Consider the following 57,151-nt stretch of genomic DNA (forward strand, 5'->3'; position numbering starts at 1 on the left):
GAAGAGCGCCGGATGCGCAAGGAAGTCCGCGCCACGGCAAACCGGCTGGCGAACTTCGATGACGCGAACCTGCGCCGCTCCGCCCAGGCGGCGGTTGCCGCCGGAGCGCGGGTGGACCGCGCCCTGGACATCCTCGGTGAGGACGTTCCGGAGCACCTCCGCTATGCCGGTGAGCTTCGCGTGGCCCATAAGCAGGCGTCCCTGGACGAACTGGGTCACCTCGCCGAGCCGCCCATGACCAAAGACGCCATCGCCGGGCGCATCCGCCGCCTGCTGGCGATGGCGGACAAGCGCGCCGCCGAGCTGGGCATTCCCGGCACTGAGGCCAATGTGACTCCTGAGATGCTTGACGAGTAGCGTTGAAGCATAAGATGGACTAAGCATGCTGCCTTTAGGCAGCACCTAAGTTTCCGGGTGGAAACGCCGTCCGGATAACCGATCCGACTTTTTACTGGAGGATTTTGTGAACGAATACACACTGCCGGAACTGCCCTACGACTACGCCGCGCTTGAGCCGAACATCTCCGCCCGCATCATGGAGCTGCACCACGACAAGCACCACGCCACGTACGTTGCCGGCGCAAACACGGCTCTGGCCCAGATGGCCGAAGCACGCGAAAAGGGCGACTTCGCCACCATTCCGAAGCTCTCCAAGGATCTGGCCTTCCACCTGGGCGGCCACGTCAACCACAGCATCTTCTGGAACAACCTTTCCCCCGAGGGCGGCGACAAGCCGGTCGGCGAGCTCGCAGCAGCCATCGATGACTTCTTTGGTTCCTTCGATGCCTTCCGCGGCCAGTTCACTGCGGCGGCAACCTCTCTGCAGGGTTCCGGCTGGGCGCTGCTGGCCTACGAGCCCCTCGGCAAGAACCTTGTCATCGAACAGCTCTACGATCAGCAGGGCAACGTTCCCGTGGGCACCATCCCGCTGCTGATGCTGGACATGTGGGAGCACGCCTTCTACCTGGACTACGTCAACGTGAAGGCCGACTATGTGAAGGCCTTCTGGAACATCGTCAACTGGGCAGATGTCGCCACCCGGTTCGATGCAGCCCGCGCGGGTGCGCACAGCCTGGTCCTGCCCGCATAAATCAGGTCTGTGTAAATCAGGTCTTCGGCCTGCGTTTCTGCGGCCTTACCGGTTCGCCGGAGAGGCCCGGCGCGTAGGATGAGTCCGAGGGTTCCCGCCCCGCCGCAGTGCCCGGCGGGAACCTCCGGAAGCTTCTCCAGTCAGATCAGTGGCCTGCGCACGTACAAGGTCACGCTTCTTCGGTACACCTGCAATCAAGGAGACAGAAAAGTGACTACTCGTGTTGGTATCAACGGCTTCGGACGCATCGGACGTAACTACTTCCGCGCAGCACTGGAGCGGAACGCGGACCTGGAAATCGTCGCAGTCAATGACCTCACCAGCCCCGAAACTCTTGCCCACCTCCTGAAGTACGACTCGGTCACCGGCCGAATCGGCGTTGACGTGGAAGTACGCAACGGCGATCTGGTGGTTGGCGGAAAGAACATCAAGGTCCTCGCTGAACGCGATCCCTCGAACCTGCCCTGGAAGGACCTCGGCGTTGACGTGGTCATTGAATCGACCGGGTTCTTCACCAAGGCGGAAGATGCCAGGAAGCACCTCGACGCCGGCGCCAAGAAGGTCCTGATCTCCGCTCCGGGCAAGGGCGCGGACCGGACCATCGTGATGGGCGTCAATGACAGCGAATACAATCCGGCCACCGACAACATCGTGTCCAATGCCTCCTGCACCACCAACTGCCTGGGCCCGCTGGCCATGGTCCTGCACCAGGCCTTCGGCATTGAACGCGGCCTGATGACCACGGTCCACGCCTATACAGCGGACCAGAACCTCCAGGACGGCCCGCACCGCGACCTGCGCCGTGCCCGTGCCGCAGCCCTGAACATTGTGCCGACCTCCACCGGTGCCGCCAAGGCCATCGGCCTGGTGCTGCCCGAACTGGACGGCAAGCTGGACGGCTTTGCCCTGCGCGTGCCCGTGCCCACCGGCTCGGTCACCGACCTCACCGTCACCGTAGGCCGCGAAGCCAGCGTTGAGGAGATCAACGACGTCTACAAGACAGCCTCGGACGGACCGCTGAACGGCATCCTGCGCTACACCGACGAGCCGCTGGTGTCCTCGGACATCGTGACGGATCCGGCGTCGTGCATTTTCGACTCGGGGCTGACCCGCGTCATGGGCAACGAGGTCAAGGTGGTCGGCTGGTACGACAACGAGTGGGGCTATTCCTGCCGCCTGGTCGATCTGACCACGCTGGTCGGCTCCAAGCTGTAGGACCGCCTGCCGGTACTGCAGCAGCTTAACAAGCCCCCAACCCCCAATGCCCGCAAGGGACGTAAAGGTAAACATGACAGTCAAAACTCTTGAGGAACTGATCGTTGACGGCGTCGATGATCGGTATGTGCTGGTCCGCTCGGACCTGAATGTGCCGTTGGACAACGGCAAGGTGGCCGACGACGGGCGTATCCGTGCGTCAATCCCGACCATTCAGAAACTGGTGGAGCACGGCGCCAAGGTGATCGTCATGGCGCACCTGGGACGTCCCAAGGGCACCCCGGACGAGAAGTACTCGCTGCAGCCTGCCGCTGACCGGCTGGATGAGCTCGCACCGTTCGCGGTGGAGTTTGCCGCCGACGTGGTGGGGGACAGCGCGCATGAGCTGGCGGCCTCGCTTGCCGCCGGCTCCGTCCTGGTGCTGCAGAATATCCGGTTCGACCCGCGAGAGACCTCCAAGAACGACGACGAACGCCTGGGCCTTGCACGGGACCTGGCCGGACTCACCGGAGACAGGGGCGCCTACGTGGATGACGCTTTCGGTGCCGTGCACCGCAAGCACGCCAGCGTGTACGACATCGCGGAGATCCTCCCCGCCTATGAGGGCGACCTGGTGCATACCGAGGTCGAGGTGCTCAAGCGGCTCACCGAGAAGCCGGAGCAGCCCTACGTGGTGGTGCTGGGCGGCTCCAAGGTGTCGGACAAGCTGGCAGTCATCGAGAACCTGATGGACCGGGCGGACTACCTTCTGGTGGGCGGCGGCATGGTCTTCACGTTCCTCGCTGCGCAGGGATACAACGTGGGCGCTTCGCTGCTCGAAGCCGACCAGATCGAGAACGTCAAGGGGTACCTTAGCCGTGCGAAGGAAGTGGGCTGCGAATTCGTGCTGCCCACCGATATCGTAGTGGCCGACAAGTTCGCCGCTGACGCCGACTCCGAGGTGGTCCCCGCCGATGCAATGGAGAACAGCCGGTTCGGCGCCTCCGGCATCGGCCTGGACATTGGCCCGGATTCAGCGGCCGCCTTCGCCGAGAAAATCCGCACCGGCAAGACCATCTTCTGGAACGGCCCGATGGGCGTCTTCGAGTTTGATGCGTTCGCCAACGGCACCCGCACCATTGCCCAGGCGCTGAAGGACTCCGACGGCTTTTCCGTGGTCGGCGGCGGAGACTCCGCTGCCGCCGTTCGGAAGCTTGGCTTCAGCGACAGCGATTTCGGGCACATTTCCACCGGTGGCGGCGCGTCCCTGGAATACCTCGAAGGCAAGAAACTTCCGGGACTGACCGTCCTGGACCAGTAACACCGAAGTGCGGGCCCGTTGCCGTCTGGGCGGCGGGTCCGCACTTCCATGTCCGCTCTTTTCCGCCCGGACAAAGCACTATTGAACACAAACCCCATTATGAAACCGGAGCGATGATGACTACCTCGACCAACGGCAAGTTTGATCGGACACCGCTGATTGCGGGCAACTGGAAGATGAACATGGACCATGTCCAGGGCATCACCCTTTTGCAGAAGCTTGCCTGGACCCTCAAGGACGCGCAGCATGACTACAAGCGCGTGGAGGTTGCAATCTTCCCGCCCTTCACCGACCTGCGCAGCGTGCAGACGCTGATCAAGGGCGACAAGCTTGACCTCGAATACGGAGCACAGGACCTTTCGCCGAAGGATTCAGGTGCTTACACCGGAGACATCTCCGGCCAGTTCCTCTCCAAGCTGGGCTGCAAGTACGTCCTGGTGGGCCACAGCGAACGGCGCACTGTGCACGGTGAAAGCGACGAGCTGCTGAACGAGAAGCTCAAGGCTGCTTACCGCAATGACCTGGTCCCCGTTCTCTGCGTGGGCGAAGGGCTGGAAATCCGCAAGTCGGGCCAGCACGTGGCGCACACCCTGGAGCAGGTTCGCAACGACCTCGCCGGGCTGGACGCAGAGCAGGTCTCAGCCCTGGTCATCGCCTATGAGCCCATCTGGGCCATCGGTACCGGGGAAGTTGCCGGACCCGAGGACGCCCAGGAAATGTGCGAAGCCATCCGCAGCGAAATCGCGAACCTGTACGACGATTCCGTGGCCGCCAAGACCCGCCTGCTCTACGGCGGCTCCGTCAAGGCGCAGAACGCAGCAAGCATTTTGAAGGAACGCGACGTCGACGGCGTGCTCGTGGGAGGCGCCAGTTTGGATGTCACCGAATTTGCTAATATTGTCAGGTTTGAACATCATCTGGTGACCGACTGATTTGCAGCTGACCTGCACCGCAGCAGAGTCTCCGGTCCGTGAGTCACCCCTGAAAGGCCGTAAGTGGAAATTCTGAAGATTATCCTGTTGGTTCTTCTTGCCATCACCAGCCTGCTGCTGACCATGCTGATTCTGCTCCACAAGGGACGCGGCGGCGGCATGTCGGACATGTTCGGCGGCGGCATGACCAGCAGCATGGGTTCATCCGGAGTTGCCGAGCGCAACCTGAACCGCTTCACCGTGATCCTCGGACTGTCCTGGGGCCTGGTCATCATTGCCCTGGGCTTGATCCAGCGGTTCTCCGGCGAGGCCTGATTCCCGGCTGCACCGAAGAGAGCCTGCGCAAACGCTACTGCCGGCTTAAAGCATCAAGGCCCCGGAGATCCGCAAGGATCCCGGGGCCTCTTTGTGTTTCCGGACTTTATGTTGCCGGTCTTCCGGTCCCTAGTCGTCGACCGGACCGGTGCCTTCCGGGTCCAGCAGGCGATCGGGAAGCTGGGACGCGGCGGCCTGGTCAATGAGCCAACGGGTCTTGGTGCGTCCCCGTGCTCCGGCGGCGGGAACCTGGACGGAGCCCGCTCCGGCCAGCGCCAGGCCCACTGCGGCAGCCTTGTCTTCGCCGGCCACCGTCAGCCAGACTTCCTCAGCCGTGTTAATGGCCTCCATGGACAGCGATACGCGCTCGGGCGGCGGCTTGGGTGCGTTGCTGACGGCCACCACGGTTTGGCCTTCGGTGCGGACACCGGCCATTTCGGGGAACAGGGACGCGACGTGGGCGTCGGGGCCAACCCCGAGCAGCAGCACATCGAAGCGGGGGAGCCTGGGATCGACGGAGGTAAAGCCCGGCGCCAGTTCCTCTGCAGCGGCAGCCTCAGCCAGCGCCTGGGCATAGCCGGCCGCCGCATCCGCGACCGTGGCGACCTCATCGGACGCGGGCACAGGATGAATCCTGGCGGGATCGACGGGCAGCCGCGTCAACAGCGCCTCAGCGGCCTGCACGGCGTTGCGGTCGGCGTCGGCGGCAGGGAGGAACCGCTCGTCACCCCACCAGAAATTAACGCGGGACCAGTCAACGGCAACCCGCGCCGGGGCGGTGGCAACGGCGTCGAGCACGGCAATTCCCACGGTTCCTCCGGTGAGCACCACTGTTGCCGTTCCACGCCGGCTCTGCACGTCCACCAACTTGGTGATGAGCCGGGCGGCGGTGGCCGCAGTCAGAGCAGCAACATCCGGATGGATGCTCACTCCGTTGGGAGAATGCCTCATGCGTTTACCCCTTTCTGGGACAGGCAGGATGCCAGTCCTTGAGTCAGTACTTCGCCGTACACTTCATCCGGGTCCAGGCGGCGCAGTTCCTCGGCCAGGCAATCGCGCAGGTTGCGGCGCGGCAGGGCAATCTGCTGCTCCGGCTGGCCGGGCTGGGTCAGATGTGCCGTCACCTGGTCCGGCCGGTGCAGTTCCACGTTGCCGCCGTCCCGTTCAAAAATCACTTCCCGGATCCCCGTACCCGGCTCATCCTCAACCAGGGTCACCGAAACCTTCAGGGCGTGGTGGAGCCAGGCGGCAAGCAGGAAGGTGCTGGCGGAGTCCGAGGCACCCGCCACCGTCACGGCACGGACAGGCTCGGAGCCGGCGCCCTCCAGGACGGCCGCCAGCTGGATCCGCCAATTGGTCAGGCGGGTCCAGCTCAGGTCGGTGTCACCGTCGGCATAGTCGCTGCCCAGGGACAGCAGGGCCTTCTTGGGGTCATCTTCGGTGGCGGCGTCGGTGATCCGCCGGTGGGCAATACAGCCAAGGGGAGTCTGCGCAGGGTTCTCCGGCACTCCGTGCGGCCACCAGACAACTATGGGGGCATCCGGCAGGAGCAGAGCCGAGACAAGCGACACGCTTTCCCCGGCAAGCTCACCGTGTCCGTAGAGGACCACCACTTCGGAGGCTCCGGCATCGCCGCCCACGCGGATTTCGGCGTCGAGGCGCGTGTCATCCTCCGGTGAACCGTTGGCAAGCACAATGATTCGGCAGGGGTGCTCCCGGCTTGCCTCATTGGCTGCTGCAATGGCTTCCTCGACGAAACCGGGCTGGGTGTCCACGACGAGGGTCAGCACGCGGCCCAGAGTGACCACGCCGCCCTTTTCCCGCATGGCCACGATTTCCTTGGACACCTTGGACGTTGTTGTGTCCGGCAGTTCTACAATCACGGCCTTCTCCAGGTCCTTCCGTCTTGTGCAAGCAGTTCATCGGCGGAGTCGGGACCCCAGCTGCCGGGGGCGTAGGGATCCGGCTGGCTGTCCAGGGATGCCCAGTACTCTTCGAACGGGTCCACGATCTTCCAGGACAGTTCGACTTCCTGGTGCCGGGGGAACAGCGGAGGCTCTCCCAGCAGCACGTCCAGGATCAGCCGTTCATAGGCCTCCGGGCTGGATTCCGTGAAGGAGTGTCCGTAGCCAAAGTCCATGGAGACGTCCCGGACCTCCATCTGGGTGCCCGGAACCTTGGAGCCGAAGCGGATGGTCGCGCCTTCATCGGGCTGCACGCGGATGACCACGGCGTTCTGGCCGAAGTCGTGGTCATTGTGGTCCCGGAAGAGCAGGTTCGGTGCGCGCTTGAAGACGACGGCGATCTCGGTGACCCGCCGTCCCAGCCGCTTTCCGGCCCGCAGGTAGAACGGGACCCCGGCCCAGCGCCGCGTGTTGATGTCCAGGCGGATCGCGGCGAACGTTTCAGTGGTGGAGTCCGGGTTGAAGCCTTCTTCCTCCAGGAAGCCCGTGACCTTTTCCCCGCCCTGCCAGCCGCCGGTGTACTGTCCGCGGGCGGAGTGCCTGGACAGGTCCTTCGGCAGCCGGACTGCGGCCAGGACCTTTTCCTTTTCAGCACGCAGGTCATCAGCGTTGAAGGAGATGGGCTCCTCCATTGCCGTCAGGGCCAGCAGCTGCAGGAGGTGGTTCTGGATGACGTCGCGGGCAGCACCCACGCCGTCATAATATCCGGCGCGGCCGCCGATGCCGATGTCCTCGGCCATGGTGATCTGGACATGGTCCACATAGTTGGCATTCCAGATCGGTTCAAAGAGCTGGTTGGCAAAGCGCAGCGCCAGGATGTTCTGGACCGTCTCCTTGCCGAGGTAATGGTCAATGCGGAAGACGGAATCCGCAGGGAACACCGACTCCACCACATCGTTCAGCTCGCGCGCGGACTGCAGATCGTGGCCGAAGGGCTTCTCAATGACCACCCTGCGCCACTTGCCCTCCGACGGCGTGGCCAGGCCATGCTTCGAGAGCTGCTGGCAGACCTGTTCAAAGGACTTCGGCGGAACGGACAGATAGAACGCGTGGTTGCCGCGGGTGCCGCGGTCGGTATCCAGCTCCTCAAGGGTTTCCTTGAGCTTGGCGAATGCTTCGTCGCTGTCAAAGCCGCCTTCCACAAACCGGATCCCCTCGGCAAGCTGCCTCCAGACGTTTTCGTTGAAATCCGTGCGGGCGTTGGCCTGGACGGATTCCTTCACCTGGGCAGCGAATTCCTCATTGCTCCACGGCCGGCGGCCAAAGCCCACCAGCGAGAAACTGGGAGGCAGCAGGCCGCGGTTGGCGAGGTCATAGACGGCGGGAATGAGCTTCTTCCGCGCCAGATCCCCGGTGACCCCAAAGATCACCAGGGAGGACGGCCCGGCAATGCGGGAGAGCCTGCGGTCACGCGGGTCCCGCAGCGGGTTGGCCGGCAGTGCCTTCTCATCAGGCGCCATTTATGCGCGACCGCCTTCAGCGAGGCTCCGGACGGCGGCTTCGAGTTCCCGGACGCCCTGTTCCCGGTTCAGCAGGTTCAGGCGCAGCACGGGCCGGCCCTGGTCCGCCAGGACGGAGGCGTCGCCGGCGGCCTGCGCCGTGATCAGTTCGCCGAAGGAGAAGGGACGGCCGGGGACGTCCTGGTCCTGCTGCGGAACACCGGTGATCTGAAGGTACACGCCCTGGGCGGGGCCGCCCTTGTGGAACTGTCCGGTGGAGTGCAGGAAGCGCGGGCCCCAGCCGAAGGTGACCGGACGGCCGGTGGCGGCGGCCAGCTCGGGACGGATGCCGGCGAGCTCTGCCTGCCGGTCCCGGTCCAGGTAGGCCTGAATGCTCAGGTAGCCGTCGGAGCCGAGCTGTGCCGTGAGGGCAGCCAGGGCGCCGGCAAGGGTATCAACGTTGGCCAGCATTTCTGCCGGTCCGCGGACCTCCACCGAGCCGTCGGTGAAGGACGGTTCGGTGGGTTCCGGGCGTGCGTCCAGCATGCCGCGCGCAGCCTTCTTGGCCGCTTCCACGTCCGGCTGGTCGAAAGGATTGATGGCCAGCAGGCGGCCGGCCACGGCAGTGGCAATTTCCCACAGCATCATGGAGCCGCCCAGGGTTCCGGCCACCACCACCTGATCGCCCTCGGGTGCGGCCTCCGAGTCCACCGCCACGAGGCGTGCGGTCAGGACGTCCGCTGCACCGGAGGTGAGTTCGGGGGCGCCGGGTTCGACGACGACCGGCAGCAGTCCGGTGCCGAGCTTGCCGGTGGACTCGGCGATGAGCTGTTCGGCCCAGTCGGGGAAGCCGGCCAGGCCGGATCCTTCGTCCACAATGACCACCTTGTTGCGCAGCGGGTCCGTTCCGCCCAGGGCGGCACCGAGCTGCAGGCCGATGTTGTCCGCAGCGTTGTCGCTGAGGATTTCCAGGGCGTCTTCGGCATCGTCCAGCAGTGCTTCAATGTCGGCTCCGGCCAGGCCGGAGGGAACCAGCCCAAAAGCGGTCAGGGCGGAATACCGGCCGCCAACGTTCGGGTCGGCGTTGAAGACGGCGCGGTAGCCGGCTTCGCGGGCGGCACCGTCCAAGGGTGAACCCGGATCGGTGACGACGACGATGCGGGACTTGGCGTCAATCCCGGCGTCGGTGAAAGCCTGCTCAAAGACGCGGCGCTGGGAGTCGGTTTCCACAGTGGAGCCCGACTTGGAGGAGACCACAATGACGGTCTCCTCCAGTCCGGTTGCCAGGGCGGCGCGGACGACGTCGGGGTCCGTGGAGTCCAGGACTGTCAGGTCCACGCCAGCTGTGCGGGTGATGACCTCCGGGGCCAGGGAAGAACCGCCCATGCCGGCGAGGACCACGCGGGTCACTCCCTCGGCGGCCAGTTCTTCCCGGAGCCCGCGGATCTGTCCAACGAGCGGCCGGGAGGCCTGTGAAGGATTCAGCCATCCGAGCCGGATGGAAGCCTCCGCCTCTGCGTCCGGTCCCCACAGCGTGGGATCCTGGGCGAGGAGGCGGGCGGCGACGTCGTCACGAACCAGTACGGGAACGTTCTTTTCGACGGCGGCCAGCGCAGCTCCGGCTGCTTCGAAGGACAGTGTGGTCATTGTTTTATGCCTCTTTTGCGGTTTCCAGTGCGGTGTTTACGGTCTCGAGGAGTTCTCCCCAGCTGACCACAAACTTGTCCAGGCCTTCAGTTTCCAGCTGCTCCACAACGTCGCTGTAGGAGATGCCGAGACCGTCCAGCGAATCCAGGACGGCACCGGACTCCTCGTAGGTACCGGTGACGGTGTCGCCGGTGACCTCTCCGTGGTCCGCCGTGGCGTTCAGGGTCTTCTCCGGCATGGTGTTCACCGTGTGCGGTGCCACCAGTCCCGTGACGTAGAGGGTGTCCGGCAGTGCCGGGTCCTTGACGCCGGTGGAGGCCCAGAGCGGACGCTGCGCGTTTGCTCCGGCTGCTGCCAGGACTTGCCAGCGCTCGGTGGCGAACTGCTCCTCGAAGACCTGGTAGGCCAGACGGGCGTTGGCCAGGCCGGCCTTGCCCTTCAGGGCCTTGGCCTCGTCGGTGCCAACGGCGTCCAGGCGCTTGTCGATCTCTGCATCCACGCGGGACACAAAGAAGGAGGCAACAGAGTGGATCTTGGACAGGTCATGTCCGTTTTCCCGGGCCTGTTCAATGCCGGCCATGTAGGCATTGATGACCTCGCGGTAGCGCTCGAGCGAGAAGATCAGGGTGACGTTGACGCTGATGCCCGCGGCCAGCGTGGCAGTGATGGCCGGCAGGCCTTCCTTGGTGGCCGGGATCTTGATCAGCACGTTGTAGCGGCCAACCTTGTCGAACAGCTCCTGGGCTTCCTTGATGGTGCCCTCGGTGTCGCGCGAGAGGCGCGGGTCAACCTCGATGGACACGCGGCCGTCCACGCCGTGCGTGGCTTCGGCCACGGGTGCAAAGACGTCGCAGGCTTGGAGGACGTCATCGGTGGTGATTTCGAAGACTGCCTTGTCCACGTCGGCCCCGGAGCGGGCGAGCTGCTGCACCTGGGCGGCGTAGGACTCGCCGTTGGCCAGGGCTGCGGCGAAGATGCTCGGGTTCGTGGTGACGCCAACGACGTTCTTGTTGTCGATCAGGTCCTTGAGGGATCCCGACACGATGCGTTCGCGGGACAGGTCGTCCAGCCAGATGGATACGCCGGCTTCGGAAAGCCGTGCGGTGGGTGTGGAAGTCATGAATAGTCTCCTTGTTGCTGGAATTACTTCTGGTCGCCTGTTTCGGTGGACGGCTCGCCTGACGGAGCGGCAGTGGTGCCCGACGGCGGGGTGTCCGAACCGTTCGCTGCCGCGAGCGAGTCGCGCGCGGCCTGGGCGACGGCGTCGGCGGTGATGCCGAACTCGCGGTAGAGGGTCTTGTAGTCCGCGGAGGCACCGAAGTGCTCAAGGGACACGCTGCGTCCGGCGTCCCCCACAAGTTCACGCCAGCCCTGGGCAATTCCGGCTTCCACCGAAACGCGGGCCCTGATCTCCTTGGGCATAACCGACTCGCGGTACTGTGCATCCTGCTTGTTGAACCACTCGATGCTGGGCATGGAAACCACGCGCGCCGCGATTCCCTCGGCGGCGAGGGCCTCGCGGGCCTCAACAGCCAGCTGGACCTCGGAACCGGTGCCGATCAGGATGACGTCCGGAGTAACAACGGAGCCGTCGCGGACCGCTTCGGCCAGGACGTAGCCGCCGCGGGACACGCCCTCGGCGGAGCCGAAGGACTCAGCGGTGGCAGCGCCGTCGCCGCGCTCATAGGTGGGAATGTTCTGGCGGGTCAGCACGATGCCGGCCGGGTTTTCCGTGTTTTCCAGGATGGTCTTCCAGGCCACGGCAACCTCGTTGGCGTCACCGGGGCGCACAACATCCAGGCCCGGAATCGCCCGCAGCGAAGCGAGCTGCTCCACCGGCTGGTGGGTGGGGCCGTCTTCGCCCAGGCCGATGGAGTCGTGGGTCCACACGTAGATGGACGGAACACCCATCAGGGCACCAAGCCGGATGGCCGGACGCTGGTAGTCGCTGAAGATCAGGAACGTACCGGAGAAGGCGCGGGTGTTGCTGTGCATCGTGATGCCGTTGACGATCGACGCCGCAGCATGTTCACGGATACCGAAGTGCAGCACGCGGCCGTACGGGTTTCCGGACCAGGCGCTGGTCTGCTTCCCGGCCGGGATAAAGGACGGGGAGCCCTCGATGGTGGTGTTGTTGGACTCGGCGAGGTCCGCAGAGCCGCCCCACAGTTCGGGCAGTACGGGGCCGATGGCGGAGAGCACCTTGCCGGAAGCGGCGCGGGTGGACATTTCCTTGCCGGCCTCGAACTCGGGCAGCGACTTTTCCCAGCCTTCGGGAAGCGTGCCGTTGCTGATGCGCTCCAGGAGGGCGGCGCCGTCGGCGTTTGCTGCCTTCCACGCCTCAAAGCCCTTGTTCCACTCGCTGTGTGCTTCAGCCCCGCGGGAAACCACCTTGCGGGCGTGCTCCAGGACTTCGGGATCCACGTCGAAGGTCTTGTCCGGGTCAAAGCCCATAACTTCCTTCAGCGCGGCAAGTTCATCCTTGCCCAGTGCGGAGCCGTGGATCTTGCCGGTGTTCTTCTTGTTCGGTGCGGGCCAGCCGATGATGGTGCGCAGCGAAATGATGGACGGCTTGCCGGTTTCGGCCTTGGCCGCCATCAGGGCGTTGTACAGCTCATGAACGTCTTCGACGTACTCGCCGGTCTTGGTCCAGTCCACTCGCTGGGTGTGCCAGCCGTAGGCTTCGTAGCGCTTCAGGACGTCTTCGGTGAAGGCAATGTCCGTGTCATCTTCAATGGAAATGTGGTTCTCGTCGTAAATGACCACGAGATTGCCCAGTTCCTGGTGGCCGGCCAGTGAGGAAGCCTCGCTGGTGACGCCTTCCTGGAGGTCGCCGTCGGACGCAATAACCCAGATGGTGTGGTCGAACGGGCTCTCGCCCTGCGGTGCGTCAGCGTCCAGCAGGCCGCGCATGCGGCGCTGGGCGAAGGCGAAGCCCACGGAGGAGGCCAGGCCCTGGCCGAGCGGGCCGGTGGTGATTTCGACGCCGTCGGTGTGGCGGTACTCCGGGTGGCCCGGGGTCTTGGAACCCCACGTGCGCAGTGACTCAAGGTCTTCGAGTTCCAGTCCGTAACCGGAGAGGAAGAGCTGGATGTACAGCGTCAGGGAGGTGTGCCCGGGGGAGAGTACAAACCGGTCCCTTCCGGTCCACTGCGGATCCGACGGATCGTGGCGCATCATCTTTTGGAACAGCAGATAAGCGGCCGGTGCCAGGCTCATCGCGGTGCCGGGATGTCCGTTGCCAACCTTCTCGACGGCGTCAGCAGCCAGGACACGGACGGTGTCCACTGCCTTGCGGTCCAGATCTGTCCAGGTCAGTTCTTGCTCTTCCATATGTGGCACGTTTACCGGGCCCCTCTCTACTACAGATGACCGGCGCGAATAGCGCCGGAGACTCTCGGCTGCACTGGTTTCCCCAGTTCAAACCGGTTCATTAACCACAACAACACCCCGATGAGGAGAATCCTTACCGGGAGCTGGCAAATTCTTTGTCCTGCACGGTCCCGGATGGTGCGCTCCGGCGCCAATATTGCCGCCGAAGGACGGGTCCGATCCAACCTTATCCCGTGAGCAAGGTCATTGGGCGTATCGTTTCCTGAACCGGGACTGTCCGCGTCGGGAGCCGGGTGCGCAGGCGGTGTTCAGGCTTCCCGGGGATGCGGCTGTGCAGGGCTTCGTTTTCTACAGCCGATAGAGGCTATGATGATGGTGGACTTTTCGGCCCAGATTGGATGATGTGATCGCCCCGTGACAACGCAGCAAGCCCCCGCCAACCTTCCGGTGCATACCGGCAAGATGACGGCAGGCCGTAAGCTCCGGGCCTATCTGGCGCTCACCAAGCCCAGGGTTATTGAACTGCTGCTGGTGACAACGCTGCCCACCATGATCTTTGCGGAGCGCGGCCTTCCCGGCCTGTGGCTCGTAGTGTTCACCATGGTCGGCGGGGCGCTGGCGGCTGGAAGTGCCGGCGCCTTCAACTGCTACATTGACCGCGACATGGACAAGCTGATGCAGCGGACCAAGAACCGCCCGCTGGTCACCGGTGAAGTTTCTCCCCGCGAGGCCCTCGTCTTTGCCTGGGCGCTGGGCATCATCTCCATTGCCCTGCTCTGGTTTGGCGCGAATCCGCTCACCGGCCTCCTGGGCGTGGGCGCCATCCTGTTGTACGTGGTCTTCTACACACTGATCCTCAAGCGCCGCACCACCCAGAACATAGTCTGGGGCGGCGCCGCCGGCTGCATGCCGGTCCTGATCGCCTGGGCCGCCGTCACCAACAAGGTTGAATGGCCCGCCATCATCCTGTTCATGATCATCTTCCTGTGGACGCCGCCGCACTACTGGCCGCTGTCGATGAAGTACGGCGAGGACTACCGCAACGCCTCCGTGCCGATGCTCGGTGCCGTTGCCGGTGCCAAGCTCGTTTCGGTCCAGGTCGTCCTCTACGCCTACGCCACCGTGGCCTGCTCGCTGCTGCTGATCCCCGTTGGCGGCGCCGGCTGGGTCTACACCCTGGCAGCCGTGCTGTCCGGTGTCTGGTTCCTCGTGGAGACCCACCGCCTGCACAACCGGGCCCAGGGTGAGAACCTCACCGACAAGACCGCCATGAAGGTCTTCCACGGCTCCATCAGCTACCTGACCATCCTGTTCCTGGCGCTGGCCGTGGATCCGTTTGTCGGTTCCGCGCTGCTGTAGGGGACGTTCGGCTGACCGAACTGCTGACATCAAGAAAGGACCGGAGGTTTCCTCCGGTCCTTTCTTCGTTCTCCGGCCTGTGTTCCCCGCCTATGTTTCCCGCCGACTGGCGAGGTAGTGCCGCTTCCGGCCGACTATTCCGGCGCGATGTCGACTCTCGAACAGGTTTTGGCGCCTGACCTAAACACTCGAATGCGCAGCAGGACCCGAGCACCTGCCCCGGCGGTGTGTGAGCAGGAACCTCTGGCCTACGCCCTGCCCTCCGAGCCTCTGTCCCAGACCGGGCCGTGCCCAGCCGCTGCCTGTCCGGTCCCAGCCCACCGAGTGACGAGCTGATGCCGCTTCCGGCCGCCTATTCCGGCATGTTGTCGACTCTCGATCCCACCCCCGCTAAGCACCGCCGAACCACACAGCCCCGGACAGCAAAATGGGCCGGGTTCCAGTGAATCCGACCCATTGCGGGTTGGCCGAGACTTCGGCCGTAGCGCCGTAGCGCCGTAGCGCCGTAGCGCCGTAGTGCCGTAGGGCCTTAGCGGCGGACGGCGCCGGTTCGGGCCGGAGCTGCAACAGTGTCCCGGCCCGGAACCTGCCGGGCAAGTCCGGTGAAGACCACATGGGCGGCGGCTGCGGTGAGCAGCGAGGCGCCCAGCATGTGCAGGGCCACCAGCACCACCGGAAGGTGCATAAAGTGCTGCGTGTAGCCGATGACGGCCTGAAGCAGTACGACGGCGGTGAGCAGCAGCAGCGCATTGCGCATCCGGACATCGACGGCTGCATGCCGGTAGACCAGATAGAGAGACACAACCAGGGTGAAGACCAGAAGATACACCGGCACCACGTGCAGGCGGGTCACCAGGTCCGGGTCCAGCCCGTTGCGAGCCGCTCCGTGGTCACCGGCGTGCGGGCCGGAACCGGTCACGATGACGCCGAGCAGGACGGCGAGCGCGGACAGGACACCGAGCGCACCCAGCAGCGGACGCAGGGTGCGCGGAGCCAGCGGACCATTGACGGAAGCCAGCTGCTGAGGAGACAGCCAGACTCGGTTCACCAGCACTGTGGCCAGGACAATGAGGACCATGGACAGAACAAAGTGCCCGCCCACAATCCAGGGGTTCAAGCCGGTCCACACGGTGATGCCGCCCAGCACGGCCTGGGCCGGGATGCCGGCCAGCAGGGCAATTGAGAGCCGGAACAGGTCGCGGCGCTCCGCCCGGATCTTCCAGATACTGAACACCATGCCAAACGCGATGGCCGCCAGGACGAAGGTCAGGGTCCGGTTGCCGAACTCGATGATCCCGTGGATGCCCATTTCCGCCGTCGTGGTCAGCGAATCCGGGGTACACAGGGGCCACTCGGGGCAGCCGAGTCCGGAGGCGGTCAGGCGCACGGCGCCGCCGGTAACGACGATGGCAATGTTGGCCGCCAGCGAGGCGACCGCGAAGGCGCGCACCATCCTGCTCACGGCGGGGGAGGAGCCCGCGGCAGTTGGGGCGGCAGAGCCGGGGGAAGTGGGTGACACGGGATTTAGCTCCATTTGAACCAGCGGACGGCCGCAAGGCCGCCCAGGATTGTCCACGCCAGCAGGATCAGCGTGGCGGGAATATTCAACGCAGAATCGATGAGTGCCGAACGCATGGCTTCACCCAGGGCGGCCGACGGCAGGATCTCCACGAAGGGCTGCATGGTCCCGGGCAGGTTTCCGGCCGGGATGATGATGCCGCCGACGGCTGCCAGCAGGATCCACGCGAGGTTGGTGACGGCCAGGGTTGCCTCGGGCCGGGCGGTTCCGGCTACGAGCAGGCCCAGGGCGGTAAATGCCGCTGCGCCGATCAGCAGGGACAGCAGAGCCACCGGAATTCCGGACCAGGACGGCTCCCAGCCCAGGAAGGCGGCAACAATGCTCACCACCACCACTTGGATGGCCAGGACGGCGACGACGGCGATTCCCTTGCCGGCAATGAGCCCGGCTTTACCCAACGGTGTGGTGGACAGGAAGCGCAGGACGCCGTAACGGCGGTCGAAGCCTGTGGCGATCCCCTGCCCGGTAAAGGCGGTGGACATGGCGCAGAGCGCCAGGATGCCCGGGGTAGCCATATTCACGCGTGAAGTGCCGTAGCCGTCCAGGATGGGCGTCACCGACAGTGCAACCAGTGCCATCAGGGGCAGGAACACGGCAAGGATCAGCTGCTCGCCGTTGCGGAGCATGGTGACGGCCTCGTAGCGTCCCTGATTCAGGATGCGTGAGGGCAGGGAAGCGGGGGCGCTCATCGGATTTCCCTTCCGGACAGGTCAAGGAAGACGTCTTCGAGGGTTCTCGAGGCCATATGGAGGGAGGAAGGAAGGATATCCAGCCGGGCCCACCACGCGGAAAGCGCGGCAATGTCAGCGGGTGTGATCGGCCCGCGCAGGGTGTAATGTCCGGCGGCGGATTCCGTCAGGCCCAGATGGGAGAGCCCGGCGGCGGCGAGGTCCAGTCCGGGAACGGCGTCGAATGTGAGCAGCCGCTGCTCGGCCAGCTCGCCGGTCTGGGCCGTCAGCTCGGCCACCGTGCCCTGCGCCACGGTCTTGCCGGCGTCGATGATGTACACATAGTCCGCGAGCTTTTGCGCGTCGTCCATCAAATGGGTGGTCAGGATGATGCCCAGTCCGTCGGCGCGGAGCTCGGAGATCAGGTCAAAGACTATTTGCCGCGACTGCGGGTCCAGGCCGGCGCTGGGTTCATCCAGGAAAAGGACTTCCGGGCGGCCGACAAGTGCCGCCGCCATGGCCAGCCGCTGTTTCTGGCCGCCGGAGAGCCGGCGGATATTGGTGTTCGCGAAGCTGCCGATGCCGAGCCGGGCCACCAGCTCGTCCACGGGACGTGGGTCCGCATACATGGAGGCAATGTGGCGCAGCAGCGGAACGGGACGTGCCGACGGCGGCAGGCCGCCGTCCTGGAGCATGACCCCCACCCGGCTGCGCAGATCGGCTCCTGCACCGTAGGGGTTTTGCCCCAGCAGCATCACTTCGCCGCCGTTAATGGGCTGCAGCCCCTGGGCGCACTCCAGCGTGGTGGTCTTGCCCGCACCGTTGGCTCCCAGCAGGGCTGTAACCGCACCGCGGCGGGCGGAGAAATCCACACCGGCCAGAACTCGGATCATTTTGCCGTCGAGACCGGCTACCGGACCGCAGTCCTTTATCAGGCCCTTTATAGTCAGGCAGGGTTCATCGTTAGGCACCGTCATATTCTACGTTAGGTAGTACAGCAGGATGCACCCGCACCGGACCCCTTCGGCAGTGGGAAGCCTGACCTTAGTGGCGTGCGGGAACAGATTAGGTCATGCTTGTGTTGTGTATTCCATGAGTAACTCTGAGCCGAAGGCAGTAGCCAGACCGGCAGCAGCCCGCGAAGCGGAGGAACGTACCCGGGACCGCGTCCTGGGTGCGGTGCTTGAGCAGGGCCCCGTCAGCGCGGCTGAACTCGGTGAACAGCTGGGGTTTACGCCCGCAGCCGTCCGCCGGCACCTCGACGCGCTGTCCGCCAAGGGACTGATCGAAGTCAAGCGGGTGAGCAACCCGGCCTCCGGTGCCGGACGTCCCGCCCGGCGCTATGTCCTGAGCAAGCAGGGCCAGGCGTATCTGGGCAATGATTATCTGGACATCGCCACCGAGGCTCTGCGTCAGCTCGGCCTCGCAGCGGGTCCGGAGGCCATTGAACGCTTCGCCGCGGACCGTTTTGACCGGATGGAAGAGCGCTACCGCCCGGCTGTCGAGGCTGCGGGGCCGGCCGTTCAGGACAAGGCGCAGGCCCTGGCGGCTGAACTGACCAAGGACGGCTTTGTTGGCTCAACCACCATGATCGGAACGGCCAAGCAGCCCAGCACGCTGCTCAGCGTGCAGCTGTGCCAGGGACACTGCCCCATTCAGGGGCTTGCCAGTGCCTACACGGTCTTCTGCGACAAGGAAACCGAAGTTTTTGCCCGCCTGCTGAACGTGGACGTCCGTCGACTGTCCACGCTTTCGCGGGGAGGGCATGTTTGTACGACCCACATCCCCGTGGGCCGCACCAGGAACGAGGCGCACGTCAGCGTGCCCGCCGAAACCCATCAGTCCACATCCATTCATCAGCAAGAAAGGCCGTGATGACGGATCAAGCAACCCAGAAGTCAACGGCGCCCGCCGCGGTGCCGGATTCTGTGATCTCAGACATCCTGGAGAAGAACCCTGAACTCGAGGGCATCGGTACCTACGAATACGGATGGGCCGACTCCGACGTAGCGGGCTCCAACGCCCGCCGCGGGCTCAGCGAGGAAGTCGTCCGGGACATCTCGGCGAAAAAGAACGAACCCCAGTGGATGCTGGACCTTCGCCTCAAGGGCCTGAAGTACTTTGACCGCAAGCCCATGCCTACCTGGGGTGCAGACCTCTCCGGCATCGACTTCGACAACATCAAGTACTTTGTGCGCTCCACGGAGAAGCAGGCCAATACCTGGGAAGACCTCCCCGAGGACATCCGGAACACGTATGAGAAGCTCGGCATCCCGGAGGCTGAGCGCGGACGCCTGGTATCCGGCGTCGCAGCCCAGTACGAGTCCGAGGTTGTGTACCACCAGCTCCGCGAGGACCTGGAACGCCAGGGCGTCATCTTCCTGGACACTGACACCGCGCTCAAGGAACACCCGGAGATGTTCCAGGAGTACTTCGGCACCGTGATTCCGGTGGGCGACAACAAGTTCGGCTCGCTGAACACTGCCGTGTGGTCCGGCGGCTCCTTCGTGTACGTCCCCAAGGGCGTCCACGTGGAAATCCCGCTGCAGGCCTACTTCCGCATCAACACGGAAAACATGGGCCAGTTCGAGCGCACCCTGATCATTGCGGACGAGGATTCCTACGTCCACTACATTGAGGGCTGCACCGCGCCGATCTACACGTCGGACTCGCTGCACTCTGCCGTGGTGGAGATCATCGTGAAGAAGGGCGCCCGCGTCCGCTACACGACTATCCAGAACTGGTCCAACAACGTGTACAACCTGGTCACCAAGCGTGCCATTGCACACGAGGGCGCCACCATGGAGTGGATCGACGGCAACATCGGTTCCAAGGTCACCATGAAGTACCCGGCTGTCTACCTGGTGGGCGAGCACGCCAAGGGCGAGACCCTGTCCATCGCCTTCGCCGGCGAGGGCCAGCACCAGGACACCGGATCCAAGATGGTCCACATTGCCCCCAACACCAAGAGCTCCATCATCTCCAAGTCCGTTGCCCGCGGCGGCGGCCGTGCTGCCTACCGCGGCCTGGTCCAGGTCCGCGAAGGCGCCAAGCACTCGGCCAACACCGTGCGCTGCGACGCCCTGCTGGTGGACACCATCTCCCGCTCGGACACGTACCCGTACGTGGACATCCGTGAAGATGACGTCACCATGGGCCACGAAGCCACTGTTTCGCGCGTCAGCGAGGAGCAGCTGTTCTACCTCATGTCCCGCGGCCTTCCCGAGGACGAGGCAATGGCCATGATCGTGCGCGGCTTCATTGAGCCGATCGCGCGTGAACTGCCGATGGAATACGCCCTTGAACTCAACCGCCTCATCGAACTCCAGATGGAAGGAGCCGTCGGTTAATGTCGAAGCTTAACGACGTCGTCGAAAACGTGACCGAAAAGGTCAGCAATGCAGTAGAGGAAGTCAAGGCCCGGATTGGTGCGCCCTCAGGGGACAGCCGGGTCCGGATTGACGGATTCACTGAAGAGGGAGAGAACCTCTCCCCGCTCAACGATTCCTCCTCGGTTCTGGGCGGCGACAGCAACAAGTCCCACAGCCACGGTGCAGGCGCAGGAATTCCGGACAGCTCACGCGCTGGCCGCCTGACCTCCTACAACCGCGGCGACTTCGGCAAACTGACCGGACGTGAAGAAGACTGGCGGTTCACTCCGCTCAAGCGCCTGCGCGGCCTGCACACCGCCGAGCTCACCGGCACGTCACCGGAGGTGGCCGTGGTGGCCCCCGACGGAGTCGTGGTGGAGAACGTGGCCCGCACCGATGCCCGCATCGGTTCGGCCGGCATCCCCGAGGACCTGGTCGCTGCAGCCGCCTGGGAAGCCTTCACCGAAGCCACCGTTGTCACCATCCCGGCTGAAACCGTGGTGGAGGGCAGCGTCACGCTGACCATGACCGGTGCCGGCAAGGATCCCGCAGCGCAGCACATCGTGATCACCGCGGAGAAGTTCTCCAAGGCCGTAGTGGTCCTGGATCACAAGGGCTCGGCCACGCTGGCCCAGAACGTCGAAATTGTTCTCGAAGACGGTGCCGAACTCACCGTCGTGTCCGTCCAGGACTGGGATGACGACGCCGTGCACGCCACCGCGCAGTACGCCAAGATCGGCCGCGACGCGAAGTTCAAGCACGTGGTCGTCAGCCTCGGCGGAGACCTGGTGCGCATCACGCCGTCGTCGCGCTTCACCGCCACCGGCGGTGACGTCCAGATGTTCGGCCTGTACTATGCAGACGCCGGACAGCACCTGGAACAGCGCCTGTTCGTGGACCATGCGGTGCCCAACTGCAAGTCCCGTGTCATGTACAAGGGCGCCCTGCAGGGCCGCGATGCCCACACCGTCTGGGTTGGTGACGTCCTGATCCGCAAGGAAGCAGAAGGCACTGACACGTACGAGGTCAACCGCAACCTGCTGCTCACCGACGGCGGCCGCGCCGACTCCGTGCCGAACCTGGAAATTGAAACCGGCCTGATCGAAGGCGCCGGCCATGCCAGCGCCACGGGCCGTTTCGACGACGAGCACCTGTTCTACCTGATGGCCCGCGGCATCCCCGAGGATGTTGCCCGCCGCCTGGTGGTCCGCGGGTTCCTCAACGAGATCATCCAGCAGATCAAGGTTCCGGCACTGGAAGAGCGGCTCACCGAAGCCGTTGAGCGCGAGCTCGCAGCAGTCGAGAGCTAGCAGCGGTTCCCCGGAGGCCGGACCGGTTTCCGGGGGACCTGTGCTCCACCCACACTTTTTGAAGCTTAAATACGCACCAGAGCGTGCAAAGGAGAAAGCGTAACTCGTATGTCTACTCTTGAGATCAAGGATCTTCACGTCAGCATTTTGACCGAGCAGGATGTCAAAAAGCAGATCCTGAAGGGCGTCAGCCTGACCATCAACACCGGTGAGACGCACGCCATCATGGGCCCCAACGGTTCCGGCAAGTCCACCCTGGCATCCACCATCGCCGGGCACCCCCGCTACATCGTGGACAGCGGCTCCATCACCCTCGACGGCGAAGACGTCCTGTCGATGAGCGTTGACCAGCGCGCCCGCGCCGGCCTGTTCCTGGCCATGCAGTACCCGGTCGAGGTCCCCGGTGTCACCATGACCAACTTCCTGCGCACCGCCAAGACTGCGCTCGACGGCGAAGCCCCCTCCCTGCGGCACTGGACCAAGGACGTCAAGGCGGCCATGAGCCAGCTGCGCATCGACGCCGACTTTGCATCGCGCAACGTCAACGAAGGCTTCTCCGGCGGCGAGAAGAAGCGCGTGGAGATCCTCCAGCTGGAGCTCTTCCGCCCGAAGTTCGCCATCCTGGACGAGACCGACTCCGGCCTGGACGTTGACGCGCTGAAGGTTGTCTCCGAAGGCGTCAACCGCGAGCACTCCAAGGGCGAAATGGGCACCCTGCTCATCACGCACTACACCCGTATCCTGCGCTACATCAAGCCGGACTTCGTCCACGTGTTCGTTGACGGCCGGATCGCCGAGCAGGGCGGCCCCGAGCTGGCCGACCGCCTGGAAGAAGAAGGCTACGACCGCTTCACCGGTGCCAATGCCACGGCAGCCACCGCAACCGCCAACGCCCTGAAGGCCTAGGCGCCACCCTGACCGATACAACTGCACAGGAGCAGATGATGAGTGAGCCCAACCTGGCCCAGACGTCCCTGGAGGACGTTGAAGAGGCCTTGAAGGACGTCATCGACCCCGAACTGGGCGTGAACGTGGTTGACCTTGGCCTGCTGTACGGGCTGCGGTATGCCGAAGACGGCGCGCTGCTGATCGACATGACGCTGACCACCGCGGCCTGCCCGCTCACCGATGTCATCGAGGAGCAGGTTGGACAGGCGTTGGACGGCATTGTGGACGACTGGCGGCTGAGCTGGGTCTGGATGCCGCCGTGGGGTCCGGAGAAGATTACCGACGACGGCCGCGACCAGATGCGGGCGCTGGGCTTCAATATCTAGAGCAGTACGCATAAGCGCAGGCAGGGCCGCTTCCCCGGCAACGGGGGAGCGGCCCTGCCTGCGTGTCGGGTGCATGTCGGCGCCGCGGCCGGCCGGCCCGGTGTACCGTCTGACCCATGGAAAATCCGCACTTTCACTATGACCGGATAGCCGCGTGGAACCACGCGGTGGCTTCGAATCCTTTGGCGGGCCGGCCCGTGAGGGTGTTCGGGAAGCTGTCACCGGCATGCGCGGGGCACTGCTGATGGAATCCCGGCGGAGAGGGGATTCGGGCTGGGTGCTCTGTCGGGACTTCACCGGAGTCAACGTCGGTGAGCCCGCGGTGCAGCAGTGACTGTGCGGTTCAGTTCGGGGACCTGGTATCTGTTCGACTACGGCAAGGTCATTTCCACTGAGCCGGAGCCGGCGGACTGGGCTGCACTGGAACGGGAAACCGGGCTGCAGCTGGCACCGGCGTCGAGCCCGTACTGGGCGCACCGGGAGGCTTTTGACGCCGGCGTTGCCTCGCCCGCTGAATACTGGGCCCGGGTGCTGGGCCGGGACTCGGTGGACGCTGATAAGGTCCGGGCCCTGGAGGACCTGGATGCCGCGCAGTGGTCGCACCTGAACCCCGAAACCCTGCGAATTCTGGAAACCCTTGCCGGAGCTGGCGCGCAGCTGGCGCTGCTCTCCAACATGCCGGTCCGGATGTCGGAACGCTATCTTCGGGAATCATCCTGGCCGGCGTACTTCACCCGAACATTCTTCAGCGGACAGCTGGGCCTGATCAAACCCGACGTCCGCATCTTCGAACACGTCCTGAACGAGCTCGCCGCAGCGCCCGGTGATGTCCTGTTCGTGGACGACAACCTGCCAAACATCGAGGCGGCCCGGTCCCTGGGGCTGCCTACCGTGCATTTCGGCCCGGAAACAGACCTGGAACGGCAGCTAGCGAGCTGACTGGATCAATCCGTCAGCCAGCAGCGTGACGTTGTGGCCTGCCGCCCGCAGCGCAGCGCCTGCAGCTGCAGCGTCCCGGACCAGGAAGTAGTCGGTGTCCACCGTTGCCACCACGAAGACGCTGAGGCCCGCGGCTGCCAGGGGCGAGGCTACTGATGCTGCAATGCCCGGGATGTCCAGGGAAAACTGCTGGTCAATGCCCAGGCAGTCCCACTCACCGTCGAACCCGGTGTCCGCCGGGACCACGTGCCGGGGCACAATGAGCGAGAGTTCGCTTTGGGTCCGGGTGATCGAGGAGAAGCTGACGGCGCCGGTGGACCATGACGGCAGCGGGTCCCGCGCGTCCAGCTGGACCATGACATAGCGGTCAGGCAATTGACGCAAACTCAGGTTTTTCACACGTGGCCTCTTCCGGTCGCCGGTCCGAACGCTTTCCGCGCTTAGGGGTTGTTCAGGTCCGAAGAACTGAACGTATCGCAGCCGCTGATACTGCCGCCGTTGTAACCCTGCATGAACCAGGCCTGCCGCTGGTCCCCGGAGCCGTGGGTCCAGCTTTCCGGATTGACCTGGCCGGTGGACATGGACTGAATCCGGTCGTCACCAATTGCGGACGCTGCGGACAGGGCATCCTTCACATCGGCCGCCGTCAGCTCCGCCAGGAAGGGTTCGGTGCTGCCGGGGGCGGGGACGGAGGCGGCATTTCCCGCCCAGAGCCCGGCATAGCAGTCAGCCTGGAGTTCGGTGCGGACCGCAGCGGAATCGGATCCGCGCGGATCGGAGGCCGAGGCACCGAGTACGCCGGTGAGATTCTGGATGTGGTGGCCGAATTCATGGGCCACCACGTATTCCTGGGCCAGCGGTCCGCCGGAGGCGCCGTACCTGGCCACCAGTTCGTCGAAGAACGCAGTGTCGTAATATGTCTGCTCATCCGCGGGGCAGTAAAAGGGCCCCACTGCGCTGGTGGCCGCTCCGCAGCCGGTGTCGGTGCGTCCGCTGAAGAGCGCAACGCCGGGCTCCGTATAGGTCAGGCCCTCTGCGGCCAGCGCCGGCTCCCAGAAGCTGTCCAGGCTTTCGGCGGTCCCGACAATCCGGCAGTCCAGGCGTTCATTCGCATCAGCCCCGTCCAGGCATCCGGAGATGCTCTCCGTATAGCCCGATCCGGTTCCGGCCGGGTTCGGGCCGTCGCTCAGGCCCAGACCGTCCACCACGTCCGATCCGAAGATCAGCGACAGGATGAGAATCAGTCCGCCGCCGAGTCCGCCGCCTACGGCAATACCTTTGCCTTTACCCCGCCGGTCACTGACGCGGGAGGAATCCAGGCGTGCATTTTCGTTAAAACTCATGCCCCAATTATCTCTGACGGTCAGGGTGCTTCTGTTCGGGCGGTTCCGCCCCGCCCGAGGCCTCCCCGATGCCGCGCGCTGCCAGGGCCTCGCCGGTTTGCTGGGCGTAGGCGACGGCCCGGATCACCACGGGAACGGTTAGTGCCCGGGGGTTTCGTTCCAGGCCCCGCGCCATGGCCGAGTGCCGCACATCCTGGGCCGAGCCGAGCAGGAACGGGATGCTGCGCATCATCAGGGCCAGGGTTAAGCCAAACCGTTCCGGATCCGCCCCAAGGAACCGGAACGGCACCGCCAGGGACACCAGTCCGTCCAACAGCTCCTGCACCGGCGTGGTGAGCGTGAGAAGCCGGGCTGCGGCAACGCAGACCACAATGTTGCCGATCACGAGCACCGCCGCGGCCGGCCCGTTGGACCAGACCTGGAAAGCCCCCAGCAGCAGCAGAACGGGCCACATGAACTTCAGGGGCCGCCATGATTCAGGGAGCAGGCGCGCCGCGGCGTACGCAAGCAGCACCAGGACCAGGCATCCGCCCAGCACGGGCAGGGTGCGCAGTGCCAGGGCCGCCACGGACAGCACGACGACGGCGGCAGCCTTCAGTCCCAGCGGCGCCCTGTGGACAGGGGAGTGCCCCGGCCGGTAGGCGCCGAGCAGATGTGCGGATCCCCTCATCGCCGCCTCCTCACGGGCCGGTTGCCCAAGGACCGGTTGCTCACGCGCGGTTCCCTGGTGACCGGGGAACCGGACCGCTGTCGAACCCCAGCGCCAGTGCGCGGTAAGCGCCGAGCGCAGCGTCGGGGGCGCCGTCGAACACGATGCGGCCGCCGTCCACCACGAGGATGCGCGAGGCGTCGGCGGCGAAGTCCAGGTCATGGGTGGTGTAAATGATCTGCTGCGGCAAATCGGCGAAGGTCCGCCGGAGTGCCGCAGTGTTGCGCAGGTCCAGCAGGGTGCTTGGTTCATCGGCTACGAGGACATCCGGGTCAACGGCCAGCACTGAGGCCAGGGCCATCAGCTGCCGCTCACCGCCGGACAGGTCGTAGATGCTGCGGTCGGCAAGGTGCAGCAGCCCCATGGCGCCCAGCCGGGCCTCGGCCGCTGCCCGCCGTTCGGGCCGGCTGCGGATGGTGGAGCGCAGGGAGAGTTCGACGTCGTCGCGCCCGGTGGGCATGACCAGCTGGGAGAGGGGGTCGGTGAAGACGAAGCCCACCCGGCGCCGGACGCGGCTGCCGTGGCGCACCGTGTCCAGGCCGTCAACGGTTACTGTCCCGGTATCCGGTGCCAACAGACCGTTGAGCAGTTTCAACAGGGTTGATTTGCCGGACCCGTTGGCCCCCACCACGGCGATCCGCGGCTCTTCCAGGGTCAGGGTCAGGGGGTGCAGGATCGGTTCCGAGGTGCTGTCCCGGAAGGTGGCTGTGTCGCCGGGCGGAGGTGCCGCTTCGGGGGAGCGCAGCACTGAAACATCCTGCAGGCGGATGTGCACCATTACCGGCCTGTGCCAGCGAGGCGGGGGAAAGCCGTGAAGACGCTCACGCCCACGGCCGATGCGAGCAGGTTTTTCAGGACGTCTCCGGGCCAAAAAGCAATGTCGGCTGCCAGGGCTGAGGAGAAGTCGAGCTTGGCATTGAGCATCAGCCCGGCGATGCCCATCGGGTGCACAAAGATGAAGCTTGCCGCCATGGCGGAGGCGAATAGGAGGGCAAAGCGCGCCCGGCGGCTGCGGCGAAGAGCCAGCCGGGACAGCAGGCCAACAGTAAACGCGGCGGGAACAAAGGCGAGAAGGTACCCGGCCGACGGAGCGGCGAGCACGCCGAGGCCGCCGGTGAAGCCGCTGAAGACCGGCAGCCCCGCCAGCCCGGCCGCCAGGAAGAGCGCGACTGCTGCTGCCCCGCGGGTTGGTCCCAGGATGATGCCGGCCAGCATGACCGCCAGCGTCTGGAGTGTTATGGGAACCCCTGATCCCAGCGGCACTCCAGGGAGCAGTGAGAAGGAAGCCACCAGTGCTGCAAAGACGGCAATCAGGGAAAGATCCGCGGCCGTCCAGCGGCCGCGGAAGGGGCTCCGCCGGACGGCGGGAGCCGCAGCGGAAGCGGGCGAAGTGTTCATCGGGTCTCATTTCGTAGGATTTCCACAAGTACGGGCGGTTCCGCCACTCCCCTCCGGGAAGCGATACCCTTCATCGCGGCCCGGGATTCGGCAGCCATCCCTGTTGACACTAGTGGCGCCCGTCCGTAATTCCTTTGGAGGTTTTCTACAAATCCTCGATCAACGGTAGACTTGAAAGGCTGCCATCGCAGTTCAAGCATCATCCCCAACCCCCTCGAAAGGTCCACTGAGTGATTTCCGTATCTAATCTCGAGCTCCGTGCCGGCGCACGATTGCTCATGGAAGCGGTTTCATTCCGTGTTGACAAAGGCGACAAAATTGGGCTGGTAGGCCGCAATGGCGCGGGCAAGACCACCCTCACAAAGGTCCTGGCAGGGGAGGCCCTGCCTGCCGCCGGACACGTGAAGCGCGTCGGAGAGATCGGTTACCTGCCGCAGGATCCCCGGACACCGGACATGGAACAGCTGGGACGGGACCGGATTCTCTCCGCGCGCGGCCTGGATAAGGTTTCTGCGCAGCTGAAGAAGTGCCAGGACGAGATGGCCAGCGAGGATCCGAAGATCTCGCAGAAGGCCATGAACCGCTATGACCGCCTGGAGGCAGAATTCCTTGCCGCCGGCGGTTACGCAGCAGAATCCGAAGCCGCAACCATCACCGCGAACCTGGCTCTGCCGGACCGCCTGTTGAACCAGCCCCTGAGCACTCTTTCCGGTGGCCAGCGCCGCCGTGTGGAGCTGGCCCGGATCCTGTACTCAGATGCAGAAACCATGCTCCTCGATGAGCCCACCAACCACCTCGACGCCGACTCGATCGCCTGGCTGCGCGAATTCCTCAAAAACCACACCGGCGGCCTGATTGTGATCAGCCACGACACCGAGCTGCTCGAAGCCACCGTCAACAAGGTCTTCTCCCTGGACGCCAACCGCGCCACCATCGATATCTACAACATGGACTGGAAGCGCTATAAGGTCCAGCGTGAGACGGATGAGCGCGCCCGCAAGCGCGAGCGTGCCAACACCGAAAAGAAGGCCGGCGTACTGCTGGCCCAGGCCAACAAGATGAAGGCCCGTGCTTCGGGTGCCTCCGCGGCGCAGAGCATGCTCAAGCGCGTGGACCGCCTCCTTGGCGGCCTCGACGCAGTCCGCGCCACCGACCGCGTCGCCGCCCTGCGCTTTCCCACCCCGGCTCCCTGCGGCAAGACTCCCATGATGGCCGAGGGCCTCAGCAAGAGCTACGGCTCGCTGGAAATCTTCACGGACGTGGACCTTGCCATCGACCGCGGCTCCAAGGTGGTCATCCTGGGCTTGAACGGTGCCGGCAAAACCACCCTGCTGCGGATGCTGGCGGGCGTGGACACCCCGGACACCGGCAAGATCATCCCCGGCCACGGCCTGAAGGTGGGCTACTACGCCCAGGAGCACGAAACCCTGGACACGGACCGGACCGTCCTGGAAAACATGCGTTCCTCCGCTCCTGACATGGACGATGCCGAGGTCCGCAGCGTCCTGGGTTCCTTTATGTTCAGCGGTGACGACGTCGAGAAGAAGGCCGGCGTCCTCTCCGGCGGTGAGAAGACCCGCCTGGCTCTGGCCACCATCGTGGCGTCCTCCGCGAACGTTCTGCTCCTCGATGAGCCCACCAACAACCTGGACCCCGCCTCCCGTGCGGAGATCCTGGGTGCCCTGAGCAGCTACGAGGGCGCAGTGGTGATGGTCAGCCACGATGAAGGTGCCGTAGCGGCCCTGAATCCGGAGCGGGTTGTCCTGCTGCCCGACGGCGACGAAGACCACTGGAACGAGGGCTACCTGGACCTGGTCACCCTGGCCTAGGGCTGCCCGGTGTCCGGGACCGCAGTGGAGACGGATACTCCAGCGGAAGCGGACACTGCACAGACGATGTGACGGAGAAGGTCCTGATGCGTGCCGCGCATCAGGACCTTCTCCGCTTTGTTCCTGCCGCAGGTCTCCGGCAGGAACTCAGGCAGGGGGAGTGGGGGCGCTTAGGCAGCGCTGCCTAAGCGGTGCCGGAAGGACGGATGGAGCCGCTGTTCCCTGGTCTCGCAACCCTATGGCCGCGCTCAATGGCCTCCCCGGTGAGCAGATTCCCGCGGCGCAATTTCCATATTTCGACCCGGCAACAGACCTCTCAAGCGATGAAGTCCGCTCCCCTTTTTCTATCCAACAGTATCTATACGTATCCAGTTTTTCTTATATACGCCCCATAGAAAAACCGTTCCTCAGGACATCCAACCCGCACCTTCAGCTGCGGCCAAAACAGCTCCGAGCGGGGGAGCTTCTCTGTTCAATTGGTGGAGCGGGCCCGGGGTGAATGTGGCTCGAGAGTGATGGGGGAGCGGGGTTGCGCTCAGTACGTGGTGTTGGGGATGGGAGCTCCCGAAATTGCAGCTCGAGACTGCTCCAGGTGACCGCCCTCGGCTTCGGTGCGGGTTGCTCCCGCCCACGGGCACCCACCTCGCCAGGGTTCCGCTGTGCCGTTGCCGTTCTGCCAGTGTCGATGCGCCGCTGCTTCACGTCGGGCGAGATTCAGGGCAGGTCGAGGACTGCAGATGGGTGTTGGGCGGGTGAGCGGCCCGGAAAGTTTATAAAATCATATAATACAATATAAAATATTTCGGATATAGCGTTAGGATTGGTGTCATGCACAATGCGACTAATCCCTACTCACCAGGTGCCGGACGCAGCCCTTTCGAGCTGGCCGGCAGAACAGCCCTGACAAATGATTTTGACCTTTTGATTTCGCGGGCAGCCGCTGGACGCACGGACCGGGGGATAGTGCTGCACGGGTTGCATGGAGTGGGAAAGACCGTGCTGCTCAATGACTTCCGGCGGCGGGCGGAGAATGCCGGTTTCCTGGTGGTCTCTTTGGAGGGCAGGGATGCCGACGGCGGACCCAAGGCCGTTCGGGCCAAACTGGCCCGCGGGCTGCTGCAGGCCGGCCGCAAGGCCAACTCCCGTGGCAACACTCCTGCCCTGGCTGGGGCCCTGGGAACCATCGCCTCGTTTGCCTCTGGCCTGCAGGTCAGCGGAATTGATGTGGGGGTGGGGGAGCGGCACGGCCGCGGCGACTCCGGTGCCTTCGCCGTGGACCTTGAAGAAACAGTGGAGGACACCGCCGTCGCCCTGGCTGAACGCGGTTCGGCGCTGATCTTTGTGGTGGATGAACTCCAGAATCTGGATGCGGGGCTGCTCGCTGCACTGCTGGGTGCCCAGCACCAGGCCGGGCAGCGGGACTGGCCCTTCTATCTCGTGGCCGCGGGACTGCCGAACCTCCCGGCCGCCCTGACCGCCTCCCAGCGGTATGCCGAAGGACTGTTCACCTACCGGAGCGTGGGCGCCCTGGACCGCGAGGACTCAGCCTCCGCCCTGGTTGCCCCTGCCCTGGAGCAGGGCGTCTCCTATGACCCTGAGGCCCTGGACCTGCTGTTGAACGCTGCCGGCGGTTATCCGTACTTCCTGCAGGAGTACGGCTCCGCTGCCTGGGAATCGGCCCCGGAGAAGCGGATCACGGCTGATGACGCCCGGATCGCCGTCGAAATTGGGCGGGCACAGCTGGACCAGGGATTCTTTCCACTGAGATGGCGCCGGGCCACCAAGGCGGAGCGGGAGTTCCTGCGGCTCATGGCGATCGACGGCCCCGGGGGATCAAGCACAGCAACGCTGGCTGCCCGGGCCGGCAAGAAGATGACGTCCATGACCATGACCCGTGGTTCCCTGATCCGCAAGGGCATCATCTATGCCCCGGAACTGGGACAAGTGTCCTTTACCGTGCCCGGGATGGCGGACTACGTGCGCAGGGTCACTGCCTAGGTACGCTGGCGGCGCCGGCCACCGGTGACTCAGGAACGTGCTTTCGGTACCTTATGGGCATGGTTTCGTCCCGGTGCCACCCCGACCCCTGGCCTGCCGGACCCAAGGTCCCGCTTCCGGTGCTGGCGACAATGTTTTGGTCGGACGCCGTCTTCCTTCACTGGCGTGTCCCGGAATCCGCCGTACGGCGTTTCCTTCCGCCGCATGTTGAACCCGATGTGCTGGGGGGTTCCACCTGGGTGGGCCTCATCGGATTCCGCCTCCACGGGACAAAAATAGGCGGCCGTGTGCGCCTTCCCTGGCTGGGGGACTTCACCGAGGTCAACGTTCGCCTGTACACCCGCGGTGCGGACGGTTCACGCGGTGTCTTTTTCCTCTCGCTGGACGCATCCCGCCTGCCTGCCGTGCTGGCTGCCCGCAGCGTGGGAGTGCCCTACATTTGGTCCCGCTGCCGTCCCCTCGTCAGCGGGCCCGGAGCCGGAGGGACCAAAGTCGGCGGGACCAAAGTCGGCGGGGCCGCCGTGTACGGGTACGACGTCGAACGCTTCCGCGGGCAGGGGCAGTCAGCTTTCACAGTGGAACCGGATTTCGGCCGGCAGGCCGAGGACGGGTTGTCCCAGGAGCTTACTGCCCGTTTTGGCGCCCATGCCCGGGTGGCCGGCCGGACAGTCTTCATCCCGGTTTCCCACTGTCCCTGGGCGCTTTATCCGGCCAGGCTCGCCTCACTGGATGACGGACTGCTTGCAGCGGCCGGAGTGCCTGTCAGCGGGCCGCCGGAAACTGTTCACTTTTCACCCGGGGTACGTTCGGTGTTTGGCCGCCCCCACATCCTCTTTTGATAGGGGCCCGCTGTCTCGGTAGGCTGGACCGCTTGGAGCGAACCGGCTTCCCCGCCGGCCCGCTTCGGGGCTCCCCGCCCCGCAACGGCCCACATCTCTAAGGACGCGACAGTTATTTCTTCCGTATCTACCTCTCCGCTTTCACGCTGCCTGGCAGTCGGCGCCCTGTCGCTGGGACTGATCCTCACGGGCTGCTCGGAACCGTCAAGTCCTCAGGAATCGGACGCACCCAACGTTCCGTCCGTCAGTCTGGTGGAGGCCGGTGGTGTCACCGATGTTTTTGACGGGGGAGCGGGCCCAGCGTCGCTGGCTGCCAGCAGTGCCTTCTTCGCGTCCAGCCCCGCCGCGGTGGTGCTGGCGGCACCGGACGGGATCTCAGCCGCTGCCGGCCAGGCCGCAGCGGCAGCCGCAGGACTGGGCATCCCGCTGCTTGTGCTCGACTCCGGCACGGAGCAGCGCGTCTCGGACGAGCTGGACCGGCTGGGTGCACAATCCGTGGTGGTTTACGGTGCGCCTGCGGGAGATTGGTCGGCATCAGTGGGGGAGCGGGCGCAGGTGGCAGGCCCAGCCGACGCCGACGGTTTCCAGTCTGTGCTGAATTTGGCCACCTCGCCCGCCGCAGCCGGCCCCCTGATCGCACAGATCGCCGCCATGGAACGCGGCACCACGCTGTCAGTTCCGGTTCCGGACATCACCGCGGCGAACACGGAAGCCGCGGCAGCAGGCGAGGCAGCCTCGGACGCGAAAACGTCACAGGCGGACACACCGTCCGGCGCGGACCGGCTCCCTGAATTTCAGGCGGACGAGGATCGGACCGACGCCGTCCTGCTGGCGACCGAGGATCCGGCGTCGGCCGCTGTGGTTGCTACGGCACGGGCCGCCGGCGCCGAAGTGAAGATGGTGGAGACCGCGGATCCCCGGGCTGAGTCAGACGTGATCCGGATTCTGCGCAGTCATCGCGCAGGCGGGATTTATGCCGCCGGAAACGCTTTTGGCGGGGATGGGAACTTCCAGGCACAGGCAGGGGTTGCCCTGAACGCTCCGGAGCTGCCCGGCGGCGGGCAGACGGTCTTCCCGGGCCGTCGCATGGTGGCACTGTACGGGCATCCCAGCGGGGGAAGCCTCGGCGTCCTCGGCGAACAGGGCATGGCCGAGTCCATCCAGCTGGCCAAGGAAACAGCGGAGCAGTATCAGCCCTACAGCACGGAACCGGTGGTTCCTGCCTTGGAGATCATCACCACTGTTGCCAGTGCGGGCCCCGGTGCCGACGGTGACTATTCCGAGGAAACAGCCCCGGAGGACCTGATCCCCTGGATTGAGGCTGCCCGGGAAGCCGGCGTCTATGTGGTGCTGGACCTGCAGCCGGGGCTGAGCACGTTCCTGGACCAGGCGGTCCGCTATGAGCAGCTGCTGAAGTACCCGCACGTGGGGCTGGCCCTGGACTCGGAGTGGCGGCTCGCACCGGGACAGCGCCACCTGGAACAAATCGGTTCGGTGGACGCTGCGGAGGTCAACGAGGTGTCAGAGTGGCTTGCCGGCCTGACGCGGGACAGCGTCCTGCCGCAGAAGGTCTTCATGCTGCACCAGTTCAATCTGTCCATGATCCGCAACCGGGACCAGCTCAACGTCAGCCACAGTGAGCTGGCCGTAAGCCTGCATGCGGACGGGCACGGAACGCCGGGGCAGAAGCAGGAAACGTGGAGCGTTATGCGCAACGGACTGCAGCCGGAAATCTGGCCCGGATGGAAAAACTTCTATGACGAAGACACTCCCATGCTGACTCCGGAGCAAACCTTCACGCAGGTCGATCCCAAGCCCTGGTTTATCTCCTACCAGTAACGTCAGGGGGGGGAGGCGGTGCACCGCCTCCCCGGGGCTTGAAGCTAGTAGCCCTGGGCGTCCAGCAGTGCGTCCTCTTCGTCCTCCTGGGTGCTGCCGCGCTGCTTGCGCGGGCGGCGGGGACGGCTCGGGCCAGGATAGGCGGAGATCATTTCGTCCTCGTCGTCTTCCCAGTCGTCCTCGTCGCCGTAGCGAAGGTTCAGCGCCTCCTGACGTGCGGCGTAACCCAAACCCACAAACAGCATGAGGCCAAAGGCGAACCACTGCATGGCGTAGGACAGGTGGGGTCCTTCGTCCACTGACGGCTTGGGAGCCGCTTCCGGGACCACCGCGGGGCGGGGGTCCTCGCTGGCCATGAGGCCGTAGGCGGCCTGCTCCAGCTCGTACCCCACCTCATCCTGGTACTGGGCCAGGTCGATGGAGGCCAGCTGGCCCTCCGGGGCTCCGCGCCGCACTTCGGGTTCAGCAGGCTTGATCCGCGCGACGACATTAACCTCGCCGGCCGGTGCTGCGGGAACGCCATCGGGCTTGCCGGCCTCGTCATTGCCGATCGGCAGCCAGCCCCGGTTGATCACCACGGCGGTTCCATCGGAGAGTTTCAGCGGCACCACAACCTCGTATCCGGCACGCCCGCTGAGGGGCCGGTTGCGGACAATGCGCTGGTTATCAGTGTCGTAGACGCCCGTCATCGAAACCGGCAGCCATTCCTTCCCGGGATCGTAATCCTCGAAAAGGCCGGCCGCTTCCTCGAAGGGCACCGGTGCGGCGTCGTAATTGCTAACAACATTGCCAATGTCGTCGCGGACCGCATTCCTGCGGTCCATCTGCCACATGCCCAGGGAACAACAGACCACGGAGAGCAGGCAGACCAGGGCAAACCAGCCCAGCCAGCGGCCGGAAAGGAGGAACCGGTACATCTAGGCAGTCCCGCTTTCGGTATCCGCAGCGGCCGGAGGACCTGCGAGGGGGAGCGTCTGCTTCCAGAGGTCCCGGGTTTCCAGGTAATCCTGCAGCCAGGTGCGGTGCTCATCACACGCAAGCCAGATTTTGCGGCGCTCCGGGGTGTGGATACGCGGGTTGTTCCACAGCAGCTGCCAGGAAGCGGGCAGCCGGCAGCCCTTGCGGGAGCATACGGCCGGTTCGCCGGAATGCGGGCCGGCCGGTTCCGCGCCGGGCCGGGGAGCGCCGGTGGTCCGGGCCAGTTGGTCAAGAAGATTCATGCGTGAGGTGGTGCCTTATCGTCGTGGCCGTCGTCGGCGGGATCGTCATCAATGATCTCACCGTGCAGCAGTGCAGTTTCCGGGGACTCGCGGCTTCCGCCCGGCTCCGGCGGCCGGGGCGCCTCGATGGCGGGGGCCGGAAGGGAGTCGATCATGGATTCCGAGGCCGTCATGTTCCGGGTATCGGAACCGGCGTTGGCAATGATCACGGCGAAGTACGGAAGGACGACGGCGCCGGCAATCACCACCCAGAGCAGCCATCCGTGCACAACGAACAGCAGGCCGAGGCAGACAATGCGGATGCCCATGGACACCGAATACTTAATCATGCGTGCGCGCATCTCATCGGTGTGCGCCGTGCGGGCGTCGGTGATCCGGGGGATCGGGACACCGCGGCTGGATTCCTTGTTCATCACTCTCCCAAACAGAGTCTCCATTGTCGCACCGGAAGCTGTGATGGTGAAGTCGGATTGTGCCCGGCTAGGATCGAATCCGTTCACCCCCACTCCCAGCGAAGGAAAATTTGTGCAGAACAACCTCCAGCCGTCCACCGGCCGCAGCGTCCTGGTTACCGGCGGAAACCGTGGAATCGGCCTGGCCATCGCCCAGGCGTTCGTCGCAAACGGCGACAAGGTCGCCATCACCTACCGCAGCGGGGAGGTGCCTGAGGGCATGCTCGGTGTGAAGGCCGACGTCACCGACATGGCTTCCGTGGATGCCGCGTTTACCGAGGTGGAAGCTGAGCACGGGCCGGTGGAGGTGCTGGTGGCCAACGCCGGGATTACCCGCGACACCCTGCTGCTGCGGATGAGCGAGGATGACTTCACCGACGTCGTTGACACCAATCTCACCGGAGCTTTCCGGGTCATCAAGCGGGCTTCCAAGGGCATGATCAAGCTGCGCCGCGGACGGGTTGTCCTGATCTCTTCCGTAGTGGGCCTGTACGGCTCTCCCGGCCAGATCAACTACGCAGCATCCAAGTCCGGGCTCATCGGAATTGCCCGGTCGCTGACCCGCGAACTGGGATCCCGGAACATCACCGCAAATGTGGTGGCGCCGGGATTCATCAATACGGACATGACCAAGGAACTGCCCGAAGACACGCAGAAGAGCTATCTCTCCTCCATTCCGGCCAACCGCTTTGCCGAGCCTGAAGAAGTTGCCGCGGTGGTGCGCTGGATCTCCGGACCCGAGGCTGCCTACATCTCCGGCGCGGTCATCCCCGTTGACGGCGGACTGGGCATGGGCCACTAGCCGCAGCCCTCCCGCCGTGCCGCACGGGCATTCCCCGCGCCAAGATCCCCGGGGGAATCGTTGGAGGTTTCCACCACCTCATGCGACGCCCGGGGCTGGCAGGATGGGGGAAGTTGCATAGAAGTTTGGACCTTTTCCACAAACACCCTCACAAAGGAGCACCCATGGGCCTGCTGGACGGCAAAGCCGCCATTGTTACCGGATCATCGCGCGGCATCGGCGCCGAAGTGGCCAAGTACCTGGCCGCCGAAGGAGCCGGCGTGGTGGTCAACTACCGGCAGAAGGCGCCGCGCGCCAACAAGGTGGTCACCGGCATTGAGAACGACGGCGGCCGGGCCGTCGCCGTGGGTGCGGACCTGACCTCTCCGGAGGGTCCCGCAGCACTGGTTTCCGCCGCAGTGGAGAACTTCGGCGGCCTGGACGTACTGGTCCTCAACGCCTCCGGCGGCATGGAGACCGGCGTCGAGGAGGACTACGCGCTGAAGCTGAACCGCGATGCGCAGGTCAACATGCTCACTGCGGCCCTGGAAGTGATGCCGGCGGGATCCCGTGTGGTTTTTGTCACGAGCCACCAGGCGCACTTCATCGCCAGCGTTCCCACCATGCCTGAATACGAGCCGGTGGCCCGCAGCAAGCGTGCCGGCGAAGATGCGCTCCGGGATCTGCTTCCGCAGCTCGAGGAAAAGGGCATCACCCTGGTGGTGGTCTCCGGCGACATGATCGAGGGAACTGTTACGGCCACGCTCCTGGACCGTGCCAACCCCGGTGCCATCGAGGCACGCCGCGTTGAAGCCGGAAAGCTGTACTCGGTGCAGGAATTCGGCGCTGAGGTGGCCCGGATGGCAACGGCGGATGTCCCCTCCGGCCACACGGAATATGTGGGCGGAGCGGACTACCTGGGCGCTGCCGGCCAGCTGCCCGCCCAGAACTAGGGCCCGGGACCGGGGCCTACAGCTTCACAAAGTGCTGCACCACGTCCAAGCGCGGCAGGTTCAGCACAGCATCCGCGGCGGCCTGCACTGCCGGTTTGGCGTTGAACGCCACGCCCAGTGCGGCCGCCGCCAGCATGTCCAGATCATTGGCGCCGTCGCCCACGGCAATGGTGTGCTGCTCGGCGATGCCGAGCCCGGCGGCCCACTCGCGCAGGGATTGGGCCTTGACGGCGCGGTCCACCACGGGGCCCTCCACCGTGCCGGTCAGCACGCCGTCCCTGATGCCCAGCAGGTTCGCCTTGGCATGGGTCAGCTGCAGCCGGGCAGCCAGGGGATCAAGGACCTGGCTGAATCCGCCTGACACCACGGCCACCGCGTGGCCGGCGGACAGGAATTCCTTCACCAGGGATTCGGCGCCGTCCGAGAGCTCGATGCGGCTGCCCACTTCCCCGATGACCGATTCCGGCAGCCCCGCCAGCGCCTTGACCCGCTGGTGCAGGCTTTGCGTGAAGTCGAGCTCGCCGCGCATGGCTGCCTCGGTGACTGCTGCCACCTCCGCTTCCCGTCCGGCGTGGGCGGCCAGCAGTTCAATGACTTCCTGCTTGATCAGGGTGGAGTCCACGTCCATCACCAGCAGTTTCCGCGCCGGTTCCAGGAGCGTTGCGGGAACGACGGCGGTGGCGGCTCCCTCCGCTGCGTCGCCCAGGGCAGCGGCGGCTTCGGTGACGGCCAGGCGCAGTGCCTGGATCCCGCCGTCGTACTCCACCATCAGCTTGGTGACGGTGTAGCCGTCTCCCTCGGCGTTCTCGAGTTCTGTGATTCGCCCGCCCGCGGCACCCACTGCCTGCTGAACGGCGGCGAGATAGGCGTCCGGAAGTTCCCGCCCGTAGCTGACCACTGCGCAGTCCGGCCTGCCGGAGGACAGCGACGAGGCAATGTCCTTGAATCGGGCATGATCTTGGGGGCGTTTCGAATCGGGCATTGCGTATCCGTTTCTGGAGGCGGAGCGGGCCGCGTTTAGCCATCGGCCCTTTCTTTAGCCTAATGTCTAGTGCTATGAGTGATGTTCTTGAATTTGCTGCCGTAAGTGTCGTTCGCGGCGGCAAGACCCTGTTGGACGCAGTTGACTGGCAGGTCAAGGAGGGGGAGCGCTGGGTCATCATGGGCCCCAACGGAGCCGGTAAGACCACTCTGCTGCAGATCGCGGGCGGCCGCATGCACCCCACCCGCGGCGTTGCCGGAATCCTCGAGGAAGTCCTCGGAACGGTAGACGTCTTTGAGCTTCGCCCGCGGATCGGCCTGGCCTCCGCAGCCCTGGCCAACCAGATCCCGGAACATGAAACCGTCCTGAACGTGGTGCTCACCGCCTCCTACGGCATGACGGGCCGGTGGCGGGAAAAGTACGAGAAGCTCGACGAGCGCCGCGCCTTCCGCCTGCTGCACGACTGGGGCATGTCCACTTTCATGAACCGCACGTTCTCCTCCCTGAGCGAGGGCGAACGCAAGCGCGTGCAGATTGCCCGTGCCCTGATGACGGACCCGGAGCTGCTGCTCCTGGACGAGCCGGCCGCAGGCCTGGACCTTGCCGGCCGCGAGGACCTGGTGGCCCGCCTGTCGGAGCTGGCCCGGGACGAAGAAGCCCCCGCCATGGTTCTGGTTACCCACCATCTTGAAGAGGTTCCTCCGGGCTTCACCCACGCCCTGCTGCTGCGCGAGGGCGGAGTGGTGGCTTCCGGCCCCGTGGCAGATGTCTTTACCGAAGAAAACCTCAGCACGGCTTTTGACCTGCCGCTGAGTGTGCAGCACAACGACGGCCGCTGGTCCGCCACCGCCCGCCGCTAACCGCCCGGCCCGGACCTTACGTTTCAAGTGGACCTCGTTCAGGACGTCATTGTCTTTGTTGCAGGCCTGTGGGCGGGGACGATCAATGCAGTGGTCGGGTCCGGAACACTTGTCACGTTTCCGGTGCTGGTTGCCCTGGGGTTCGCGCCGGTGGCAGCCACCATTTCCAACGCCATGGGACTTATCGCGGGTAACGTTGCCGGCTCCTGGGGCTACCGCCGGGAACTCGCGGGGCTGAAGTCCACTCTGCTGATGCTTCTGCCCGCTTCCGTGCTGGGCGGCGTCACAGGCGCTGCGCTCTTGCTGCACCTGCCGGAGAGCGTCTTCGGTGCCGTGGCGCCCTATCTGATTGTCGTGGCGCTGCTGTTTGTCATTTTCCAGCCAAAACTGCAGGCCTGGGTCCGGAGCCGTGCTGATGCCGCGGCGGCTGACGCCCCGGCGGCTGACGCGGCTGCGCACGTTACGGGGGCGCGCGTTGCGGGAGCACAGGCCACGGCCGTCGACCTTGCCGGTACCAAGCTGCCCCGGCGCCAGCGTGTGATTCTGGTCATCCTGATCTACCTCGCCGGTGTTTACGGCGGATACTTTGTGGCAGCACAGGGAATCCTGCTGGTGGGCATTCTGGGAGTGTTCCTGCGGGGCACCATCCACAACGCCAACGCCATGAAAAACATCCTGGTGCTGGGAGTTAATATTGTTGCCGCCGTTTCCTACCTCGTTTTCGCCTTCGACCGGATCATCTGGCCGGTGGTCGGGCTCATTGCGGCAGGTTCCCTGATCGGCGGATTCGTGGGAGCCGCCGTCGGCCGCCGGCTCCCGCCGGTGGTCCTGCGCACCGTCATTGTGCTGCTGGGACTGGTGGCACTGTGGAATATGGTGTTCTAAGTGACCCTTTACTCGCTTGAGTCTGCCGCGGATCCGCGCGTTGCCGACTACACCTCACTGACAGACACCGCCCTCCGCCGCCGCCGGGAGCCGATCGAAGGCATGTATATTGCCGAGTCTTCCAAGGTCCTTCGCCGGGCCCTTGATGCGGGGCACCGCCCACGCTCCTTTTTCCTGGCAGAAAAATGGATTGACGACCTCCAAGACGTGCTGGACCGGTATCCGGAAGTGCCCGCCTACGTAGGAACGGCCGCCATTTTGGAGGAAATCACCGGATTCCACCTGCACCGCGGGGCCCTGGCGGCCATGGAACGGCCCGCGCCCCTGGAACTGAACACCCTGCTGGCTTCCGCACGCCGGGTGGCAGTGCTCGAGGATATCGTGGACCACACCAACATCGGGGCTATCTTCCGCTCCGCTGCCGCTCTCGGGGTGGACGCGGTCCTCGTGAGCCCGCGCTGCGCCGATCCGTTGTATCGGCGTGCCATCAGGGTCAGCATGGGTACGGTTTTCCAGGTGCCCTGGGTGCGGCTGGAAGAATGGCCGCAGCAGCTGCAGACCCTCCGGGATGCTGGCTTCGTTACTGCCGCACTGGCGCTGGCCGAGGATTCGCTGACCCTGGACGAGCTCAGTGCCCGCGCGGACGAGCGGCTTGCCCTGGTCCTGGGCACCGAAGGGGACGGCCTTGCCGCGGGAACGCTCTCCGCCGTGGACCTGACGGTCCGGATCCCCATGAGCGGCGGAGTGGATTCCCTGAATGTTGCTGCCGCCAGCGCCGTCGCCTTCTGGGAGTGCCGTCCGCAGGCAAGCTGATCCCCGGGGGCCGGCAACCAGGAGGTTCGCTTACCCTCAGGCACCTTTAGTGCAAGACTTACCGCACTGATTACTCGCCGCACTTCCATCCGGGGTCCACATGAACACTGCTCCACGCCGGGCGCCCCAGCTCCGGTGTCCTCCTCGCGTTTCCGGCGCGCCCGCAGGGGCGCCCCGGTCCGGGACAATGACCGCCGGCGGACGCCGCGGGCCGCTCCGCCGGCTGCTGGCCACCGTGCTTTGCGTCGTCCCGCTCGGCCTGGCCCTGGCTGCCTGCGGGCCCACAGCGGAGCAGAGTGCCGCGCGGCAGATGGCTTCCGTGTCGCCGGCGCCGGCACCTTCTGTGCCGGTGCGCCGGACTTCCGCCCCTGCACTTCCGGCTCCCTTGCCGGCACCGACCCCCACGCCCACACCCGAGCCGCTGAAGGTTGGCGTCACCGGGAACCAGGAGGGCATGCCCCAGCCGGTCCAGGACGCCTGCCAGTTCCTGCTGCGCCGGGATACTGCGTCTTTTCCGGCAGCCGAAGCCGGGGATTGCCTGCGTGCGGCCATGATCGCCGGCAGCGGGGCAACACAAACGCTGACCACGGCGTCGAGCTGGATTCCGCCGGGAACCCATACGATGCAATTCACCACCGCTCCCGAGTTCTCCCTCCGCCTTGAGGACAGCGGCCTCGGGCTGAAGATTACGGCCGGAGCAGGCGGCGGCAGCGTGGACACGGGCGGCGGCAGGGTGAGCGCCAATACGTCCGGAACACCGGAAGAGGTGTATGCCGCAGTACTGTCCCGGGCCGCGGAGCTGACCGCCAATCCGGACCGCGTGGCGGAACTGCTGCAGGAATCAGACTCGCTGACCGTGGACTACGGCGCAGTCCTGGACGGGGCGGCCCGGACCAAGATCAGCGGCCACCGGCCGGCGGACGCCGAAGCGGGGGACATGATGCCCACCTCAGTCACCCTGTGGCTGGACGATTTCTACCGGCCGGTCCGGTTTGAGCTTTCCGCACAGACCCGCGGAATCACGTCCAGCATCACCGCTGACAACACCGGCTGGGGATCCTGACGCTTCCGCTGTCCCGGCTTTAACCTGCCGCCCGGTTTGCGGTATGCTGAATTGCTGATCCCCGCAGATGCGCTTCGCTGCGCAGAACGGGGACAATCCAAGCTTTCAACCACCAGTGCCTGGCAAAATCCAGGCACCAAAAGAAGGTAATACATTGAAGTCTGATATCCACCCGAAGTACGGCCCGGTTGTCTTCCGCGATCTCGCGTCCGACACCTCGTTCCTGACCAACTCCACGGCGACGTCCGCCAAGACGATTGAGTGGGAAGACGGCAACACCTACCCCCTCATCGAGGTGGAAATCTCCTCCGCGTCGCACCCGTTCTACACGGGCAAGCAGCGCATCATGGACTCCGCCGGCCGTGTCGAGCGCTTCAACGCCCGCTTCAAGGGCTTCGGTTCCAAGAAGTAATTCGTTTGTAACGAACATTGCAGGTTCTAGACTAAGAAGGCCCGCCCGGTATTTTCCGAGCGGGCCTTTTTATATGCGCAGAATGAAGTTGAAGGAGCAGCATGCAACAGGACGGTAGCCGCCTGCACGGAGAGTTCAAGGTGGTCGGCGGAAAACTTGTAGTGGTGGACCTGGACGTCCGCGACGGGAAACTGGCGGATGTCTCGCTCAGCGGCGACTTCTTCCTGGAGCCCGATGATGCCCTTGCTGACATCAACGCAGCTCTGGAAGGACTCCCGGCAGAGACGGCGGGAGCGGACATCGCCGCGGCCGTGCGGGCCAACCTGCCCTCCGATGCCGTTCTTTTCGGATTCTCGCCGGAGGCCATAGCCACCGCCGTCCGCCGGGCGCTGGCCAAGGCGACCGGCTGGAGGGATCACAAGTGGGAGATCATTGGCCCCACACCCCTCTCAACGGCCATGCACGTGGCTATGGATGAAGTGCTGGCTGAAGAAGTCGGTGCCGGCAAACGCAACCCCACCCTCCGGTTCTGGGAATGGGAAACACCGTCAGTGGTGATCGGCAGTTTCCAGTCGCTGCGCAACGAAGTGGACCCGCAGGGCGCGCAGAAGCACGGGGTGACGGTGGTCCGGCGCATCAGCGGCGGCGGAGCCATGTTCATGGAGCACGGCAACGCCATCACGTACTCGATCTATGTTCCGCAGTCCCTGGTGGACGGCCTGAGCTTCGCGGAGTCCTATCCCTTCCTTGACGCCTGGGTGATGGAATCGCTGGAAAAACTGGGCATTAAGGCCTGGTACCAGCCGCTCAACGACATCGCGACGGATCAGGGCAAAATCGGCGGAGCGGCCCAGAAGCGCTTCAGCAACGGCGGCATGCTGCACCACGTGACGATGTCCTATGACATTGACGCCGACAAGATGCTTGAAGTCCTGCGCATCGGCAAGGAGAAGCTTTCGGACAAGGGCACCACCAGCGCCAAGAAGCGGGTGGATCCGCTGCGCCGCCAGACCGGCCTTACGCGCGAAGAGATCATCCGGACCATGATGGAGACCTTTGCGGCGCGTTACGGTGCTGCGGAGACCGGACTTACGGATGAGGAACTGGCCCTGGCGGAGGCGAAGGTGGCGGACAAGTTCGGCACCGCTGAATGGCTGAACCGGGTTCCCTAGGGATCTGCGTCTTCCTGCCCTAGACTGCCGAGCATGGAAAAAAAGTCTCTGACCGCATTGGTGCGGTCCCAGCTGCAGATCGCCGGTGAAGCCTCCAGCGGCCGCAGCGCCCAGACGGTCTACGGCGGACACGAGCACGTTCTCCGGCAGACGGTGATAGCCCTGAATGCCGGATTCATTATGGATGAGCATGAGAATCCGGGCGAAGCCACCGTCTATGTCCTCAAGGGCCGGGTCCGGCTGGCAGCGGAGGAGCACACGTGGGAAGGTTCCGCGGGGGACCTGCTGATCGTGCCGCAGGCGCGGCACTCCGTGGAGGCCGTGGAAGATTCAGCGGTCCTGCTCACGGTAGCGAAACTGAACCACCCCTGAGGCTCATAGGTTAGGGGCCCGGCGGGTCAAAGGGCACGGGACCGGGAGTTCCCGGGGCATGATGCCCCGGGAACTCCCGGTCCCGTTTTCAGAACCTACCTGCCCGCAGCCTGCACCCGCAGGGAACGCAGCAGCTGGTCCTGCTGCTCCAGGATGATCCGGCGCAGGGCGGCGGGGGCCTGCGGATTGGCTTCGAGCCAGTCCATGCTGGCCACCAGGACCGGATGGTCCGCGGCAACCATGTGTTCGGGCAGGTCCTGTGCACCGGGGAAGAGGCCTGTCACCACCCGGCTGGCCTGTCCAATGCTTCGTGAGCTCCAGACCAGGGTCAGGGACGCAAAGTAGTCGGCCTGGAAGACGGACAGCAAGTCGGTGCTGCCGATCGTGAGGCCCTCAATGGTTGCGGAGAGCAGCTGGTTGGACAGCTCATCCGAGTGCACCGCGTCCTGCCAGGCAGCGGCCTTGACGGCCGGATCGGGGAACGCAGCCGTGGCCGTAGTGAAGCCCACCCGTCCCGAGGCCGTGGAGTCCTTCGCCAGTTCGGCCTCCAGCTCACTGCGGGTGGCGTTGCCCGTGGCGGCCAGCGCCTGCCAGAGCGACCAGCGCAGGTCGGAGTCCACGGTGAGGCCCGGAATGGTGGCGGTTCCCTGCAGCAGGCCGCGCAGCAGGTCCACATGGGACGTGCTGCGCCGGCCCAGAGCGGCGGCGTTCCGTGCCCAGATCAGCTGGCGGTCGCTGCCGGGGTCCGCCTGCTGAAGCTGGTCAACCACCAGTGAGTACAGGACTTCGCGCAGGTCGCCGCGGTCCTCCGCGGGGGTGTACCGCTCCACGGCAAAGCGGGAGTTATCCAGCAGGACCTGCAGTACGCCGGCACCTGTCTCGGTTGGGGCGGCGTGCACAATCAGCCGGATGTAGTCGCGGGCGCTGATCATTCCATCCCGGACCCCGTTCCACAGCGCTGAGAAGCACACCGCCCGGGCCAGCGGATCGGGGATCCGGGCCAGGTTCTGCATCAGCGCCTGCAGCGAATCAGAGTCGAAGCGGATCTTGGCATAGGTCAGGTCCTCGTCGTTGAGCAGCAGCACGGCAGGGCGCTTCGTGCCGGTGAGCTCCGGGACCGCGGTGCGGGGACCGACGACGTCGATTTCCACGCTGCCGGTGCGGACCATCGCACCCGCGGCGTCCGGGTTGTACAGTCCGATCCGCAGCCGGTGCGGACGCGGAACCTGTTCCCCGCTGACGGGGTCAGGGGCGTTCTGGACGATCGTGACCGAGGTGATGATGCCGTCGTCGTCCGTTTCCACCTCGGTGGTCAGCGTCGGAACGCCTGCTGTCTGCAGCCACAGCCGTGACCAGGCGCCCAGGTCCCGGCCCGAGGCCTCGCTGAGGGCGCTGAGCAGGTCCGCAAGGGTGGTGTTGCCGTAGGCATGGTCGCGGAAGTAACCCCGCGCCGCATCAATGAAGGCATCAAAGCCTACGTACGCCACCAGCTGCTTGAGCACGGAGGCGCCCTTGGCGTAGGTGATGCCGTCGAAATTCTGCTTGGCCGCTTCCAAATCGGTAATGTCCGCCACGATCGGATGCGTGGTGGGCAGCTGGTCCTGGGTGTAGGCCCAGGCCTTGCGCCGGTTGGCGAAGCTGACCCAGGAATGAGTGAAAGCGGTGGCCTGATCCACGGCCAGGGCGCCCATGTAATCCGCGAAGGACTCCTTCAGCCACAGGTCATCCCACCATTTCATGGTCACCAGGTCGCCGAACCACATGTGCGCCATCTCGTGCAGGATGGTGTTGGCCCGCGCCTCGTACTGCGCCTCGGTGGCCTTGGAACGGAACACGTACGCCTCGGTGAAGGTCACCAGGCCGGGGTTCTCCATGGCACCGAGGTTGTATTCGGGCACAAAGGCCTGATCGTACTTGCCGAACGGGTAGGGGTAGGCAAACAGCTCGTGAAAGTAGTCCAGTCCCTGTTTGGTGATCCCGAAGATGTTCTCCGGGTCAAAATGCTCCGCGAGCGAGGAGCGGCAGTAGGCGCCCAGGGGAATGTCCAGGACGGTGCCGTCCGGCAGGGTGGTGGACCAGGCGTCCTCGGCCTTGAAATACGGTCCGGCCAGCACCGTGGTGATGTAGGTGGAGATGCGCTGTGTGGGGGCGAAGTCCCAGCGGCTGACGCCGCCGTCGAGCGCTGTCCGGTTGGTTTCCGCGCCGTTGGAGGCAACTTCCCAGTCCGAGGGTGCGGTGACATGGAAGGTGAAGGCGGCCTTGAGGTCCGGCTGCTCAAAGTTGGCGAATACCCGCCGGGCATCGGCCGGTTCGTACTGCGTGTAGAGGTAGGTGCGGGAATCCGCCGGATCAGTGAACCGGTGCATGCCCTCGCCGCTGCGGCTGTACAGGGCCGTCCCGTCCACCGTGACCACGTTGACGTAGTCCAGGCCCGTCAGGTGGATGCGGGAGCCATCGACGGCGGTTTCCAGGGGCAGGGTGCGCCCGTTCAGGACCACCTTGGCCACGCCGCCGTGGATGAAGTCCAGGAAGGTCTCCGCTCCGGCTTCAGTGCAGGTGAAGGCAATGGTGCTGCGGGAGCGGAAACCGGCGGCCGAGGGATCCTCGGCGCTGCTTAGGTCAAGATCAACATCATAGGCATCAACGGATATGAGGGCGGAGCGGGCGGCGGCTTCATCACGGCGCAGATTCTGGTTCGACACATGTTCATTGAATCACTTTCGCCGGGGACACGGGCTACGGGGCGAGCAGCAGGGCCAGGCCGAGCCCCAGGGCTCCGATCAGGAACCAGGACACCAGGGCCGCTGAAAGCGCCCGGACCCCCGAAGCAAAAAGGGCGCGGAAGCGCACTGCAGCACCCAGGGCAAACAGGGCCGCAGCAAACAGGATCTCCTGCACCAGGGCTGCCGCCTCCAGTACGCCTGCCGGCAGAACCCCGGTGGTCCGCACCAGGATCAGGGCCAGGAAGCCGGCCACAAACAGGGGGACCAGGGGCGGACGCTTACCCGTCGCCCCGTTGCCGCCGGCCGCCGCGGCCTGGCGGCGTCCCATCACTCCTGCTGCCGCGGTCATGGGTGCCAGCAGGACCACGCGCGCCAGCTTGACGACGACGGCGGCCGCGAGCGCTGCCGTGCCGGCGGTCTGGGCTGTAGCCACCACCTGTCCAACGTCGTGCACCGAGGCTCCGGCCCATATGCCGAAGGTTTCCCCGGGAAGGCTCAGCAGGGAGCCCAGCAGCGGGAGTACGCCTATGGCCAATGTGCCGCACAGCGTTACCAGCGCTATGGGCACCACTGTGTCTTCCTGCCGCACCCGGCGGGCAGCCGCCATCGCTCCGATGGCCGACACTCCGCAGATGGAGAACCCCGAGGCAATCAGCAGCGGTTCCTCTCCGGGCAGGCGAAAGGCCCGGCAGACGGCATAGGTGCCGGCGAAGGCGGCTCCCACCAGCGCCACGATCAACAGCAGGGCTCCCCACCCCAGCCCGGCAATATCCACCAGTGACACCTTCAATCCCAGCAGGACAATGCCCAGGCGCATCAGTTTCCGGGCAGCCAGGGACAGTCCCGGCTTCAGCGGCCCTGATACTGCTGAGGAGATCCCCGGCAGGTTGGCCGCCAGGAGCCCCAGGATGACAGCCGCGGTCAGTACCGGCAGCCCGGGGAGGACCAGATGCAGCAGGTAGGCAGGGATGACCGCCGCAGCGGCAACCAGCAGCCCGGGAGTTGACGTGCTGCGTGCGGGAGAGGAGGTGGTGTTCACCTTCCCACCCTGCCGCAGAAGAGGATGCCAGCCAAACACCGCCGCAGGAGCCGCGTACCGCAGCCGGGGGATTTCAGCGCATGTGGCTTTTGTTACAGTGAAGAACACCCCCTAGTCTTTAGAGGCACCACATGGCTGACCAGCTGCAGATCCCGGAGCACCCCTGGACCCGTTCCACGGGACAGGCCGCAGCACAAATGGATGTCTCGCCGGCAGCGGGGCTCAGCACGGATCAGGCCCGGCAGCGTCTGGCACAGTACGGACCCAACGAACTTGCCGCCGGCCGGAAGGTTCCGGGCTGGCAGAAGATTGTCCGGCTCCTGTCGGACCGGCTGATCCTGGTGCTGATTGCGGCAGCCGTGATCAGCGCCGTCGTATCCCGCGAATGGGAAACCCCGCTGGTTATCCTGGTGGTGATCGCGCTGAACACCACCCTGAACTATGTCCAGGAGCAGCGGGCGGAGAACAGCTTGGAGGCCCTGCGCAGCAGCGCGGTGTCCGTTGCGACCGTACGGCGCAACGGCGTTTCCGTGGATGTTCCCCGCACCGAGGTGGTGCCGGGGGACGTGGTCCTCCTGGAAGCCGGGGACACGGTCCCCGCTGACGGTCGGCTCTTGGAAGCAGTCCGGCTGCAGGTGGCCGAAGCCGCCCTCACCGGAGAGTCCCAGCCGGTGAACAAGACAACGGCCGCACTGGCCGACCCGGAACTGCCGGTGGCGGACCGGACCAACATGCTGTACATGGACACCGACGTCAGCCGGGGGAGGGCCGTCCTGCTGGTCACCGGTACCGGCATGGACACCCAGATCGGCCGGATCGCCCATCTGCTCGGCTCCACCGCGGAGGAAAAGACCACGCTGCAGCGCAGCATCGACCAGCTGGCCCGGCTGCTCACCTACGTGGCGCTGATTGTCGTGGCCGTGGTGTTTGTTCTGGGCCTGCTGCGCGGTGACAGCTGGGAGGACCTGTTCCTGACCGCCGTTTCCCTGGCGGTGGCCACCATACCGGAGGGGCTGACCGCCGTCGTCGCGTTCACCCTGGCAATGGGAGCCTCCCGGCTGGCCGCGCGCGGTGCCATCATCAAACAGCTGTCCGCGGTGGAAACGCTGGGCAGTACCTCGCAGATCTGCACCGACAAAACCGGCACGCTGACCCTGAACGAAATGACCGTCCGGCGTCTCTATACCGCGTCTGGACGGGTCTTTCGGGTCTCGGGCTCCGGCTACTCCACGGAGGGCGCGGTACTTAGTGCGGACGGGCGTCCGGCGCCGGCACTGTCGGTGGCCTTCCTGGGCTTCGCACTGTGCAACGATGCCTCGGTGCGCGACGGCGTACTCACCGGCGATCCCACCGAGGGGGCGCTGGTGGTCCTCGCGGAGAAGGGCGGCATCGACGCCGAAGGTGCCCGCGCGTCCCATCCGCGCATCGCTGAGGTGCCTTTTGATTCGGACTACAAGTTCATGGCCACATTCAACCGGCGCCCTGCCGACAAGGAATCGGGGCAGGGCCCGGGGCCCGGGAATGAAGTGTTCTGCTATGCCAAGGGTGCGCCCGGCGTACTCCTGGAGCGGTCACAATTCATCGCCACCGCCGAGGGCCGGCGGCCGCTGACTTCCCAGGACCGCCGGCGCATCAGTGACGAAGTCACCGCGTTCGCGGAGCGCGGGCTGCGCACCATGGCCGTGGCAGGCCGCCCGGCGCAAGAACCGCTGCCCGCAGACCCGGACGAGCTGCGGGACAGCGTGGCGGGCCTGACCATCTACGCCGTGGTGGGCATCATGGATCCTCCCCGCAGCGAGGCGGCAGAGGCCATTGCCCGCGCCCGCGAAGCGGGGATCAGCGTGCACATGATCACCGGGGACCATCTCATCACCGCCTCAGCCATCGCGCGGGATCTGGGAATCACCGGGGAAGCCGTGTCCGGCGCAGCTCTGGAGAACCTGGATGACGAAGAGCTGCAGCGGCGGGCCCCCGGCTACGGGGTGCTGGCCCGGGTCTCGCCCGAACACAAGATCCGGATGGTGCGTGCATTGCAGGCCGACGGCGCGGTGGTCGCCATGACCGGGGACGGGGTCAATGATGCCCCGGCGCTGAAACGCGCGGACATCGGCATTGCCATGGGCATCACCGGCACCGACGTCTCCAAGGGTGCGGCAAAGATGATCCTGACGGACGACAACTTCGCCACCATCGTTACCGCGGTCCAGGAGGGCCGGGGGATCTACGCCAACATCATCAAATTTGTCCGGTTCCAGCTCACCACCGCGTGGGGCTTCGTCCTGATTTTCCTGGCGGCTGCGGCCTTTTCGCTGGCCGGGGGAGCGCCCTTCACTGCCCTGCAAATCCTGTGGGTCAACATCATCATGGACGGGCCGCCCGCCCTGGCCCTGGGTGTGGATCCGGCCGATCCGGACCTGATGAAACAGCGTCCGCGGCCGTCCCGCGAACCTCTGCTGACCGGCCGGCGGATCATGCAGATCCTGACCATGGGAGTGGTGATGGCTGCAGGAACGTGCACCGTCCTGTACCTGGCACCGCAGATGTATCCCGAAAACGCCGGGGATCCGCTGTTCGCCACCACGCTGGCCTTCACCACCTTCGTGTTCTACCAGGCGTTCAACCTGCTCAACGTCCGCTCGGCGAACGGCAGTGTCTTCGCCTGGCAAACCTTCACCAACCGGGCCATCTGGGTGTCGCTGGCCGCCGTCGTCGTCCTGCAGGTCCTGGTGGTGCAGCTGGGGGCGCTGCAGGGGCTCTTTGACACCACGGACCTCACCTCGGGACAGTGGTTCCTGGCCCTGGGCGTGGGTTCAACGGTGCTGTGGGTGTCGGAGATCCGCAAGGCGGTCTCCCGTTTCCGCGAACGGGAGACCCTTCCGGCTTAGCGCCGGCTCACCAGGGTGAGGGCTTGTAGTCCTTCAGGAAGACCCCGTACTGGTCCTCTCCGGCTTCGCCCATGACAATCGGGTCATACACGCGGGCAGCACCGTCCACCAGGTCCAGGGGAGCGTGGAAGCCCTCTTCTGCCAGGCGCACCTTGGTGGGGTGCGGACGTTCGTCGGTGATCCAGCCGGTGTCCACGGCAGTCATCAGGATCCCGTCCGTTTCCAGCATTTCCCCGGCGCTGGTGCGGGTGAGCATGTTCAGCGAGGCCTTGGCCATGTTGGTGTGCGGATGGCCCGGTCCCTTGTACCGGCGGCTGAACTGGCCTTCCATGGCGGAGACGTTCACGATGTACTTCCGGCGGGCCGAAGAGGCCGCCATGGCCGGACGCAGCCGGTTGACCAGCAGGAACGGCGCGGTCACGTTGCACAGCTGCACTTCGAGCATTTCCAGGGGCTCCACCTGGTCCACCACCTGGGTCCAGCTGTTGATCGGAGCGGTGTCCGGCACCAGCCCGCCGGCGTCGATGGCGGTACCCGCGTTCAGCTTCTCCAGTGAGGAGGAGCCGGCGGTCAGCGCGAGGGAGGTGACCGCGTCGCCGGCCAGCACCGGGTGCTCGGCGATCGAGCTGGCCAGCGCCGTCGGGTGGGCGTCGTAGGTGTGGCCGAAGGTGACCAGCTCCGGCATGGCGGCGGACGCCGGCAGTGCCTCGAGTTCGGCGTCCACCAGCGGCTGGTAGGCGTTGGAGGTCCGGCGCACGGTTTGGGCGGCGTTGTTGATCAGGATGTCCAGGGGCCCGGCGGCGGCCACTGATTCAGTCAGGGAAATTACCTGGGCCGGGTCGCGCAGGTCGATGCCCACAATCTTCAGCCGGTGCAGCCAGTCCGCGGAGTCCTCCATGGCGGCAAAGCGCCGGGCCGCGTCCTTGGGGAACCGTGTGGTGATGGTGGTGTGCGCGCCGTCGCGCAGCAGCCGCAGGGCAATGTACATGCCAATCTTGGCGCGGCCGCCGGTCAGCAGCGCGCGTTTGCCCGTGAGGTCGGTCCGGGCATCGCGCTTGGCGTGGCTGAAGGCCGCGCACTCCGGGCAGAGCTGGTGGTAGAAGGCGTCCACCACGGTGTACGGCTGCTTGCAGATGTAGCAGTTGCGCGGCTTGAGCAGCGTGCCGGCCGAGGGGCCGTGGGCCGAGGTCCGCAGCTGCGCGCCGCGGGTTTCGTCGTCGATCCGGTCGGAGGCGCCGGTGGCCGTCAGGGCCACGACTGCGCGGTCCGCCTCGGCGACGGCACTGCGCTTCTCATTCTTCTTGTGCTTCTTCACGGACTTGAACATCTTGGCGGTGGCCCGCCGGACGGCAACGTAGTCCGGATCTTCCTCGTCCAGGACGTGGATGGAGGACAGGACCCGCAGGCAGGCGGCAAGGTCTTCGGGGCTCAGGTCGGGGGTGCTCATGAAAATCGTTTCTGCTGTGAATCGGCGCCGGCAGTGGACACGGCGAAGGCAATTTTGGTGCCATCCGACCTTACAACGAAACACCGCGGCGCCCCGTATTGGGGGCGCCGCGGCGGTCGAAGATCACAGGCTGCCGTGAACGGCGGCCTGCACAGGAGTCTGTGCCTAAGCGGGCGCAGCTTCCGGTTCCGGCAGGGTGACTTTCTGGCCCTTGCTCAGTACGGTCAGCCCCGAGGGCGTCACGGTGAAGCCCCGTGCCAGGTCGAGGTCACGGTCCACGCCAATGGTGGCTCCCGGCGGAATCTGGACGTTCTTGTCGATGATCGCCCGGCGGACCACTGCGCCCGCACCTACATGGATGCCGTCCATCAGCACGGAATCGGTAACCTCCGCGCCGGCGTCCACATACACATCCGGTGCCACGACGGACCGGGTCACGGTGCCGCCGGAGATCACGACGCCGTTGGAAACGATCGAGTCGAATGCCGTACCGGCCTGGTCCGCAGCACTGCGGACGAACTTTGCCGGCGGGGAAATGCTCTGGCGCGTGTAGATGGGCCACTGCAGGTTGTACAGGTTGAACGCCGGCAGCGGGGAAATCAGGTCCATTGTGGCGTCGTAGTACGAGTCGAGAGTACCGACGTCGCGCCAGTACTGGTGGTCGCTGCCGGTGGCTCCCGGAATGACATTGTGGGAAAAGTCATAGACCGCGGCATCGTTGCGCTCAACAAAGTACGGAATGATGTCTCCGCCCATGTCGTGCTTGGTAATAAGCCGTTCAGCATCCACATTCAATGCTTCCACCAGCGCATCGGTGTTGAAAACGTAATTACCCATGGAGGCCAGGAACATGTTCGGATCATCCGGGAGCCCCGCCGTAGTGGCGGGTTTTTCGATGAATGCACCAATTCGTCCGGGGTTTTCCGGATCCGTTTCGATGACACCGAATTGATCGGCCAGGTGCAGCGGCTGACGGACCGCGGCAACACTGACCGAGGCTCCGGACGCGATGTGCGCCTCCACCATCTGGGAGAAGTCCATCCGGTAGACGTGGTCTGCTCCGATCACCACCACAATGTCCGGCCGGGCATCGTCAATGAGGTTCATGGACTGGTAGATCGCATTTGCGCTGCCCAAGAACCAGCTCTTGCCCATGCGCTGCTGGGCCGGCACTGATGCCACGTAGTTCTGCAGCTGGGTGGACATCCGCCACGTTTCGGAGATGTGGCGGTCCAGGCTGTGGGATTTGTACTGAGTCAAAACCACGATCTGCAGGTATCCCGAGTTCACCAGATTGGATAGGGCGAAGTCGATCAGACGGTAACGTCCCGCGAACGGGACGGCGGGCTTTGCGCGGTCCGCTGTCAGGGGCATCAGGCGTTTGCCTTCCCCGCCTGCCAGGACAACGGCCAGGACCTTCTTTGGCGCCATTTTGTACTTCCCATGCTTGTAGCTTCATGTGTCACTGGTGTTCTTTCGACATATTCGACGAAGCTGTCAAGCCCGTTAAATAAGTCTGCTGTTCTTCAGACTAGATCACTGCGGCGCCGGTGCACTACGTTGGTTTAGTGCGAGTAGATATTGTGTCCAAGGAATTCCCGCCCGAAATCTATGGCGGAGCAGGTGTCCATGTTGCCGAGCTGAGCCGTGTGCTTGCCGAATACGTGGACCTTCAGGTCCACTGCTTTGGTGCTCCCCGGGAGGCTGATTACCACGGTGCCTCGGTGAAGGCCTACAGCGTTCCCGCGGAGCTTGATGCCGCCAACCCGGCGGTGCAGACGCTGGGAACCGATCTGGAAATCCTGCAGGGCCTGGAGGGGGCGGACCTGGTCCATTCCCACACCTGGTACGCCAATATGGCCGGCCATCTGGGCTCGCTGCTGTACGGAATCCCCCATGTCCTCAGCGCCCACAGCCTGGAGCCCCTGAGGCCCTGGAAGGCGGAGCAGCTGGGCGGCGGGTACGCGCTGTCCTCCTGGGTTGAGAAAACGGCCTACGACGACGCCGCCGCCATCATTGCGGTCTCCGAAGGCATGCGCCAGGACATCCTGCGCAGCTATCCCGAAGTGGACCCGGCCAAGGTGCGGGTGGTGCACAACGGCATCGATGTTGAGCTGTGGCAGCCGGACACGGACCCGGAAGGGATCGCGGCGCTGGGCATCGACCCCGCCCGCCCCAGTGTGGTGTTCGTGGGCCGCAACACGCGCCAGAAGGGCCTGCCGTACCTGTTGCGCGCAGCGGCGCTGCTGCCGCCCGAAGTGCAGCTCGTACTGTGCCTGGGTGCTGCTGACACGCCCGAGCTGGCAGCGGAAACAGCTGTCCTGATTCAGGACCTCCGGGAAAAGCGAAGCGGCATCGTCGTCATCGAGCGGATGCTCCCGCGTGCCGAGCTCATCAAGGTACTCAGCTCCGCCACGGTGTTTGCCTGCCCGTCCATTTACGAACCGCTCGGCATCGTCAACCTGGAGGCCATGGCCTGCGGAACCGCCGTCGTGGCCTCCGCAACAGGCGGCATACCGGAAGTAGTGGACCCCGGAGTCACCGGACTGCTGGTGCCGATCGACCAGGTCACCGACGGAACCGGTACCCCGCTGGACCCTGAGACCTTTGTCCGTGACTTCGCTGCTGCCCTGACCGAAGTGGTCACGGACCCGGAGCGGGCCCACCGGATGGGCGAGGAAGGCCGGCGCCGCGCCACCGAGCATTTCTCCTGGGCATCCATTGCCCAGGCAACCCTTGAGGTCTACCGTTCGGTGCTGCCTGCTGCCAGCTAGCGGCCCTCAGCCACCGCAGCACCACCAACGTAAAAGGTCCGGACCGCAGATTGCAGTCCGGACCTTTTTACATCCGCAGGTCAGCGGGCAGGCTGGCTCAGCTGCCCGCTGTTGCTCACCGCTTGGACTTGGCGGCCTGCTTCTTACGCTGGATCAGGATCTTCTCGTCCACGGGAGCGGCCCCGCTGGCGCGGAGCATGCGCTGGTAGTCCATGGCTTCGTCCTGGCGCTTCTTCTCTGCTCCGGACGCAACTGCGGCGCGCAGGTGCTCGGGACCATAACCAAAAGCATCCACCAGGTCCAGCGCGTGCGGGCGGATCTTGGCGAGCAGCCGGTTGATGTACGGGCCGAGGGTGCGGGCGCGCTGGGTGGAGAGACGTCCGTGCATCAGGTACCAGGACAGGTTCTTTTCGATCAGGCACAGTCCGAAGAGGTCCCGCACCCAGGTCAGAACCTGGCGGGTGCCGTCATCTTCGATCCGGTCCAGCCCCCGGGTGAATGCCTCCCACTGCAGCAGTTCGGCGTGGGAGCGCGCCGCCTCGATCAGCGTGTGCTGGTTGTCGTTGAAGACTGCCGCACCCTTCTCCTTGGGCAGCTTGCGTGCCTCGCGCAGGGCCCCTGCTGCCTCGGAAACCATGGTGCCGACCCGGTCAGCGAGCAGGTCGTGCTGGGTTTTGGGATCGCGCAGCGCAATGGCGGATTTCTTTCCCGAGCCGGTGTCGGCAAAGGACTGGACAATCTGGCGCAGTCCGGTGCGGTGCATCGTGCGGTCGGTGGCCTGCACGACGGCGTAGCGTGCCAGGACGCCGAAGTCCGCTCCGGCAAACTCCTTGGCATAGTCCGCGAGCAGGCGTTTGGCCACCAGCTGCAGCAGGACGGTGTTGTCGCCCTCGAAGGTGGCGTAGATGTCCAGGTCTGCACGCAGCGCCGTCAACCGGTTCTCCGCCAGGAACCCCGCGCCGCCGGTAGCTTCGCGGGCTTCCTGAAGCGTGTCCAGGGCGTGCCAGGTGGACAGCGACTTCAGGCCGGCTGCCAGGGTTTCCAGGTCCTGCCGGTCTTCGTCCGTGTCATGCGCACCGGAGAAGACGTCGTCGAATTTCTGGAGCAGCTCTTCATGGGCAAAGGCTGCAGCGTAGGTGGTGGCCAGCCGGGGGAGCAGCCGGCGCTGGTGCTGCTGGTAGTCCATCAGGACTTCTTCGACAATGTCCGAGGCACCGTTGAACTGGCGGCGTTCGGTGGCGTACTGGATGGCCGTCTTCAGGGCCAGCTTGCTCGCAGCAACCGCGGCACCGTCAAGTGACACGCGTCCCTGGACCAGGGTGCCGATCATGGTGAAGAAACGGCGGCCCGGGCTTTCGATGCTGGAGGTGTAGGTGCCGTCGGCGGCCACGTCCCCGTAGCGGTTCAGCAGGTTTGTCCGGGGGATGCGGACATTGGAGAAGTGCAGGCGGCCGTTGTCGATGCCGTTGAGCCCGCCCTTGACGCCGTCGTCTTCTCCGCCGACGCCGGGCAGGAAGCCGTTGTCGTCGCGCAGTTCAACGTAAAAGGCGTGCACGCCGTGGTCCACGCCCTTGGTGATGAGGTGGGCAAAGACCACTGCAGCCTTGCCGTTGACGGCGGCGTTGCCGATGTAGTCCTTCCAGGCGGCGCGGAACGGCGTGTTGATGATGAACTCTTCAGCAGCGGCGTCATACTCGGCGGTGGTGGCAATGCTGGCAACGTCGGATCCGTGGCCGGTTTCGGTCATGGCAAAGCAGCCGGGGATTTCCAGGCTCATGATGCCCGGCAGCCACTTTTCGTGGTGTTCCCGGTTGCCCAGGTGAAGCACGGCGGACCCAAAGAGGCCCCACTGCACGCCGGCCTTGATCTGCAGGGACGGATCGGCGACCACCAGCTCTTCGAAACCGGCAATGTTGCCGCCGTGGTTGTCTTCACCGCCCACGTAGGTCGGAAAGGCGCGGTGCACGGCCTTGGTGTCCACCAGGACCTTCAGCTGCGACATCACGCGCTTGCGGTGCTCGGTGTGGGACAGCCCGGCGGGGGTGTGCAGGGCTTCTTCGCCTGCGAGCGCACGGGCCTGGAGGCGGATGTCCGCCCACTTGCCCAGCAGGGCGCGGCCCAGTGCCTCAACGTTGACGACGGCGTTGTCATCGTCGCGTACGGCACCGGCGGGGATCTGGCGTTCAGGCTTGGAGACTGTCTGCGTCATTGCGTGTCCTTCTCTTTCTTGTCTTACCTGTTAAGTGCTGGGAAATCCTGTTAAGTGCTGGGAAGTGATGCTCAAGATGCCCCTGCGGGCGGAAAGCTGCCCCCAGGGCTGCCGGACCGTGGTCATGCGGAGCCCTGCTCGTAGCCGATGCCGTCAAAGAGCCACGCGGTGAGCTGCCTGGTCATCTCCTCCTCAGTGGGCTTGTCCGGTCCCGCTTCCGTTGCCAGCCAGCGCTCTCCGGCGGCCCGCACCATGCCCAGTGCCGCCGTCGGCCAGAATCCTGCCGCGACGCCGAACTTGGGTGCGGCTGAACCGCTGTCCAGATAGGCGCGCAGGGCGCGTTCCATCATTGCCGCAATGGATTCGAAGAACGAGGAGAGGCTCTTGGCGAAACCCGGTTCGGTGTTCCCCGGCGCCTC

Annotated in this window: 52 protein-coding genes and 1 pseudogene (2 of these 53 only partly in view); 29 read left to right on the top strand and 24 right to left on the bottom strand. The window is 65.2% G+C overall.

Annotated elements, in window-relative coordinates; translation table 11 throughout:
- The 6 genes from whiA to secG all read left to right on the top strand — a co-directional run.
- Positions 1 to 357, top strand: the final stretch of a protein-coding gene (gene whiA / locus ACIQXM_RS06085) for a DNA-binding protein WhiA (protein ID WP_400929052.1). Its footprint begins 624 nt before the window's first position; only the last 357 of its 981 coding nucleotides appear in the window; its start codon lies beyond the left edge, outside the window; its stop codon occupies positions 355 to 357.
- 106 nt (positions 358 to 463) lie between these two features.
- On the top strand, positions 464 to 1,090 hold the full coding sequence (locus ACIQXM_RS06090; RefSeq protein ID WP_400929054.1) for a superoxide dismutase: 627 nt from the start codon (positions 464 to 466) through the stop codon (positions 1,088 to 1,090).
- Between the two features lie 210 nt (positions 1,091 to 1,300).
- Positions 1,301 to 2,305 carry a type I glyceraldehyde-3-phosphate dehydrogenase gene (gap, locus tag ACIQXM_RS06095; protein WP_400929057.1) on the top strand — a complete coding sequence of 335 codons (1,005 nt, stop codon included), beginning with the start codon at positions 1,301 to 1,303 and terminating at the stop codon, positions 2,303 to 2,305.
- Positions 2,306 to 2,378: 73 nt separating this feature from the next.
- Positions 2,379 to 3,605: a phosphoglycerate kinase gene (locus tag ACIQXM_RS06100; RefSeq protein ID WP_400929060.1), complete on the top strand. Its 1,227-nt coding sequence runs from the start codon at positions 2,379 to 2,381 to the stop codon at positions 3,603 to 3,605.
- 116 nt (positions 3,606 to 3,721) lie between these two features.
- Positions 3,722 to 4,537, top strand: coding sequence for a triose-phosphate isomerase (gene tpiA, locus ACIQXM_RS06105; protein ID WP_400929063.1), 816 nt, complete (start codon positions 3,722 to 3,724; stop codon positions 4,535 to 4,537).
- 63 nt (positions 4,538 to 4,600) lie between these two features.
- Positions 4,601 to 4,852, top strand: a complete 252-nt coding sequence (gene secG, locus ACIQXM_RS06110) for a preprotein translocase subunit SecG (protein ID WP_400929066.1) — start codon at positions 4,601 to 4,603, stop codon at positions 4,850 to 4,852.
- Positions 4,853 to 4,981: 129 nt separating this feature from the next.
- Here the strand turns inward: secG and pgl are convergent, their stop codons facing one another.
- The 6 genes from pgl to tkt are packed head-to-tail and all read right to left on the bottom strand — an operon-like array spanning position 4,982 to position 13,235.
- Complete coding sequence (gene pgl / locus ACIQXM_RS06115; RefSeq protein WP_400929069.1) at positions 4,982 to 5,803, bottom strand: 6-phosphogluconolactonase; 822 nt, start codon at positions 5,801 to 5,803, stop codon at positions 4,982 to 4,984.
- Positions 5,800 to 6,735 (bottom strand): glucose-6-phosphate dehydrogenase assembly protein OpcA, encoded by a 936-nt coding sequence (locus tag ACIQXM_RS06120; protein WP_400929072.1) that lies wholly within the window; start codon positions 6,733 to 6,735, stop codon positions 5,800 to 5,802. Before ACIQXM_RS06120 ends, pgl begins: the two co-directional genes overlap by 4 nt.
- Positions 6,732 to 8,276, bottom strand: a complete 1,545-nt coding sequence (gene zwf / locus ACIQXM_RS06125; protein ID WP_400929075.1) for a glucose-6-phosphate dehydrogenase — start codon at positions 8,274 to 8,276, stop codon at positions 6,732 to 6,734. The genes ACIQXM_RS06120 and zwf overlap by 4 nt, the downstream gene beginning before the upstream one ends.
- Entirely contained in the window at positions 8,277 to 9,902 is a 1,626-nt protein-coding gene (locus tag ACIQXM_RS06130; RefSeq protein WP_400929078.1) for a glucose-6-phosphate isomerase, read from the bottom strand. It abuts the gene before it with no gap.
- A gap of 4 nt (positions 9,903 to 9,906) precedes the next feature.
- On the bottom strand, positions 9,907 to 11,022 hold the full coding sequence (gene tal / locus ACIQXM_RS06135; protein ID WP_400929080.1) for a transaldolase: 1,116 nt from the start codon (positions 11,020 to 11,022) through the stop codon (positions 9,907 to 9,909).
- Positions 11,023 to 11,045: 23 nt separating this feature from the next.
- Complete coding sequence (gene tkt, locus ACIQXM_RS06140) at positions 11,046 to 13,235, bottom strand: transketolase (protein WP_400929083.1); 2,190 nt, start codon at positions 13,233 to 13,235, stop codon at positions 11,046 to 11,048.
- A 462-nt stretch (positions 13,236 to 13,697) separates the two neighbouring features.
- Between tkt and ACIQXM_RS06145 the strand changes: the two genes are divergently transcribed.
- Entirely contained in the window at positions 13,698 to 14,594 is an 897-nt protein-coding gene (locus ACIQXM_RS06145) for a heme o synthase (RefSeq protein WP_400929533.1), read from the top strand.
- Between the two features lie 529 nt (positions 14,595 to 15,123).
- Here ACIQXM_RS06145 and ACIQXM_RS06150 read toward each other — a convergent pair.
- The 3 genes from ACIQXM_RS06150 to ACIQXM_RS06160 all read right to left on the bottom strand — a co-directional run bounded on the left by ACIQXM_RS06150 (position 15,124) and on the right by ACIQXM_RS06160 (position 17,812).
- Entirely contained in the window at positions 15,124 to 16,047 is a 924-nt protein-coding gene (locus tag ACIQXM_RS06150) for a heme A synthase (RefSeq protein ID WP_400929536.1), read from the bottom strand.
- Positions 16,048 to 16,118: 71 nt separating this feature from the next.
- Positions 16,119 to 16,862: an ABC transporter permease gene (locus ACIQXM_RS06155; protein ID WP_400929086.1), complete on the bottom strand. Its 744-nt coding sequence runs from the start codon at positions 16,860 to 16,862 to the stop codon at positions 16,119 to 16,121.
- On the bottom strand, positions 16,859 to 17,812 hold the full coding sequence (locus ACIQXM_RS06160) for an ABC transporter ATP-binding protein (protein WP_400929089.1): 954 nt from the start codon (positions 17,810 to 17,812) through the stop codon (positions 16,859 to 16,861). Before ACIQXM_RS06160 ends, ACIQXM_RS06155 begins: the two co-directional genes overlap by 4 nt.
- 121 nt (positions 17,813 to 17,933) lie before the next feature.
- On the opposite strand from ACIQXM_RS06160, the gene ACIQXM_RS06165 reads away from it, so the two are divergent.
- From ACIQXM_RS06165 to ACIQXM_RS06195, 7 genes are all read left to right on the top strand, one after another.
- Positions 17,934 to 18,716, top strand: coding sequence for a helix-turn-helix transcriptional regulator (locus ACIQXM_RS06165; protein WP_400929092.1), 783 nt, complete (start codon positions 17,934 to 17,936; stop codon positions 18,714 to 18,716).
- The gene (sufB, locus tag ACIQXM_RS06170) at positions 18,716 to 20,191 is read left to right on the top strand and encodes a Fe-S cluster assembly protein SufB (RefSeq protein ID WP_104054204.1); all 1,476 of its coding nucleotides are present in this window, start codon (positions 18,716 to 18,718) and stop codon (positions 20,189 to 20,191) included. The genes ACIQXM_RS06165 and sufB overlap by 1 nt, the downstream gene beginning before the upstream one ends.
- The gene (sufD, locus tag ACIQXM_RS06175; protein ID WP_400929096.1) at positions 20,191 to 21,522 is read left to right on the top strand and encodes a Fe-S cluster assembly protein SufD; all 1,332 of its coding nucleotides are present in this window, start codon (positions 20,191 to 20,193) and stop codon (positions 21,520 to 21,522) included. The genes sufB and sufD overlap by 1 nt, the downstream gene beginning before the upstream one ends.
- Positions 21,523 to 21,630: 108 nt before the next feature.
- Positions 21,631 to 22,428, top strand: a complete 798-nt coding sequence (gene sufC / locus ACIQXM_RS06180; protein WP_227889847.1) for a Fe-S cluster assembly ATPase SufC — start codon at positions 21,631 to 21,633, stop codon at positions 22,426 to 22,428.
- A gap of 38 nt (positions 22,429 to 22,466) precedes the next feature.
- Positions 22,467 to 22,796: a metal-sulfur cluster assembly factor gene (locus ACIQXM_RS06185; protein WP_400929099.1), complete on the top strand. Its 330-nt coding sequence runs from the start codon at positions 22,467 to 22,469 to the stop codon at positions 22,794 to 22,796.
- Positions 22,797 to 22,950: 154 nt separating this feature from the next.
- Positions 22,951 to 23,130, top strand: a complete 180-nt coding sequence (locus ACIQXM_RS06190; RefSeq protein WP_400929102.1) for a hypothetical protein — start codon at positions 22,951 to 22,953, stop codon at positions 23,128 to 23,130.
- A complete protein-coding gene (locus tag ACIQXM_RS06195; protein ID WP_400929105.1) occupies positions 23,127 to 23,735 on the top strand; it encodes an HAD family hydrolase in 609 nt (202 codons plus the stop codon). The genes ACIQXM_RS06190 and ACIQXM_RS06195 overlap by 4 nt, the downstream gene beginning before the upstream one ends.
- Here the strand turns inward: ACIQXM_RS06195 and ACIQXM_RS06200 are convergent.
- From ACIQXM_RS06200 to ACIQXM_RS06220, 5 genes are read right to left on the bottom strand one after another with little or no spacing between them, the layout of a single operon-like run.
- Positions 23,724 to 24,134: an ACT domain-containing protein gene (locus tag ACIQXM_RS06200; RefSeq protein WP_400929107.1), complete on the bottom strand. Its 411-nt coding sequence runs from the start codon at positions 24,132 to 24,134 to the stop codon at positions 23,724 to 23,726. The two genes, ACIQXM_RS06195 and ACIQXM_RS06200, sit on opposite strands and share 12 nt — an antisense overlap.
- A 41-nt stretch (positions 24,135 to 24,175) precedes the next feature.
- A complete protein-coding gene (locus ACIQXM_RS06205) occupies positions 24,176 to 25,078 on the bottom strand; it encodes a neutral zinc metallopeptidase (protein ID WP_400929110.1) in 903 nt (300 codons plus the stop codon).
- Between the two features lie 7 nt (positions 25,079 to 25,085).
- On the bottom strand, positions 25,086 to 25,748 hold the full coding sequence (locus ACIQXM_RS06210; protein WP_400929114.1) for an energy-coupling factor transporter transmembrane component T: 663 nt from the start codon (positions 25,746 to 25,748) through the stop codon (positions 25,086 to 25,088).
- Between the two features lie 40 nt (positions 25,749 to 25,788).
- On the bottom strand, positions 25,789 to 26,565 hold the full coding sequence (locus ACIQXM_RS06215) for an energy-coupling factor ABC transporter ATP-binding protein (RefSeq protein ID WP_400929117.1): 777 nt from the start codon (positions 26,563 to 26,565) through the stop codon (positions 25,789 to 25,791).
- Positions 26,565 to 27,185: a biotin transporter BioY gene (locus tag ACIQXM_RS06220; RefSeq protein ID WP_400929119.1), complete on the bottom strand. Its 621-nt coding sequence runs from the start codon at positions 27,183 to 27,185 to the stop codon at positions 26,565 to 26,567. The genes ACIQXM_RS06215 and ACIQXM_RS06220 overlap by 1 nt, the downstream gene beginning before the upstream one ends.
- A 230-nt stretch (positions 27,186 to 27,415) precedes the next feature.
- Between ACIQXM_RS06220 and ACIQXM_RS06225 the strand changes: the two genes are divergently transcribed.
- The 4 genes from ACIQXM_RS06225 (at position 27,416) to ACIQXM_RS06240 (ending at position 33,690) form a co-directional block, all read left to right on the top strand.
- Positions 27,416 to 29,014, top strand: coding sequence for an ABC-F family ATP-binding cassette domain-containing protein (locus tag ACIQXM_RS06225; protein ID WP_400929122.1), 1,599 nt, complete (start codon positions 27,416 to 27,418; stop codon positions 29,012 to 29,014).
- A gap of 828 nt (positions 29,015 to 29,842) precedes the next feature.
- Positions 29,843 to 31,012, top strand: a complete 1,170-nt coding sequence (locus ACIQXM_RS06230; RefSeq protein ID WP_400929125.1) for an ATP-binding protein — start codon at positions 29,843 to 29,845, stop codon at positions 31,010 to 31,012.
- Between the two features lie 131 nt (positions 31,013 to 31,143).
- Positions 31,144 to 31,851, top strand: coding sequence for a YqjF family protein (locus ACIQXM_RS06235; RefSeq protein ID WP_400929539.1), 708 nt, complete (start codon positions 31,144 to 31,146; stop codon positions 31,849 to 31,851).
- Positions 31,852 to 32,103: 252 nt separating this feature from the next.
- Positions 32,104 to 33,690, top strand: a complete 1,587-nt coding sequence (locus ACIQXM_RS06240; RefSeq protein WP_400929128.1) for a hypothetical protein — start codon at positions 32,104 to 32,106, stop codon at positions 33,688 to 33,690.
- Between the two features lie 44 nt (positions 33,691 to 33,734).
- Here ACIQXM_RS06240 and ACIQXM_RS06245 read toward each other — a convergent pair whose 3' ends face one another.
- Genes ACIQXM_RS06245 through ACIQXM_RS06255 form a run of 3 tightly spaced genes read right to left on the bottom strand, consistent with a single transcriptional unit; the run spans position 33,735 to position 35,323 of the window.
- Positions 33,735 to 34,607 carry an SURF1 family protein gene (locus ACIQXM_RS06245; RefSeq protein WP_400929131.1) on the bottom strand — a complete coding sequence of 291 codons (873 nt, stop codon included), beginning with the start codon at positions 34,605 to 34,607 and terminating at the stop codon, positions 33,735 to 33,737.
- Complete coding sequence (locus ACIQXM_RS06250) at positions 34,608 to 34,910, bottom strand: hypothetical protein (protein ID WP_400929134.1); 303 nt, start codon at positions 34,908 to 34,910, stop codon at positions 34,608 to 34,610.
- Entirely contained in the window at positions 34,907 to 35,323 is a 417-nt protein-coding gene (locus ACIQXM_RS06255; protein ID WP_400929137.1) for a DUF3099 domain-containing protein, read from the bottom strand. The genes ACIQXM_RS06250 and ACIQXM_RS06255 overlap by 4 nt, the downstream gene beginning before the upstream one ends.
- A 112-nt stretch (positions 35,324 to 35,435) precedes the next feature.
- Between ACIQXM_RS06255 and ACIQXM_RS06260 the strand changes: the two genes are divergently transcribed.
- Together ACIQXM_RS06260 and ACIQXM_RS06265 are read left to right on the top strand one after the other, a co-directional pair.
- Complete coding sequence (locus ACIQXM_RS06260) at positions 35,436 to 36,164, top strand: beta-ketoacyl-ACP reductase (protein ID WP_400929140.1); 729 nt, start codon at positions 35,436 to 35,438, stop codon at positions 36,162 to 36,164.
- Between the two features lie 164 nt (positions 36,165 to 36,328).
- Positions 36,329 to 37,096 carry an SDR family oxidoreductase gene (locus tag ACIQXM_RS06265; protein WP_400929143.1) on the top strand — a complete coding sequence of 256 codons (768 nt, stop codon included), beginning with the start codon at positions 36,329 to 36,331 and terminating at the stop codon, positions 37,094 to 37,096.
- 16 nt (positions 37,097 to 37,112) lie between these two features.
- Here ACIQXM_RS06265 and serB read toward each other — a convergent pair whose 3' ends face one another.
- Positions 37,113 to 38,078, bottom strand: coding sequence for a phosphoserine phosphatase SerB (gene serB, locus ACIQXM_RS06270; protein ID WP_400929145.1), 966 nt, complete (start codon positions 38,076 to 38,078; stop codon positions 37,113 to 37,115).
- 74 nt (positions 38,079 to 38,152) lie between these two features.
- On the opposite strand from serB, the gene ACIQXM_RS06275 reads away from it, so the two are divergent.
- From ACIQXM_RS06275 to ACIQXM_RS06305, 7 genes are all read left to right on the top strand, one after another.
- Entirely contained in the window at positions 38,153 to 38,938 is a 786-nt protein-coding gene (locus ACIQXM_RS06275; RefSeq protein ID WP_400929148.1) for an ABC transporter ATP-binding protein, read from the top strand.
- A gap of 27 nt (positions 38,939 to 38,965) precedes the next feature.
- Positions 38,966 to 39,823 carry a sulfite exporter TauE/SafE family protein gene (locus tag ACIQXM_RS06280; protein WP_400929151.1) on the top strand — a complete coding sequence of 286 codons (858 nt, stop codon included), beginning with the start codon at positions 38,966 to 38,968 and terminating at the stop codon, positions 39,821 to 39,823.
- On the top strand, positions 39,824 to 40,636 hold the full coding sequence (locus tag ACIQXM_RS06285) for a TrmH family RNA methyltransferase (protein ID WP_400929154.1): 813 nt from the start codon (positions 39,824 to 39,826) through the stop codon (positions 40,634 to 40,636).
- A 187-nt stretch (positions 40,637 to 40,823) separates the two neighbouring features.
- Positions 40,824 to 41,699 (top strand): hypothetical protein, encoded by an 876-nt coding sequence (locus ACIQXM_RS06290; RefSeq protein WP_400929157.1) that lies wholly within the window; start codon positions 40,824 to 40,826, stop codon positions 41,697 to 41,699.
- 154 nt (positions 41,700 to 41,853) lie between these two features.
- Entirely contained in the window at positions 41,854 to 42,111 is a 258-nt protein-coding gene (locus ACIQXM_RS06295) for a type B 50S ribosomal protein L31 (RefSeq protein ID WP_400929160.1), read from the top strand.
- 101 nt (positions 42,112 to 42,212) lie between these two features.
- A complete protein-coding gene (locus tag ACIQXM_RS06300; protein ID WP_400929163.1) occupies positions 42,213 to 43,283 on the top strand; it encodes a lipoyl protein ligase domain-containing protein in 1,071 nt (356 codons plus the stop codon).
- A 33-nt stretch (positions 43,284 to 43,316) separates the two neighbouring features.
- Entirely contained in the window at positions 43,317 to 43,655 is a 339-nt protein-coding gene (locus ACIQXM_RS06305; protein ID WP_400929165.1) for a cupin domain-containing protein, read from the top strand.
- A 95-nt stretch (positions 43,656 to 43,750) separates the two neighbouring features.
- On the opposite strand, the gene pepN is transcribed toward ACIQXM_RS06305, so the two are convergent.
- Positions 43,751 to 46,357, bottom strand: coding sequence for an aminopeptidase N (pepN, locus tag ACIQXM_RS06310; RefSeq protein WP_400929168.1), 2,607 nt, complete (start codon positions 46,355 to 46,357; stop codon positions 43,751 to 43,753).
- 34 nt (positions 46,358 to 46,391) lie between these two features.
- Complete coding sequence (locus ACIQXM_RS06315; RefSeq protein WP_400929170.1) at positions 46,392 to 47,417, bottom strand: YeiH family protein; 1,026 nt, start codon at positions 47,415 to 47,417, stop codon at positions 46,392 to 46,394.
- 131 nt (positions 47,418 to 47,548) lie between these two features.
- Between ACIQXM_RS06315 and ACIQXM_RS06320 the strand changes: the two genes are divergently transcribed.
- Positions 47,549 to 50,302 carry a cation-translocating P-type ATPase gene (locus ACIQXM_RS06320; RefSeq protein WP_400929173.1) on the top strand — a complete coding sequence of 918 codons (2,754 nt, stop codon included), beginning with the start codon at positions 47,549 to 47,551 and terminating at the stop codon, positions 50,300 to 50,302.
- Between the two features lie 7 nt (positions 50,303 to 50,309).
- Here the strand turns inward: ACIQXM_RS06320 and ACIQXM_RS06325 are convergent, their stop codons facing one another.
- Positions 50,310 to 51,749 (bottom strand): SDR family NAD(P)-dependent oxidoreductase, encoded by a 1,440-nt coding sequence (locus ACIQXM_RS06325; RefSeq protein ID WP_400929176.1) that lies wholly within the window; start codon positions 51,747 to 51,749, stop codon positions 50,310 to 50,312.
- Between the two features lie 174 nt (positions 51,750 to 51,923).
- Positions 51,924 to 53,180 (bottom strand): annotated as a pseudogene (gene glgC, locus ACIQXM_RS06330) (glucose-1-phosphate adenylyltransferase); the annotation flags it as partial.
- Between the two features lie 137 nt (positions 53,181 to 53,317).
- Here glgC and glgA point away from each other — a divergent pair.
- Positions 53,318 to 54,523: a glycogen synthase gene (glgA, locus tag ACIQXM_RS06335; protein ID WP_400929179.1), complete on the top strand. Its 1,206-nt coding sequence runs from the start codon at positions 53,318 to 53,320 to the stop codon at positions 54,521 to 54,523.
- A 115-nt stretch (positions 54,524 to 54,638) separates the two neighbouring features.
- Here glgA and ACIQXM_RS06340 read toward each other — a convergent pair whose 3' ends face one another.
- Both ACIQXM_RS06340 and ACIQXM_RS06345 read right to left on the bottom strand, forming a co-directional pair.
- Positions 54,639 to 56,732, bottom strand: coding sequence for an acyl-CoA dehydrogenase (locus ACIQXM_RS06340; RefSeq protein WP_400929182.1), 2,094 nt, complete (start codon positions 56,730 to 56,732; stop codon positions 54,639 to 54,641).
- A gap of 122 nt (positions 56,733 to 56,854) precedes the next feature.
- Positions 56,855 to 57,151 carry the 3' end of a TetR/AcrR family transcriptional regulator gene (locus ACIQXM_RS06345; RefSeq protein WP_400929185.1) on the bottom strand. 390 nt of this gene lie beyond the right edge of the window, so 297 of the gene's 687 nt are visible here — the last part of the coding sequence; the start codon falls outside the window, past its right edge — the gene reads right to left on this strand; its stop codon occupies positions 56,855 to 56,857.

The sequence above is a fragment of the Arthrobacter sp. NPDC097144 genome, assembly GCF_044762205.1.
Lineage (GTDB): Bacteria > Actinomycetota > Actinomycetes > Actinomycetales > Micrococcaceae > Arthrobacter_B.

What these genes read in the sequence shown, in the direction of transcription:
- ACIQXM_RS06100 (WP_400929060.1), top strand. Translation starts at nt 2,379, where the DNA reads ATGACAGTCAAAACTCTTGAGGAACTGATCGTTGACGGCGTCGATGAT.
- tpiA (WP_400929063.1), top strand. Translation starts at nt 3,722, where the DNA reads ATGACTACCTCGACCAACGGCAAGTTTGATCGGACACCGCTGATTGCG.
- pgl (WP_400929069.1), bottom strand. Translation starts at nt 5,803, where the DNA reads ATGAGGCATTCTCCCAACGGAGTGAGCATCCATCCGGATGTTGCTGCT.
- zwf (WP_400929075.1), bottom strand. Translation starts at nt 8,276, where the DNA reads ATGGCGCCTGATGAGAAGGCACTGCCGGCCAACCCGCTGCGGGACCCG.
- ACIQXM_RS06130 (WP_400929078.1), bottom strand. Translation starts at nt 9,902, where the DNA reads ATGACCACACTGTCCTTCGAAGCAGCCGGAGCTGCGCTGGCCGCCGTC.
- tal (WP_400929080.1), bottom strand. Translation starts at nt 11,022, where the DNA reads ATGACTTCCACACCCACCGCACGGCTTTCCGAAGCCGGCGTATCCATC.
- tkt (WP_400929083.1), bottom strand. Translation starts at nt 13,235, where the DNA reads ATGGAAGAGCAAGAACTGACCTGGACAGATCTGGACCGCAAGGCAGTG.
- ACIQXM_RS06145 (WP_400929533.1), top strand. Translation starts at nt 13,698, where the DNA reads ATGACGGCAGGCCGTAAGCTCCGGGCCTATCTGGCGCTCACCAAGCCC.
- ACIQXM_RS06150 (WP_400929536.1), bottom strand. Translation starts at nt 16,047, where the DNA reads ATGGTGCGCGCCTTCGCGGTCGCCTCGCTGGCGGCCAACATTGCCATC.
- ACIQXM_RS06155 (WP_400929086.1), bottom strand. Translation starts at nt 16,862, where the DNA reads ATGAGCGCCCCCGCTTCCCTGCCCTCACGCATCCTGAATCAGGGACGC.
- ACIQXM_RS06165 (WP_400929092.1), top strand. Translation starts at nt 17,934, where the DNA reads ATGAGTAACTCTGAGCCGAAGGCAGTAGCCAGACCGGCAGCAGCCCGC.
- sufB (WP_104054204.1), top strand. Translation starts at nt 18,716, where the DNA reads ATGACGGATCAAGCAACCCAGAAGTCAACGGCGCCCGCCGCGGTGCCG.
- sufD (WP_400929096.1), top strand. Translation starts at nt 20,191, where the DNA reads ATGTCGAAGCTTAACGACGTCGTCGAAAACGTGACCGAAAAGGTCAGC.
- sufC (WP_227889847.1), top strand. Translation starts at nt 21,631, where the DNA reads ATGTCTACTCTTGAGATCAAGGATCTTCACGTCAGCATTTTGACCGAG.
- ACIQXM_RS06185 (WP_400929099.1), top strand. Translation starts at nt 22,467, where the DNA reads ATGAGTGAGCCCAACCTGGCCCAGACGTCCCTGGAGGACGTTGAAGAG.
- ACIQXM_RS06205 (WP_400929110.1), bottom strand. Translation starts at nt 25,078, where the DNA reads ATGAGTTTTAACGAAAATGCACGCCTGGATTCCTCCCGCGTCAGTGAC.
- ACIQXM_RS06210 (WP_400929114.1), bottom strand. Translation starts at nt 25,748, where the DNA reads ATGAGGGGATCCGCACATCTGCTCGGCGCCTACCGGCCGGGGCACTCC.
- ACIQXM_RS06215 (WP_400929117.1), bottom strand. Translation starts at nt 26,565, where the DNA reads ATGGTGCACATCCGCCTGCAGGATGTTTCAGTGCTGCGCTCCCCCGAA.
- ACIQXM_RS06220 (WP_400929119.1), bottom strand. Translation starts at nt 27,185, where the DNA reads ATGAACACTTCGCCCGCTTCCGCTGCGGCTCCCGCCGTCCGGCGGAGC.
- ACIQXM_RS06230 (WP_400929125.1), top strand. Translation starts at nt 29,843, where the DNA reads ATGCACAATGCGACTAATCCCTACTCACCAGGTGCCGGACGCAGCCCT.
- ACIQXM_RS06235 (WP_400929539.1), top strand. Translation starts at nt 31,144, where the DNA reads ATGTTTTGGTCGGACGCCGTCTTCCTTCACTGGCGTGTCCCGGAATCC.
- ACIQXM_RS06245 (WP_400929131.1), bottom strand. Translation starts at nt 34,607, where the DNA reads ATGTACCGGTTCCTCCTTTCCGGCCGCTGGCTGGGCTGGTTTGCCCTG.
- ACIQXM_RS06250 (WP_400929134.1), bottom strand. Translation starts at nt 34,910, where the DNA reads ATGAATCTTCTTGACCAACTGGCCCGGACCACCGGCGCTCCCCGGCCC.
- ACIQXM_RS06255 (WP_400929137.1), bottom strand. Translation starts at nt 35,323, where the DNA reads ATGAACAAGGAATCCAGCCGCGGTGTCCCGATCCCCCGGATCACCGAC.
- ACIQXM_RS06265 (WP_400929143.1), top strand. Translation starts at nt 36,329, where the DNA reads ATGGGCCTGCTGGACGGCAAAGCCGCCATTGTTACCGGATCATCGCGC.
- serB (WP_400929145.1), bottom strand. Translation starts at nt 38,078, where the DNA reads ATGCCCGATTCGAAACGCCCCCAAGATCATGCCCGATTCAAGGACATT.
- ACIQXM_RS06275 (WP_400929148.1), top strand. Translation starts at nt 38,153, where the DNA reads ATGAGTGATGTTCTTGAATTTGCTGCCGTAAGTGTCGTTCGCGGCGGC.
- ACIQXM_RS06290 (WP_400929157.1), top strand. Translation starts at nt 40,824, where the DNA reads ATGACCGCCGGCGGACGCCGCGGGCCGCTCCGCCGGCTGCTGGCCACC.
- ACIQXM_RS06300 (WP_400929163.1), top strand. Translation starts at nt 42,213, where the DNA reads ATGCAACAGGACGGTAGCCGCCTGCACGGAGAGTTCAAGGTGGTCGGC.
- ACIQXM_RS06305 (WP_400929165.1), top strand. Translation starts at nt 43,317, where the DNA reads ATGGAAAAAAAGTCTCTGACCGCATTGGTGCGGTCCCAGCTGCAGATC.
- ACIQXM_RS06320 (WP_400929173.1), top strand. Translation starts at nt 47,549, where the DNA reads ATGGCTGACCAGCTGCAGATCCCGGAGCACCCCTGGACCCGTTCCACG.
- ACIQXM_RS06325 (WP_400929176.1), bottom strand. Translation starts at nt 51,749, where the DNA reads ATGAGCACCCCCGACCTGAGCCCCGAAGACCTTGCCGCCTGCCTGCGG.
- ACIQXM_RS06340 (WP_400929182.1), bottom strand. Translation starts at nt 56,732, where the DNA reads ATGACGCAGACAGTCTCCAAGCCTGAACGCCAGATCCCCGCCGGTGCC.